Genomic DNA, 55,178 nt, shown 5'->3' with positions numbered 1-55,178 from the left:
CACCCGCCCCGGCCGCACCCGCCCCGGCCGCACCCGCCCCGGCCGCACCCGCCCCTGCCGCCGAGCCTCAGCGGCCCGGGGCCTGGCCCGGCGCCGGCGCGGGCGCCGGGGAGACCGGGCGGCGTCCCGGCGGCTGGCCCACCGCCTCCACGCCGGGGCAGGGCGTGCACCAGGGGGCCGGGGCGCAGGCTCCCGCCCCTGCCGCCGCATCCTCACCCGACCCTGCTCCCGGCCCCGGCGCGGGCGCGGGCGCGGCGGGCCCGGGGATGACGCAGGGCGCCGGGCAGGTACGGCACATGTGGCCGGACATCCTGGAGGCCGTCAAGAACCGCCGCCGTTTCACCTGGATCCTGCTCAGCCAGAACGCGCAGGTCGCGGGGTTCGACGGGACGACGCTCCAGGTCGGCTTCATCAACGCGGGCGCCCGCGACAACTTCACGAGCAGCGGCAGCGAGGCGGTGCTCAAGCAGGCCCTCGCCGAGCAGTTCCACGTGCAGTGGAAGATCGAGGCGATCGTCGACCCGTCCGGCGGCACCCCGCCCCCGGCCCCGTCCGGTGGCGGCGGGGGTTACGGAGGCGGCGGTTACGGCGCTCCCGGTGGCGGCGCGGGAGCCCCGTCCGGCGGCGGGGGCGGTTACGGCGCCCCCTCGGGCCCCGGCCCCGGCACGGGCTCAGGACCGGGCTCCGGCTCCGCGCCCGCCTCCCAGGCGTCGCGCCCCGCCGCGCCCGCCCCCTCCCGCCCCGAGCCGCCGCGCTCCGACAACAGACCCGGCTCGCCGCCCCCGCCGCACACCGTGGCCCCGGAGGACGACACCCCGGAGGAGGACGACCCGGATCTCGTCGACTCCGCGCTCTCCGGCCACGACCTGATCGTCCGCGAACTGGGGGCGACGGTCGTGGAGGAATACACGAACGAATGACGGGCCGCCCCTCGGCGTCTCACACCACGGCCCGCACACGGGCCGGCGCCACCGCCCGGTTAGGCTGCCTCACGTGAAGGTCCTTGTCATCGGCGGCGGCGCCCGCGAACACGCCCTGTGCCGCTCTCTCTCCCTCGACCCCGAGGTCACCGCTCTCCACTGCGCGCCCGGCAACGCCGGCACCGCCGAGGTCGCCGAGTCGCACCCGGTGGACGCGCTGGACGGCGCGGCCGTGGCCCGTCTCGCCACCGAGCTGGAGGCGGGGCTCGTCGTCGTCGGCCCCGAGGCGCCGCTGGTGGCCGGGGTCGCCGACGCAGTACGGAACGCGGGCATCCCCTGCTTCGGCCCGTCGAAGGAGGCCGCCGAGCTGGAGGGCTCCAAGGCGTTCGCCAAGGACGTGATGGCCGCGGCGAACGTCCCGACGGCGCGCAGTTACGTCTGCACCACCGCGCAGCAGATCCATGACGCGCTCGACGCGTTCGGCCCGCCCTACGTCGTCAAGGACGACGGTCTCGCGGCCGGTAAGGGCGTCGTCGTGACCGACGATCTCTCCGTGGCCCGCGAGCACGCGCTCGCCTGTGGCCGCGTCGTCATCGAGGAGTTCCTCGACGGCCCCGAGGTCTCGCTCTTCGCGATCACCGACGGCGAGACGGTCCTGCCGCTCCAGCCCGCGCAGGACTTCAAGCGCGCGCTCGACGGCGACGAAGGCCCCAACACCGGTGGCATGGGCGCGTACTCCCCGCTCCCGTGGGCCGACCCCAAGCTCGTGGACGAGGTCCTGGAGTCCGTTCTCCAGCCCACGGTCGACGAACTGCGCCGCCGGGGAACGCCGTTCGCCGGGCTGCTGTACGCGGGCCTCGCGATCACCCGCCGCGGCGTACGGGTCATCGAGTTCAACGCCCGCTTCGGCGACCCCGAGACCCAGGTGGTCCTGGCCCGCCTCAGGACCCCGCTGGCCGGTGTCCTGCTGGCGGCGGCCGAGGGGAACCTCGCGGAGCTGCCCCCGCTGTCCTGGCGTGACGACGCGGCGGTCACGGTGGTCGTCGCCTCGCACAACTACCCGGACACCCCGCGCACCGGCGACCCGATCGAAGGGCTCGACGAGATCGCGGCCCAGGATGGACCCGACGCGTACGTCCTGCACGCCGGAACCCGGTTGGAAGGCGCCACCGCCGACGCCGGCACGGTGGTCAGCGCCGGCGGGCGCGTGCTGTCCGTGACGGCCACGGGCAAGGACCTGACGCAGGCCCGCGAGCGTGCGTACACCGCGCTGGGACGGATCCGCCTCGCGGGTTCCCAGCACCGTACGGACATCGCGCGCGTCGCCGCGAGCGCCTCGGAGGGCTGATCCCGGAGGCCCGCCTCGCCGCCCGGTTCCGCGCCCCGTCCCGCCGCCGTTCCCGCCCCTGATCACTGTGATCGCGTACGTATGCGAGCCGTGACCCCGTCGCCCGGGCCACGGCTCGCAGCCGTACGGGGAGGCTCTGAGGGAGCCCTGAGGAGCCCCTGAAGGGGCCTCTGCGGGGGCACCTGAGGCTCGGTCGTCCGCTCGTCAGCAGCTTTGACCAGAGCCATTCCATCGGGTGACGGTTGGGCCATCCGGATGACGGGTCTCCGGGGCCCAACTAGGGTGCGGCGCATGCGTTCCGGCACTTGGCCCACCGGCATTGCGATGTCAGTGGCGGGTGCCACAGTGGGGGAGTGAGCAACGCAGCCGACACGGCAGAGGGGGTGAGGTCCGACCATGTCCGGTTCCGGTATCGGTGACGAGGTGGGCGCTCAGGGCGCCCGTGTCCGCGCGCTCGCCGTGCTGCGGCTGCGCGGCAGGGCGCTGGCCGTCGCACTGCTGCCCGCGGCCGTCGCCGTCGTGCTGCTGGCCGGCGGGGCGACGGGGCATCTCGGCGGCGCCGGGTGGAGCGTCGCGCGCTGGGTGGTGACGGCTCTCGCCGTGGCCGTGCTGGTGCTCGCCGCCGCTGTCGCCGCCGTCGTCGCGCGCGCCAAGCCCGCCCTCAGTCCCACCGTCGCGGTCTCGGAGAAGGCCGCGCCCGATCTCTACCGGCTGGTCCGCGATCTCGCGGAGCGCCTTGAGGTTCCCGCTCCCTCCGCCATAGCGCTGACCCCGGACTGCGACAGCTGGCTGGAGGACCGTACGCATCCGGGACACATGCCGTCGCGCGAACGGATGTTCGATCGCGCACTCGGCCGGGCGGTCCTGTCCCCGGCCTACCCGACCGGTTCCGCCGGTGGGCGGGGCGCCGAACCGGCCGCCGTCACAGGCGGCGGCCGAGAGGCCGGGCGCGGGGCCGTCGCCGCCCCTGTCCTCGTGATCGGCTCGCCCTTCCTCTGGTGGATGCGCGTTGCCGAGCTGCGCGCCGTCCTCGCCCCGGTCGTCGCCGGTACGGGGCTCTCGGCGCACCCGGACATAGCCGCCGCCCGCCGCTTCGTCCGGGGGCTCGACGCGGCGGTGGCCGTCGCGTCCGCGCCGGGGCTCGGACCGGTCCGCAGGGTGGCCCTCGGCGTTGTCGGACGCGTCGCCCGCGTGCTGCTGCGCGGCTGCGGCGAGCACGCGGCGCTGATGGAGCGGGGTGTCGCCTCCGCCGCGTCCGAGCGCGCCCAGGCGGTGGACTACGGCCTGCGGATCGTCGCCCAGGAACAGGTGGGCCTCGCCTACGCGGGGTGGGACCGGCTGCTCACGCGCGTCGCCCTGCCCGCCTGGCGCATGGGCCGCTGGCCCTCCAGGCTCGACGCCGGTGTGGTCTCGGCCCTGACGGAGCTGTCCCGCCGAGACCGCCTCGCCGAGGGCTTCGCCTCCCGGCTCGGCGAGCGCCCCGCCTGTGACCTGCTCGAAGAGCCGGGCACGGTCGACGAGGCGGCCTCCCTGCTCGCCGCTCGCCTCTTCCACGGCGGCCCGCCCGCTGCGGGCCCCGACTGGTCCCCGGTGGACTGGCAGCAGTACCCGGAGGAGGTCGTCGACCGCAAATGGCGTACGGAGGCCGCCCGGCTGCACCGCGTCCTGGACAGCATGGAGGTCGGCGCCGGGGTCGGCACGGGTATCGGCACCGTCCTGGGTACGGGCATCGGTTCCGGCGCGGGTACGGGTGCGCGGGGCGCCGGATCCGTGTTCGGCCCCGGTCGCGGCCCTGACGGCTCCGGCCGCTCCGTGGGCTCCGGGAGCTTCCGCCCCGTCCAGGGGCCCACGCTGTCGCGCGTCATGGATCACCTCGCCGGTCCCGGCGGCGGAGGCGGCGAGCCCGGCGAGGCCCTGGCCGCCGGCATCAGCGCCGAGCTGGCCAGGGAGGAGGCGGCTGCCCCGGTCACCCCGGCCGAGGCCGGGGGTGACGCCCTCGCGCTCTGGGGCACCGACCCGCTGCCGCTCTTTCCGCTCCAGCCGCCCCGCACGGGCCGTGAGCTGCTCGCCGACCACGTCACGGCGATGGTCTGCTGCTCCGCCGTCGACACGGCGGGCGCCGCCCCGGGCCTGGACTGGCTCGACGGCCCGGCCCTGCTGGTCGACGGCGTGCGCAGGGCCGATCTCGGCGGGCGCGTCCTCAGCCTGGTCGAGGGCGGCGACGCGGAGCCGCTGCGCTCGTGGCTGGCCTCCCTGGGCGTCCGCGCGGAGAAGCCCGTACGCCTCGTGTGAGACGGCCGGGGCCGGCCTGCTCGTCCCGGGCGGGCCCGCTCCCCCTCCCCGGACGAGCCGGTGCTCCCGCGCCGCGGCGCCCCATACCCGACGAGGCCCAGCAACCCGGCCCCGCCCGCGGCGAGCCCGCCTCCGGTGCGGCAGCGTCCCCGTCCCGCCCGGCGCCGGGCCCGCGCGCGCCGGCGAGGCAGTGCCCGCCCGCAGACTGCCGCGGCGCCCCATCCCCGACGAAGCGCGGCACCCCGGCCCGCCCCGGGATGGCCCGCCCCGGCGGCCCCGCCTCCCGATGAGCCCCACCCGCGATGAGCCCCACCCGCGACGAGCCCGCGCCGTCGGCGGACCGGCGCCCCGTCCACCGCCCCCCGCTCCCGCTCCCCCGACGGGCCCCCGATGAGGCTCCGATGAGGCTCCGATGAGGCTCCGATGAGGCTCCGCCCTCTCCCGCGGAACCGTCGCTCCCGAGTGGCCGAATGCGTTCCCTGTTTCCGCCACCGCCCGTTCCGTTTCACCCCCGTACGCGGGCATTTGGCCACCCGTGCCGCCCGCCGCCCGCCAGCCCCGCGTTCCGGAGTGGAACGTTCCGCTCCCGTCAATTCGCGACGAACGGTGACGGGCCACACGCGTTTTGTGATGTGCTGGTGTCCGGAGCCGACCGTCGATCGTGTCACTGACCGGTCAAACGGCCGTATTACCGTCGTACTACCGGCGCGTCGGCGCACGCATCGACGCGTGCATCAACATCCGTGCCCCCTACGGGCGCGGCGGCACGGAGGAGGGGCGCACCATGGGGGCGGACCAGATCCGGCGATGGGAATCGGGCGCTCTCGCCCACGCGGTCAGCGACCCGTTCGGCCAGGGCCCGCTGCCCTGGCTGCGCGGCAGCGAGAACTATCTCGACGACACCGGCCAGGTCGTCCCCTGGTACGCGGACCCGACGCTGGGCGCGGGCCGCAGCGGCGGCCCCCGTACCGCCGACGACGTACGGGGCCAGATCAAGGGCTTCGTCTCCAACGGCGCCGTGGCCCCGGGTGAGTCGATCGACTTCCACGTCACCGTCGACCCGCCGCAGGACTTCTTCGTCGACATCTACCGGATCGGGCACTACGGAGGCGACGGCGCCTTCAAGATCACCACCAGCCCGCGGCTCGCCGGCATCGTCCAGTCCCCGCCCCTCGCCGCCGACCGCACGGTCTCCTGCCACCACTGGTGGCTCTCCTGGCGGCTCCAGGTCCCGTCGTACTGGTCCCTCGGCGCCTACGTCGCCGTCCTCACCACGGTCGACGGCTACCGCTCCCACGTCCCCTTCACGGTCCGCGACAGCCACCCCGCCGATCTGCTCCTCCTGCTCCCCGACATCACGTGGCAGGCGTACAACCTCTATCCGGAGGACGGCCACACCGGCGCCAGCCTCTACCACGCCTGGGACGAGCAGGGACGGCTCCTCGGCGAGCAGGACGCCGCGACGACCGTCTCCTTCGACCGCCCCTACGCGGGCGCGGGCCTGCCCCTCCACGTGGGCCACGCCTACGACTTCATCCGCTGGGCCGAGCGCTACGGCTACGACCTCGCGTACGCCGACGCCCGCGACCTGCACGCGGGCCGCGTCGACCCCACCCGCTACCGGGGCCTGATCTTCCCCGGCCACGACGAGTACTGGTCCGCCCCCATGCGGACCACCGTCGAAGCCGCCCGCGACCAGGGAACCTCCCTCGTCTTCCTCTCCGCCAACTCCCTCTACTGGCAGGTGGAGCTGGGCCCTTCGGCCTCGGGCGTCCCCGACCGCCTCCTCACCTGCCGCAAGCGCCGTGGCCCCGGGCGCTCCGCGCTCTGGCGCGAGGCGGACAGGGCGGAGCAGCGGCTCCTCGGGATCCAGTACGCGGGCCGGGTCCCCGAGCCGCACCCCCTTGTCGTACGGAACGCCCACCACTGGCTCTGGGAGTCCGTAGGGGCGGCCGAGGGCGACGAGATCGCGGGGCTGGTCGCGGGCGAGGCGGACCGCTACTTCCCGCGTACGGCGCTGCCCGAGCACCAGGACCGGATCCTGCTCGCGCACTCCCCGTACCGCGACAGCGAGAACGCCCAGCGCCACCAGGAGACATCGCTCTACCGCGCCCCGTCCGGCGCGCTCGTCTTCGCCTCGGGCACCTTCGCCTGGTCCCCGGCGCTGGACCGCCCCGGCCATGTCGACCCACGGATCCAGCGTGCGACCGCCAACCTCCTCGACCGGATCTGCAAACGGGACTGACCGGGGCCGCCCGCGTTCAACCGGGACCGCCCGCGTTCAGCTCAAGCTCAGTCGCGGGTGGCGAGTTCCAGGGCCAGTTCCGCGCAGCGCACTCGGGCCGGGGAGAAGTCGTGGGGCAGCTTGGTGACCGCCTCGAACGCGCTCATGCCACCGTCCTTGGCATCCGGCTCCGGTGTGTCTTCGGCGTCCTCGGGGTGAGCGGTGTCCCAGGCGTCGAGGAAGGCTGTTTCGTCCTCCGCGATCCATGACTCTTCGATCATCGTCATCAGGGTCTCCTCGAAGGCGTGGCGCTGGGCGGCCGTCTCGGCGACGCGCGGGTCGTCGACGGCGACGGTGTCGTCGAGTGCTTCCTCGGCGGTGTCCACGCGGTCGGACTCGGCCCGGAGTTCGGGATGGGTGGCCAGCGCGATGAACCGGGATGCCTGCACGGCCGCGCCGAGAGGGCCGAAGATCCGCTCGGTGACGAGCAGGGTGTCCAGGTCCGCCTGGCGCAGCGAGCCCTCGGGAAGATTCTTCAGACGGCCGGTGACTTCCTCGGAGAGCAGGCCCATCCGGCTGCCCTCGGCACGCATCCGCTGCACGCGGGCCCGCTGGCGGGCCAGCTCCGCCTCCTGGGTGGCGAGGGCCTCCTCCAGCCGGGCCAGGGTGGCCTCGATGCCGTCACCTTCACTTTCGCCGGTCCCGGTCCCGGTGGTGGTGAAGGCCTCACGGATGTCGTCCAGGGCGATTCCCGCGTCGGCCATCTTCCGGATCCACAGCAGCCGGACCACGTCCTGGAAGCCGTAGCGGCGGCGGCCGTCGCCGCCCCGTCCGGGCTCGGGGATCAGGCCCATGTCGTGGTAATGCCGGATCGCCCGCGGTGTCGTGCCCACGAGGGCCGCCACGTCACCGATCTTGGACTGTCGCGACACGAAGAAGGACATGGGCATCAGTGAAGGGCCTTTCACAAACGAACGAGGACAGCTCCACCTGATCACATAACGCTACGGCAGGTGCAAGCCTGCACCTGCACTGCACCTGCCCGTCGAACCGTCCCGAACAGCACCAGCCAAGCCCCCCCGCCCGCGCCTTCGGCATCACCCTCGCGACCGCACCCATCGCGTGATCACGAAGCTACGGCCAACACCCGAGTTCAGGAACGGGCACTCAACCGGGACCGGCCGCGTTCAACCGTGGCCGTGGACCGACAGGACACACACCCGTCCGGCCACCCCTGCGAGCTGCGGCTTCCGGCATACGGGAGAATCAAGGCGATCTCCTAGATCGGACAGAACCACGGGGAGGAACCGTGTCCGGATTCGTAGAAAAGCCCGAGCCCGTTCAGGTGCCGGGTCTGGTGCACATCCACACCGGCAAGGTGCGCGATCTGTACCGGAACGAGGCGGGCGACCTCGTGATGGTCGCCAGCGACCGCCTGTCCGCGTACGACTGGGTCCTGCCCACCGAGATCCCGGACAAGGGCCGGGTCCTCACCCAGCTCTCGCTCTGGTGGTTCGAGCGGCTGACGGACCTCGTCCCGAACCATGTGATCTCCACCGACGTCCCCGCGGGCGCCCCCGCCGACTGGGCCGGCCGCACGCTCGTCTGCGAGTCGCTCGACATGGTCGCGGTGGAGTGCGTCGCGCGCGGCTATCTCACCGGCTCGGGCCTCGCCGAGTACCAGCAGACCCGTACCGTCTGCGGACTCGCGCTCCCGGCAGGGCTGGTCGACGGGTCCGAGCTGCCCGCCCCGATCTTCACCCCCGCCACGAAGGCGGCCGTCGGGGACCACGACGAGAACGTGTCGTACGACGAAGTGGTCCGCGTGATCGGCGCCGAGAACGCGTCCCTGCTGCGCCGGACGACCCTCGACGTCTACGGCCGGGCCCGGGACATCGCCCGCGACCGGGGGATCATCCTCGCCGACACGAAGTTCGAGTTCGGCTTCGACGGAGAACGCCTGGTGATCGCGGACGAGGTGCTGACGCCCGACTCCTCGCGCTTCTGGCCCGCCGACATCTGGGAGCCGGGCCACGCCCAGCCGTCGTACGACAAGCAGTACGTACGCGACTGGCTGACCTCGCCGGCCTCCGGCTGGGACCGTACGAGCGAGCGCCCGCCGCCCGCGCTGCCGCAGGAGATCGTGGACGCGACCCGGGCGAAGTACCTGGAGGCGTACGAACTCCTCACCGGCAAGAGCTGGTAGGGGCCCCGGACAGCGGAAAACCCCCGGCCGCTTCGGCCGGGGGTTTTCCGTTCTCTGAGCGGACGACCAGGTTCGAACTGGCGACCTCAACCTTGGCAAGGTTGCGCTCTACCAACTGAGCTACGTCCGCATGCGCCGCTGGGCTTCCGTACTGCTGCGCGGTGGCGCGTCGCCAACTATACCCAACCGCGCTCGCGGGCGAGACGCACCGCCGTATGCCGGTTCTCCGCCCCCAGCTTGGTGGCCGCGGACGAGAGGTAGTTCCGTACGGTCCCCTGCGACAGGGAGGCGCGCTCGGCGATCTCCGCGATCGGCGCACCGTCCACCGCCAGCTCCAGGACCTCGGCCTCGCGGGCGGTCAGCGGCGAGTCCCCGGCGGAGATCGCGTCGGCCGCCAACTCCTGGTCGATGAACCGGTTACCGGCGTGGACGGTACGGATGATCTCGGCGAGCTGCCGTGCGCTGACCGTCTTGGGCACGAAGCCGCGCACCCCGGCCGCCAGCGCCCGTTTGAGATGGCCGGGCCTGCCGTGGCTCGTCACGATCATCGTCCGGCAGCCGGGCAGTTCGGTGCGGAGGGATGTGGCGACTTTCACACCGTCCGCCCCCGGCATCTGGAGGTCCAGTACCGCGACGTCGGGGCGGTGGGCCAGCGCCATCGCCAGCGCCTCGGGCCCGGTGGCCGCCTCGGCGACGACGATCAGGTCGTCCTCCAGGGCGAGCAGCGCGGCGACGGCACCCCGGATCAGATGCTCGTCATCGGCCAGCAGCACCCGTACGGGAGCCGGCCCGGGCGCCCGGGAGCCGGGATCCTGGAAGCCGGGCACGGGCGACCCGGGCACGGGCACCGCGGCAGAGGGCCCGGAAGGCACGGACATCAGAGCGCCACCTCCGCGTCGGCGTCCGCGTCGGCGTCCTGGCCGGCGGTCCTCGGCGTCGGCCAGGGGCGTGGCTGCTCCTCCGGCAGCGGCACCCGCGCCGTCAGCCGGAAGCCGCTGCCGCCGCCGCTCCCCGTGGGGCCCGCCTCCAGCGTGCCGTCCACGGCGGCCAGCCGCTCCCTCAGCCCGGCGAGCCCGGACCCCTTCGCCCGCTGCCCGTCCCCGGCCGGGTCGGGCTCCGGCACTCCGTCGTTCTCCACGGTCAGAACCGCCTCCCAGCCACCACCGGAACCACCCTTCTCCAACGGCTGCTCCGACAGCCGTACGGTGCACCGCCGCGGGTCCCCGTGCCGCAGGACGTTCGTCGTCGCCTCGCGCACCACCCACCCCAGCGCGGACTGGACCCCGGCCGGCAGCCCGACGCCCCCGCCCCGCCCACCGGCCTTGCCCCCGTGGCCGCTCCGGTCGCTCCGGCCGCCGTTCGGCATTCCACCCTCGATCGTCTCGATCCCGTCGATCCGGCAGTCGATGCCCGCCGCCTCCAGCACGCCCCGGGCGCCTTCCAGTTCGGTGTGCAGATTGGCCTCACGGTAGCCGCGTACGACATCGCGCACCTCCCGCTGCGACTCCCGCGCGATCCGCTGGACCTCGGTCATCTGGGCCATCGCCTCCGGCCGGCCGCGCTGGGCGAGCTCCACCGCCAGTTCGCTCTTCAGCGCGATCACCGCCAGATTGCGGCCCATGACGTCATGCAGGTCACGGCCGAAGCGCAGCCGCTCCTCCGCGACCGCGAGCCGCGTCCTGAGCTCGTGCGCCCCGTCCAGTTGCCAGACGACGCCGACCAGCCAGACGGAGAAGACACCGGTGGCGGTGAGCAGCGAGCCCATGGCCAGGACCCCGATGAAGTTCACGACGGCCTGGCGCCATCCCGTTTCCAGCAGCAGGGTCGCGACGGCCGTCGACGCGGGCGCGCCGAGCAGGGCGTACGCCCGCTGCTCCGTCGTCCGCAGGCCCAGGACGATCGAGGCCACACCGAAGCCTCCGAGGGTCATCAGCAGGCCGGCGAACCCCCCGTCCTTGGGCACCGCACCGGTGTCGGCCAGTACGAGCAGCGCGAGGATCCCGGCCGCCGACAGCCCGCCCACGGCCAGCATCAGCCGTACGGGCTGCGGGCGCCGGCCCAGCCGCCACTCCATGGCCCGTACGGAGAGCACACAGCACAGCACGGAGTGCCCGACGAGGACCAGGGCCATCCAGGGCGGCTGCCGGCCGACGAGACTCGGCGTGACCGCCCCGATTTCGAGGCCCCCCAGCGCGTAGAACGTGTAGCGGGTGTACAGCTCCACCACCCGGGCGGAGTTGGTGGCGGACGCGCGGCGCAGGTTCCGCAGATCCCGCAGGTTCCGCAGCTTCCACGGACCGGTCGGTCTCGTCATGGCCAGGGTGTCCTTTCTCCCCGCTCGGCGGCTCACCCGCACGTGGTACGAAATCCGACACGCCCGAATCCGCGGCGTCTCAGCGGCGCGGCTCCCAGCGGAACCACCGCTGTACGGCAAGGACAGCGATCACGATCCAGGCCAGCGCGCTCAGCGCCGCGCCCATCAGATCGGAGCCGTCCGTACCACCCAGCCAGCCCGCCCTGACCAGGGTCATGACCCCCGTCACCGGCAGCAGTTCGCATATGGAGGCCACCCGGTCGGGCAGCACTTCCAGCGGTACGAACAGACCCGAGCCCACCACCGACACCAGGAAGAGCGGCATGGTGGTGATCTGGGCGCTCTCCACGGTACGGGTGAACGCCGATGTCGCGGCGGCCAAGGCACTGAGCAGCAGCAGCCCGGCCAGCAGCCCGCCGAGCAGCAGCAGCGGGTTGTCCGGCGCGCGCACGTCCAGGAACGCCACACCGCCCGCGATCATCAGGCAGGACTGCACGAAGGCGAGCACGACCGCCGGCAGCGCCGTACCGGCCAGGATCTCGCGGTCGGACGCCTCGATCGTACGGAGCCGCTTGAGCACCAGGTCCTCGCGCCGGGCCGTGTAGGCGGCGGAGAGGTTCGCGTACACGGCCATGATCAGCACCATGCCGATGCTGCCGGCCATCGCGACCTCGATACCGCTCAGCCCGACCTCGCCCAGGTCGACCTCCTTGAGCGACATCTTGATCGCGCCGATCATGGCCACCGGCACGATCAGCGCCGAGAAGAGCGCCGTCCTGTTCCGGATGAGCATGACGTACTCCGCCCGTCCGAGCGCCTTGAGCCGCCCGGCGACCGTTGTCCGCCTCCCGCCCGGCGGCTCGCTCCGCGCGCCGGCCCCGGCCAGGCCGTTCGTCCCGCTCGTCTTGGTGTCCGTGCCGCTGTCCGTCGTGCTCATCGTGTGTCCCCCGTCTCCGTACGCTGCGACGCGATGTCGAGAAATGCCTCTTCGAGGGAGGCGGAACGGGCGTCCAGCGCCTCCAGCTCCACGTCCGACTCCTCGGCCCAGCGCAGGAGTTCGGCCAGGTCCCGCTGGAGCCGCTGGGTACGTATCTCCATCTGCCCGTCGCCCTGCCCCGCCGCGCCCAGCGACAGCGGGAGCCGCCCGGCCGCGACGCCGGCGGGCAGGGTGAAGCGGATCCGCGCGGGCCGGGCCGCGGTCACCTCGGCCGGGGTGCCGGTGGCCACGATGCGGCCCTTGTGCATGATCGCCAGCCGGTCGGCGAGGGTCTCGGCCTCCTCCAGGTAGTGCGTGGTCAGCAGCACGGTGGTGCCGCCCGTCCGCAGCTCCCGCACCAACTCCCAGGTGTCGCGCCGCCCTTCGGCGTCCAGCCCCGTTGTCGGCTCGTCCAGGAAGAGCACCTCGGGCCGGCCGAGCAGGGCCAGCGCCAGGTCCAGGCGCCGCTTCTCGCCGCCGGAGAGCTGCTTGACCCGTACGCCCGCCCGGTGGCCCATCCCCACCAGCTCCAGCGCCTCACCGGCCGGTCGGGCGCCGCTGGTGCACCCCGCGCACATCCGCACCGTTTCCGTGACCGTGAGGTCGGAGGGGAAGCCGCCCTCCTGGAGCATCACGCCCACCCGCGGGCGTACGGTCGCCCGTTCGGTGTACGGATCGTGGCCCAGCACCCGGATCGCGCCGCCGCTGGGCCTGGCCAGGCCCTCCAGCAGCTCGACGGTGGACGTCTTGCCCGCGCCGTTCGTCCCGAGCAGCGCGAACAGCTCGCCGCGCGCCACGGAGAAGGAGATCCCGTCGACCGCCGTGAACCCGCCCGCGTACGTACGCCGCAGGTCGGCCACGTCGATCGCCGGGGTGGGGGCGCTGCCGTCGTCCCGGGGCGCCTGGGCCGAAACCTGCGTCGAAGCCTGAGTCATGTCTCCAGGGTTCCGGCGAAGCGGGCCGCTCGGCAGTGCGCGCTGTCACCGTCTCCGATGACATTTGTCATTTCCACGCGACGCACGAACGCGACGCACGAACGCGACGCACGAAGAAGGCCCTGGTCCGGAGACCAGGGCCTTCATTTCTGAGCGGACGACCAGGTTCGAACTGGCGACCTCAACCTTGGCAAGGTTGCGCTCTACCAACTGAGCTACGTCCGCATCGCATCGGCTGAGCGACGCGTCCATCACTGTACCTGATCCATTGGGCCGGACCAGAAGTGATGTAGAGCGGGTGACAGGAATTGCACACTGCGCCTCCCCCTTGGAAAGGGGGCGTTCTACTACTGAACTACACCCGCACGCTGCCTGGGCTTCGGCTTTTCGGCCTTGCCCCTCGGCGTGTTCCAAACTCTAGCCGATCAGAGGGGGTGCTGTGCAACTCGGTGCGCGCACAGGTCACTCGACCGGCTCCGCCCGGCGCGTACCGGGGCTCCGGCCGGGGGTGCGGACCCCGCGTGTGCCGGGGCGCGAACCGGGATGCGGGCCACGACACGGACCCCGGCACGGAACCCCGGTGCGCGCCCCGGCGTACGGGCCTGGCACACGCCCGGCGGTACCCGTCGCTCAACTCGCCTCGTGGAACGCCTCGTACACCCGCTTCGGGATCCGGCCGCGCGCCGGCACCTCGACCTTGTGGGACTGGGCCCACGCGCGCACCGCCGCCGGGTCGGGCGCGAGCGCCGTGTGCCGGTAGGTGGAGCGGGCCCTGCCGCGCTTGCTGCCATTTGTCTGCTTTCGGCCGGCCGCCATGAAGGGCGCCAGGGCCTTGCGCAGTTTCTTCGCGTTGGCGGGATTGAGGTCGATCTCGTACGACTTCCCGTCCAGGCCGAACGCGACCGTTTCCGCCGCTTCCCCGCCATCGATGTCGTCGGAGAGCGTGACCACTACGCGCTGCGCCACGGATACAGGTCCTTTCTTGCGGTACCGCCTGCGCCTGAACGTGCCCGACATGTGCGGGAAACGTGTTGACGTGCGGTGATACCGGCCTTCCGGCTGTTATGGGGCAATGCTTCTTTCCGCTGTATTCCTTTGTACAGCGAAAGGGGGCGCATTGTGAAGCCCAGCCAATTACATCAGCGTGTCCCTCGGCAATGGCCGACGAGATTTTTTCCCGGAATTTTCCCCGGCGTTGTCCCGTGCGGGTCCCATCGGCCTCAGTGTTCGCGAGGATCCGGAAAACGGACATATCTACCCGCGTAGATTCTCAGGCCGGGTACGCTGAGGTACCTCGGGGGGTCTGGGGGATTCCCCGGAGAACGCAACAGCGAGAACCAGCCGCACCACACCACCGGGAGTGCACGTGGCACGCGTCGTAGTCGACGTCATGCTCAAGCCGGAGATCCTCGACCCGCAGGGCCAGGCGGTGCAGCGCGCACTGCCCCGCCTGGGCTTCGAGGGTATCGCCGACGTCCGTCAGGGAAAGCGCTTCGAGCTGGAGGTGGCGGGGCCGGTCGACGAGGCCGCCCTCGCCCGCATCCACGAGATGGCCGAAACCTTTCTGGCCAACACCGTCATCGAGGACTTCGTCGTGAAGATCGACGAGTCCGTCGCCGCCGCCCCGACCGCAGCGGCCGAGGGGTCGAAGTGACGTCTCGTATCGGAGTCGTCACCTTCCCCGGCACGCTCGACGACCGGGACAGCCTGCGCGCCGTCCGTATCGCCGGTGCCGAGCCCGTATCGCTCTGGCACCGCGACAAAGACCTCCATCAGGTCGACGCGGTTGTCCTCGCGGGCGGTTTCAGTTACGGCGATTATCTGCGGGCCGGAGCCATCTCCCGGTTCTCGCCGGTGATGGAAACGATCATTGAGCAGGCGAAGGCCGGTATGCCGGTTCTCGGCATCTGCAACGGCTTCCAGATCCTCACGGAGTCGCATCTCCTTCCGGGCGCCATGCTCCGCAACAACCATCTCCACTTCATCTGCCGCGATCAGAAACTGCGGGTGGAGAGTGCGGACACCGCCTGGACCGCGGATTATTCCGCCGGTCAGGAAATCTCCGTACCGCTCAAGAACATCGACGGCCGGTACGTCGCCGACGAGCGCACGCTGGACGAGCTGGAGTCCGAGGGCCGGGTCGCCTTCCGCTACCTGGACGGGAACCCGAACGGTTCGCTGCGCGACATCGCCGGAGTCACCAACGCGGCGGGCAACGTCGTCGGCCTCATGCCGCACCCCGAGCACGCCGTGGAGCCGCTGATCGGTACGGGCCGTACCGACGGCCTCGGATTCTTCACCTCGATCCTGAAGAAGCTGGTAAGCGCCTGATGACCATCAAGAACCTCGACACGGTCAAGCACGCGACCGGTACCCCCGACGCCGACCAGCCCTGGAAGGAACTCGGCCTCAAGGAGGACGAGTACGCCCGGATCCGCGAGATCCTGGAGCGCCGTCCCACCGGCGCCGAGCTGGCCATGTACTCCGTCATGTGGTCCGAGCACTGCTCGTACAAGAGCAGCAAGGTGCACCTGAGGCAGTTCGGCGAGAAGGCCCCCGCCAGCGACGCGATGCTCGTCGGCATCGGCGAGAACGCGGGCGTCGTGGACGTCGGCCAGGGGTACGCGGTCACTTTCAAGGTCGAGTCGCACAACCACCCCTCGTACATCGAGCCCTACCAGGGCGCGGCCACCGGCATCGGCGGCATCGTCCGCGACATCCTCGCCATGGGCGCCCGCCCCGTCGCCGTCGTGGACCCGCTGCGCTTCGGCGCGGCCGACCACCCCGACACCAAGCGGGTGCTGCCCGGGGTCGTCGCGGGCATCGGCGGTTACGGCAACTGCCTCGGTCTGCCGAACATCGGCGGCGAGGTCGTCTTCGACGCCTGCTACCAGGGCAACCCGCTCGTCAACGCCGGCTGCATCGGTGTGATGAAGCACGAGGACATCCACCTCGCGAAGGCGTCGGGCACGGGCAACAAGGTGATCCTGTACGGCGCCCGCACGGGCGGCGACGGCATCGGCGGCGTCTCGGTGCTGGCCAGCGAGACCTTCGAGTCCACCGGTCCGGCCAAGCGCCCGGCCGTGCAGGTCGGCGACCCCTTCCAGGAGAAGCTCCTCATCGAGTGCACCCTGGAGATCTTCGCCGAGAAGCTCGTCGACGGCATCCAGGACCTCGGCGGCGCCGGTCTCTCCTGTGCGACGAGCGAGCTGGCGTCGGCCGGTTCCGGCGGGATGCGGGTCGAGCTGGACACCGTACCGCTGCGTGACGCGACCCTCTCGCCCGAGGAAATCCTCATGAGCGAGTCGCAGGAGCGCATGTGCGCGGTCGTGGAGCCCGGCAAGGTCGACCGCTTCATGGAGATCTGCGAGAAGTGGGACGTCATCGCCACGGTCATCGGTGAGGTGACCGAGGGCGAGCGCCTGGAGATCTTCTGGCACGGCGAGCAGATCGTCGACGTACCGCCGCGCTCCGTGGCCCACGACGGTCCGGTGTACGAGCGGCCCTACGCGCGCCCCGACTGGCAGGACGCCCTCCAGGCGGACGACGCGAACAAGCTGCCCCGCCCGGCCACCTCGGCCGAGCTGCGGGAGCAGGTGCTGAAGCTGATCGCGTCGCCGAACCAGGCGTCGAAGGCGTGGATCACCGACCAGTACGACCGCTTCGTCCAGGGCAACACGGTGCTGGCGCAGCCCGAGGACGCCGGCATGGTCCGGATCGACGAGGAGTCGAACCTCGGCGTGGCCATGGCGACCGACGGCAACGGCCGCTTCGCGAAGCTCGACCCGTACACGGGCGCGCAGCTCGCGCTGGCCGAGTCGTACCGCAACGTGGCCGCCTCCGGCGCCACACCGCTCGCCATCTCGAACTGCCTGAACTTCGGCTCGCCCGAAGACCCGGCCGTGATGTGGCAGTTCGCCGAGGCGACGCGCGGACTGGCCGACGGCTGCCTCCAGTTGGGCACCCCGGTGACCGGCGGGAACGTCTCGCTCTACAACCAGACGGGCGAGACGGCGATCCACCCGACGCCGGTCGTGGCCGTGCTCGGCGTGATCGACGACGTCAACCGCCGTACGCCGATCGCCTTCGCGGCGGAGGGCCAGCTCCTCTACCTGCTCGGTGACACGCGCGAGGAGTTCGGCGGCTCGGCCTGGTCCCAGGTCGTCCACGACCACCTCGGCGGGCTGCCGCCGGCCGTGGACCTCGACCGCGAGAAGCTGCTCGGCGAGATCCTGATCTCGGCGTCCCGCGACGGCATGATCGACGCGGCGCACGACCTGAGCGACGGCGGTCTGATCCAGGCGGTGACGGAGTCCTGCCTGCGCGGCGGGCGTGGCGCGCGGCTGGTCGTACCGGACGGGCTCGACGCCTTCACGTTCCTGCTCAGCGAGTCGGCGGGCCGCGCGGTCGTCGCCGTACCGCGCAGCGAGGAGCTGCGGTTCACCGACATGTGCGGGGCGCGCGGGCTGCCCGTCACCCGGATCGGGGTCGTGGACGGCGAGGAGATCGAGGTCCAGGGCGAGTTCAGCATCCCGCTGGGCGAGCTGAAGGACGCGCACGAGGCGACGATTCCGGCGCTGCTGGCCTGAGCGCGGGTCAACCACCAGCGGGTCAACCACCAGGAGGGGAACGCACCATGGCGTACGAGTACAAGGTCGTCACATTCAGGGAATCGCTCATCGGCGACGCCCTGGACGGCGACAAGCTGGAGAAGATCCTCAACAAGCACGCCGAGGACGGCTGGGCGCTGAAGTCGGTCACGGCGGCGGACGTCAAGGGCCGGATCGGCCCGGGTGCGGTCGAAGGCCTGCTGCTGACGCTGGAGCGCACGCGCGAGGCGTGACCGTATGAGCGTATGACGGCGTGACGCCCTCGACTGTGCCCCCGTCCCGGGTTTTCCGGGACGGGGGCACAGTCGTCCGTGCTGCCTGTTGCTGTCGGTGCGTGCGTAGGGGCGCCCTGGGTTTCGAGGGATTACGTAATTACGTAGTATCGACGCATGGGACTTGAGGAGCGCGTCGCCGAACTGGAGCGCAGGCTCGCGGCGCTGGAGCGCGGCGACCGCGAACGAGACGGGGCGGGCGGCGAGAGCCGTACGGAGCCACGCCTCCCCGACGGCGACCTCTGGGCGCTGGGACTCCTCAAGTCGGAGCTGGCGAAGACCGGTTCGCCGGGCGGGGGCGTGCTCTACACCGGCTCGGTGCGGCTCCCGGCGGGGGAGAGGTACGAGTGGCAGTACGGCGCGCTCACCGACGGTCTGCTCGACGCCGACTGGTCGCTGACCGCCGAGTCCTTCGCCGCGCTCGGCCACCCGGTGCGGCTGCGCCTCCTGCACGAGATCCTCGGCGGCTGGCGCACGACGGCCGAACTGGCCGACCTGGACGAGCTGGGCACCACCGGCCAGATCTACCACCACCTGCGCCAACTGACCGGCGCGGGCTGGCTGCACACGCCGGGCCGCGGCCGGTACGAGGTCCCGGCCGCCCGGGTCGTACCGCTGCTGGTGATGATCACCGCGGCGGGCCCGTAGCCGCCGCAGCGCACCCGACCGACCACAGGGGGAACGAGACGATGTCCGCAAGCGAAGCGGAAGAGGTAAGGCAGAACCGCCGGAACCGGGGGGCGGCCATGGTGGCCTTCCGGCTGTCCTGGCTGGTGTTCTGCCTCCTGGTCCTCGCCGGGGCCTTCGCCGATCTGCCGTTCAGCTACTGGTGGACGTGGCTGCCGGCCGGGACCGGCATCGCGCTGCTGGTCTGGATGGGGCGTACGGCACGGGCCCAGCACGCGGTGCGCCCGCCGGCGCTGGAGGTGGACGCGCCGGTCAGGGGCCGCTGGTCGGCGGTGAACAGCCCGGCGGACAAGGTGCCGAGCCATGGGACGTACGGGTACGGCCAGGCGTACGCGATCGACATCGTGGCGGACCCGGAGTCCGACCCGGACCCGGACCCGCGCCCGGATCCGGCCACGGCCCCGGAATCCCCCGGGTCGTCCCCGTCGTCCCCGTCGCTCTCCCGCCCGGCCTTCGCGTGGCTGTGGCCGATCGCCCGCCGCAACCGCGACTTCCCGGCCTTCGGTGAACCGCTCCTCGCGGTGGCCGACGCGACGGTCGTCCGCGCCTCCGACGGCCAGCGCGACCACCTCAGCCGGAACTCGCTGCCCGCGCTGGTCTACCTGATGCTCTTCGAGAGCGCCGTACGGGAGATCGGCGGCGCGCACCGGATCGTCGGCAACCATGTGGTCCTCGACCTGGGGGACGGTACGTACGCGATGTACGCCCATGTCCAGCGCGGCTCGCTCCAGGTCCGTGCGGGCGACCGCGTCGGGACGGGCCAACTCCTGGGCCGTTGCGGTAACTCCGGCAACTCCACCGAGCCGCATGTCCACTTCCAGCTCATGGACCACCCGGATCTGAACGTCGCCCGCGGCCTCCCGTTCCGCTGGCGGGAGATCGGTGTTCCGCCGAACGGCGGGCACTTCGTGGCGTACGGCACCGGCACCGGCACCGGCACCGGCACCGGCACCGGCACGGGCGCTGACACCGGCACGGGCGCTGACACCGACGCGGGGTGAAGGAGCACGAGGAGGAGGGCTGAGCGGCGACCACCACGGCCGCCGCTCAGCCCTCCCTTCCGTGCCGTCAGGCCGTCAGGCCGCCGGGCCTTCGGCCAGCCCCAGCAGCGTGCCCGCCGCGAGGGCGACACGGTCGGGGAGGTCGGCCAGGGTGACGTGCTCGTGACGGGCGTGCGCCCCGTCGCCGAGGGCACCCATGCCGCAGAGGACCGGGCGGCCGAGGGCGGCGACGAAGTTCGCGTCGCTGCCGCCGCCGACGTACAGCTCGGCCAGCGGCTCCCGCAGGTGCGTCGCGACCCCGTCCACCAGCGCGAAGAGCCGGCGGCCCGCGTCGCCGGGCCGCATCGGCGGGCGGTTCCAGCCGCCGCCGAGAGTGAGGGTGACCCGGGGGTCCGTGGCGGACAGGCCCGCGAGGACGCCGTCCATCCGCTCGATCTCCTCCCGCGTACTGACACGGATGTCCACGAGGCAGGTCGCCTCGCCCGCGATGACGTTGCGCGCCGTACCGCCGCTGATACGGCCGACGTTGACGGTCGTCCCCTGTTCCGGGTCGGCGGCGGCGACCAGGTCCCGGATGACGTCGGCCAGTCCGTGGATGGCGCTGGCGCCCTTGGCCGGGTCGAGGCCTGCGTGGGCCTCCAGCCCCGTCGTCGTGAGGGTGAAGATGCCGACGCCCTTGCGGCCGGCCTTGATCCCCCACGTACCGCCGGGTTCCATGACCAGCGTGGCGACGGCGTCCTCCGTGGCCCGTTCGATGAGCGGCCGGGAGACGACGCTGCCGGTCTCCTCGTCGCCGTTGAACACGAAACGCACGGTGGGCCGGGGCAGTCCGAGGACGCGCAGCGCGCGCAGCGCCCAGATCCCCTGCGCCAGACCGGCCTTCATGTCGAAGACCCCCGGGCCCGAGACGATGCCTTCGGCGAGGGTGAACGGCCGGTCGGCGACGGTGCCCGCCGGCCACACGGTGTCGTAGTGGCCGACGACGGTGACCGTACCGCCGGAGTCGCCGTCGTACTCGGCCTCGATGACGTCGCCGTGACCGGGGTGGCGGTGTCGTACCGTACGGCTCGGCTCGCCCAGCCGTACGGACAGCAGCTCCAGGATCAGATCGGCGGTGGCGTCGAGGAGGGGTTTGTCCGCGCTGGGCGACTCCTGTTCCACCAGGCGGCGCAGATCGGTGAGGTAGCCGTCCCGTTGCTCCCGCTCGTCGCACCAGGACGCGATACGGGAGAGCGCGGCGCGGTCGGGGCCGTGGGGGGAGTGCGGCATGGGGGCGGGTGCGGGTACCGGCATGGTGTGCGTGGTTCTCCGAATTCTCGTGGACGGGTGGGTGGTCGGGTGGCCGGGCCGAGCGGTCAGTGCGTCGGCGCTCCCGGGCCGAACGGCAGGCCGAGCACGTACCAGGCCAGGAAGAGCAGCGTCCATACGACGAGCATCGACAGCGCGACCGGAAGCGTCAGGGACATCAGGGTGCCGATGCCCGCCTTGGGGCGGTAGCGGCGTACGAAGCCCAGACAGAGCACGAAGTACGGGCTCATCGGGGTGATGGGGTTGGTACAGGAGTCGGCGATCCGGTACAGCGCCCAGGTGGTCTCGGGGGCGACCTTCAGCAGCATCAGCATGGGCACGAACACCGGCCCGATCAGCGCCCACATGGCGGAACCGCTGGTGAGGACCAGGTTCAGCACGCTGACGAGGAGGATGACGCCGACGAAGATGACCACGATCGGCACACCGGAGGAGTCCAGCAGCTCCGCCCCGGTGATGGCCATGACCTCGCCGATCGAGGTCCACTTGAAGTAGGCGAGGAACTGCGAGATCGCGAAGAACAGCACCAGGATCGGGGTGAGTTCGCGCAGCCCCAGCGCCATCATGTCCGGGATGTCCTTCGCCGTACGGACGACTCCCACCACGCGGCCGTACGCGACGCCGGTCGCGAAGAAGAGCAGCGCCAGGAAGACGGCGATGTTGTGGACGAGCGGCGAGTCGATGACGGCGCCGTGCTCGCCGCGCAGGGGTGAGCCGGCGGGCAGGGCCGCCGCGGCGATGGCGGCCAGCAGGGCGAGGGCGGTGATCCCGGCGGCGCGCAGCCCGCGGCGCTCGTCGTCCGTCAGGGACAGATCGGGCAGCTCCTCGGCGGCTCCGGTGGCTTGGGCGGCTTCGGAGGTCTCCGAGGCCGCGGAAGCCTTCCCGGCCTTCGCCTCTTCCCGGGCCTTCCCCGCTTCCCCGGCCTTCCCCGCTTCCCCGGCCTTCGCCTCCTCCCGGGCCTCCGCCGCGTCGTCCGCCGCCATCATCGCCACCCGCCGGGTCAGCAGCGTCTCCGCGACCAGGGTGATGACCAGTGCCAGAACGACGGACGAGACGAGCGAGAAGAAGTAGTTGGCGACCGGGGTGACCGTGTACGCGGGGTCGATGGTGTGTGCCGCCGCCGTCGTCAGCGCGGCCAGTGTGGCGTCCGAGGGCGTGACCAGCGGGCTGGCGGCGTGCCCTCCCGAGACCGCGACGAAGGCGACGACCGCGCCCAGCACGGGGTTGCGCCCGACGGAGCGGTAGGCGATCGCGCCCAGCGGGATCATCACCACGAACGCCGCGTCGGAGGCGATGTGGGCGACCATCCCGGTGAGCGCGATCATGAAGGTGACGGCCCGGACCGGGACCTTCGCGAGCGCGGCCCGCAGCATGGCGGTGAGGAGCCCGGCCCGGTCGGCGACCGATACGCCGAGCATGACGACGAGGACGACCCCCAGCGGCGGGAACGTCGCGTAGTTGTCGATCAGGCCGTCGAGCATCATCGTCACGCCCGCGTCGGAGACCAGGCTCCGTACCGCGACCGTCGCGCCGTCCGTGGGCGATTCGGCGGAGACCCCGAGGCCGTGCAGCGCCCAGCTCAGGACGAGCAGCACCGCGCTGAGGATCACGAACAGCCAGAAGGGGTGGGGCAGCCGGTTGCCGACGCGTTCGATGACACCGAGCACCCGCAGCGTGACCGCCACCGAGCCGGACACCGGGCCCGGGGCGGTGGCCTCGGCGGCGCCCGCCCCCGGGTCCGCCGAGGGGTCCTTCGGGCGGTCCTCCGTCGTCCTGGTCACCACATCGGTCCCTCTCTTCTCACGGAATGGCGCATTGGTTCGCCATCAGACTCCAAGATGAAAGATTGTGTCAATGGTCCTGTTGTCCTCGGTTGTTTCGCTCTCGTAACTTCCTGATGATGAAGTGGCTCAACGGGGGCAGCGGCTAGGATCAGGAGATGCCGCCGCCGTCAGCTCTTTCCTCACCCACCGCCTCCACCGCCGCAACGCGGCGATCATCGGCGCGTCCGGAGGAACGGCTGCTCGACGACGTCGACCTCGATCTCGTCGCCGCCCTCCAGCTCGCCCCCCGCACCCCGGTGAACGCCCTCGCCGAAGTGCTGGACAGCTCGCCGAGCACCATCGCCCGCCGCCTCGCGCGGCTGCGCGCCGAGCGGCTGCTCCGCGTGGTGGGCCGGCTGGACTGGCCGCTGATCACCACCGAGAACCCGCGGCAGGTGTGGATCACGTGCGAGCCGGGCCGCTCCCAGGAGGTCGCGCGGCGCATCCTCGAACTGGCCGAGGTGCAGACCCTGCTGCTGACGACCGGCAGCGCCGACCTCTACTGCAGCGTCTACCCCCTCCTCGGGACCGATATCTTCGACCTGCTGACCCACCGGCTGCCCGGCATCCCCGGCATCGTCTCCACCGAGTCCCAACTGGTCCTGCGCGCCTACACCATGGGCCAGAGCTGGCGGCTCCACCGGCTCGACGACGAGCAGACCGGGCGGCTGCGCGAGCACGCCGTGCAGATCACCCAGGAGCGCAGGACCTCGCCCGACCAGCTCTCCGAGGTGGAGCGGCGCACCCTGGAGCTGATGGTGGACAACGGCCGGATCCCGGCCGCCGACATCGCCCGCGAGCTGGACGTCAGCCGCTCGACGGCGTACCGCACCTCGCAGGCGCTCCTGGAGTCCGGCGCCCTCTGGCCGCGCGTGGAGATCGAACCGGCCGTGCTGGGCTACCCGCTCACCGCCGTGCTCTCCCTCACGGTGCTCCCGCAGGCGATCCCCCGCCTGCTGGACACCCTGGGCGGGCACCCGTCGGCGCGGTACGTCTCGATGGTGGCCGGGTCCACCTCGGTGATCCACCACGGCGTCTTCCGGGACGAGGAGGACCTGGCCGACTTCATCACCACGGATCTGGGGGCCTTCCCCGAGGTCACGCGGGTCAACACGTGCGTGGGCGTGCGCGTGCTGCGCCGCCACTGGACGGCGCGGGACGGGGTACGGCTCGGGGACAGGGTGCGGCTCGGGGACAGGGGCGACGGCTTCCTGCGGAGCGCGCCCGCGCAGTAACGTATCCGCGCGCCCGTCCGGCCGCGCGCAGGCATTAGCCTCCCCCCATGCCACCTGCCAAGAAGCGCGCCCGCAGCTACGACTCCGCCAAGATCCGGGCGGCCGTCGTGGCCCAGTTCGGGAACGTGCGGGAGGCGGTCGGACAGCTCACGCCCGAGCAACTCGCGCTGGACTGCGGGCTCGGGGAGTGGACCGTACGGGAGCTGGCCGCGCATCTGTGCATGGCCGTCGAATCCGTCAACCGCGCCATCGAGCAGGAGTGGCCGGCCCAGGGCCAGGACCAGCGGGGCGAGCCCGTCACCCTCGCCGGCTGGCCCTTCGCCACCGCCGCGCACGCGGGCGCCATCGCGGAGGGCGTCCAGGAGTACGCCGCGTCCGCGCCCCTGGACGAGCTGTTCGCCCGTACCGCCGCGCGGCTCGACGCCCTGCTGCCCGGCGCGGACGACGACCAGGTGGCGGCGATCCGGCTCGGGCCGATGCGGCTCGGGGACCATCTCGTCACCAGGACCGTCGAGCTGGTCGTCCACACCGACGACCTCAACCGGGCCACCGGGCTCGCCGTGCCGTTCGACCGGCAGGCGCTCGCCGCCTGTACGCGGGTGCTCGCCGACGCGCTCGCCGTGAAGGCGCCCGGCGCGTCGACCGAGGTACGGGTGCCGCCGTACGCCGTCGTGCAGTGCGTGGCCGGGCCGCGCCACACCCGGGGGACCCCGCCCAACGTCGTGGAGACCGATCCGCTGACCTGGATCCGGCTGGCCACCGGCCGTACGGGCTGGCGCGAGGAGGTCGAAGCGGCGCGGGTCAGCGCGAGCGGGGAGCGCGCGGATCTCGGCGGTCTGCTCCCGCTGATGGGGTGAGGTCCGGCGGGACGCGCGGGGGAGGCGGAACCGTACCGCGCCCTTCCCCGTCCCAGCGGTATGCGGAAACAGAAGATCATCCACGGCATCCACGGCACCCACAACGGTCACGGCGCGCGCCTCACGCACATCGCCGCCGTCACCACCGCCGCGCTGCTCGCGCTGACCGCCTGCGGCACCGAGACCAAGGACGGCTCCGGCTCCGGCGCCGGGAGCGGCACCGGCAACCGCGACGGCGGCCGGGCCGTGCAGACCGAGCTGCCGCTCACCGGTGTCCACTGGCGCGTCGACAGCGTCACCAGGGACGGCGAGAAGACCGCCGCGCCCCCGGGCGCCGGCGTGGAGATCAGCTCCGAGGGCCGGGCCAGCGCCCAGACCGGCTGCAACCACGTCAGCGCGCCCGTCACCATCCGGGACGACGTCATCACCATCGGCGACAAGGAGGCCACGCTGATCGGGTGCGACAAGGAGGCGGACGGCTTCGAGAAGGCGCTCGACGGCGCGCTCTCCGGGAAGCTCACCGCCGAACTCCAGGACGGCAAGAAGCTCACCCTCACCACGGCGGACGGCGACACGATCGCGCTGACCTCGGAGGAGCCCGCGCCCTTCGCCGGAACGAAGTGGACGGTCGACTCGCTCACCGGGAAGGACACGGCGACCTCCCTGCCCAAGGGCGCCGAGGGCAAGGCGTTCTTCACGTTCACTGTGAGTAAGGAGGCGCAGGCCGGCAAGGACGGGGAACGGCCCGGCACCGTCGAGGGCAGCCTCGGCTGCAACCGCTTCAAGGCCCCCGCCACCGTCTCCGGTACGACCCTCACCCTCGGCCGGCTCACCGCCACCCGCATGCTCTGCCCCGGACCCGCGATGACCCTGGAACGCCAGGTGCAGAAGGTGCTGGAGGGCGAGGTCACATATGAGCTGCGCCACCGTTCCGTCACCCTCAGGACCGCGGAAGGAGAGGAGATCGGGGCCACCGCGACCGTCCCCGAGAAGTAACCGGGAGGCCGCCGGAAGGGCCCGCGAGGGCCCCCTTCCGTATCCCCAATTCGGACCAGTGGTCGATCTCGCCTACACTCGGTGGCGTGCCTCGTGGTGATGGACGACTCAACCACGACCTGCTCCCCGGAGAGAAAGGCCCCCAGGACGCTTGCGGCGTCTTCGGAGTCTGGGCCCCGGGCGAAGAGGTCGCCAAGCTCACCTATTTCGGACTGTATGCCCTACAGCACCGTGGACAGGAGTCCGCGGGCATCGCAGTGAGCAACGGGTCCAAGATCCTGGTTTTCAAGGACATGGGCCTCGTCTCACAGGTCTTCGACGAAACCTCCCTCAGCTCCCTCGTGGGGCATATCGCGGTGGGCCACGCCCGCTACTCCACCACCGGAGCCTCGGTGTGGGAGAACGCGCAGCCGACCTTCCGGGCCACGGCCCACGGCTCCATCGCGCTCGGCCACAACGGCAACCTGGTCAACACCGCCCAGCTCGCCGGGATGGTCGCCGACCTGCCCAAGGAGAACGGCCGGACGACGCGCGTCGCCGCCACCAACGACACCGACCTGGTCACGGCCCTGCTGGCCAGCCAGTCGGACGCCGAAGGCAAGCCCCTCACGGTCGAGGAAGCCGCCGCCAAGATCCTGCCCGATGTCCAGGGCGCCTTCTCGTTCGTCTTCATGGACGAGCACACCCTGTACGCCGCCCGTGACCCGCAGGGCATCCGCCCGCTCGTCCTCGGCCGGCTCGAACGCGGCTGGGTCGTCGCCTCCGAGGGCGCGGCCCTCGACATCTGCGGCGCCTCCTACGTACGGGAGATCGAGCCCGGCGAGCTGATCGCCATCGACGAGAACGGCCTGCGGACCCAGCGATTCGCGGAAGCGAAGCCCAAGGGCTGCGTTTTCGAGTACGTATACCTGGCCCGTCCCGATACGGACATCGCCGGTCGTAATGTCTACCTCTCCCGGGTCGAGATGGGCCGGAAACTGGCCAAGGAAGCGCCGGCCGAGGCGGACCTGGTCATAGCCACGCCCGAGTCCGGCACCCCCGCCGCCATCGGGTACGCGGAGGCCAGCGGCATCCCGTACGGATCCGGGCTGGTCAAGAACGCGTACGTCGGCCGGACCTTCATCCAGCCGTCCCAGACCATCCGCCAGCTCGGCATCCGACTGAAGCTGAATCCGCTGAAGGAAGTCATCCGAGGCAAGCGCCTGGTGGTCGTCGACGACTCGATCGTCCGCGGCAACACCCAGCGCGCCCTCGTCAAGATGCTCCGCGAGGCGGGCGCCGCCGAGGTCCACGTCCGGATCTCGTCCCCGCCGGTCAAGTGGCCCTGCTTCTTCGGCATCGACTTCGCCACCCGCGCGGAGCTGATCGCCAACGGCATGACGGTCGAGGAGATCGGTATCTCCATGGGCGCCGACTCGCTCTCGTACATCTCCCTCGACGGGATGATCGAGGCGACCACGATCGCCAAGCCCAACCTCTGCCGCGCGTGCTTCGACGGCGAGTACCCGATGGCCCTCCCCGACCCCGAACTGCTCGGCAAGCAGCTCCTGGAGACCGAGCTGGCGGCGGGACCGGCCGGTACCGCCGCGTCGGAAGCGCTGCGCAGGCCGTAGCGGCGGGACCGTCCCGGCCTCTCCGCATGATGTTCGACGACCTCACGACGACAGGAAAGTACCCAGCCATGTCCGAAACGACTACTGGTGCCAGCTATGCCGCCGCGGGCGTCGACATCGAAGCCGGTGACCGCGCGGTCGAGCTGATGAAGGAGTGGGTGAAGAAGACCCGGCGCCCCGAGGTCCTCGGCGGCCTCGGCGGCTTCGCCGGCCTCTTCGACGCCTCCGCCCTCAAGCGCTACGAACGCCCGCTCCTCGCCTCCGCCACCGACGGCGTCGGCACGAAGGTCGACCTCGCCCGCAAGATGGGCGTGTACGACACGATCGGCCGCGACCTCGTCGGCATGGTCGTCGACGACCTCGTCGTCTGCGGCGCGGAGCCCCTGTTCATGACCGACTACATCTGTGTCGGCAAGGTCCACCCCGAGCGGGTCGCCGCCATCGTCAAGGGCATCGCCGAAGGCTGTGTGCTGGCCGGCTGCGCCCTGGTCGGCGGCGAGACCGCCGAGCACCCCGGACTCCTCGGCGAGGACGACTTCGACGTCGCCGGCGCCGGTACGGGCGTGGTCGAGGCGGACCGGCTGCTCGGCGCGGATCGCATCCGTACGGGGGACGCGGTCATCGCGATGGCGTCCTCAGGACTTCACTCGAACGGGTACTCGCTCGTCCGCCACGTGGTCTTCGACCGGGCCGGCTGGTCGCTGGAGCGCGAGGTCCCCGAGTTCGGCCGCACGCTCGGCGAGGAGCTCCTGGAGCCCACCAAGATCTACTCGCTGGACTGCCTGGCCCTCACCAGGACGACCGACGTGCACGCGTTCAGCCACATCACCGGCGGCGGCCTGGCGGCCAATCTCGCCCGGGTGATCCCGGACGGCCTGCACGCCACGGTGGACCGCTCGACGTGGACGCCCGGCGCGGTCTTCGACGTGATCGGCACGGCGGGCCAGGTGGAGCGCCTGGAGCTGGAGAAGACGCTGAACATGGGCGTGGGCATGATGGCCGTCGTCCCGGCGGAGTCCGCCGACGCCGCGCTCACCACGCTCGCCGACCGCGGGGTGGACGCCTGGGTCGCCGGAGAGATCACCGAGCGGGCGGACCACTCCACCGGAGCGGCGCTGACCGGCGACTACGCGAGCTGACGTGGTGTCCCGTGCCGGCCACCGAGCTCACCCGGCCGGCACGGAACCGCCCGGGCGGAGCAGAAGCGCGCGGACAGCACAGAACCCGGTCCAGGGCTGCGGGCCCCGGACCGGGCCGGATGCTGATGACGAGCTGACGCTCGGGATGTACGGACGTCAAGCGCCGCGGCGCCGCGCCGAGGGCCCGGACTGGTCGTCCTCGTCCTCGTCGTCCTTGTACGGGTCCGCGTTGTAGCGGTCCGCGTACTGTGCGTACGGGTCATCTTCCTCTTCGTCGTCCTCGAACGGCTCGCCGTTCGGCGGTTGACTTGAAGGCGATGCGCCCAGCTCGTTGGCCAGACGCGACAGGTCTGTCCCGCCGCTGTTGTACTTCAGCTGGCGGGCGACCTTCGTCTGCTTGGCCTTGGCCCGGCCGCGCCCCATGGCTCGACCCCCTCGGTGACGGGGCTCGACGGCCCCAGAGTCTTGACACGCGTTCATGAATCCGAACGAGCTCTCCGCGGAGAGACCCGTCCGTAGGGCTTCAACGGTACCTGCTTCCGCGGCCATACGGTACGCCGCCCGCATGACGCGCCCCGGTGCAGGGTCGGCGAGACGCCCCGTCCTCGCTGGTCAGCAGCGATTTTAACCTCTTCTGGAGGGGCGACCCGCCGACCCGCGTGAGTCTGGTCTCCCCGTTCACCGCCGCCCGCCTCCCGGAGCCGGATCGACCACACCTGAACGGTCAGGTGTGGTCGAGTGACGCTCACGAGCGGCGCGCTTCGGCCATCCTGTGCTCGGCGATCCGGTCGGCCGCGGCGGCCGGCGGAACCCCGTCCTCCTTCGCACGTGCGAAGATCGAAAGAGTCGTGTCGAAGATCTTCGCGGCCTGTGCGCGGCACCGCTCGAAGTCGAATCCGTGCAGCTCGTCCGCGACCTGGATGACCCCGCCCGAGTTCACCACGTAGTCGGGCGCGTACAGGATCCGGCGGTCGGCGAGGTCCTTCTCGACACCCGGGTGGGCGAGCTGGTTGTTGGCCGCCCCGCAGACGACCGTCGCGGTGAGCGCGGCCACGGAGGCGTCGTCCAGCGCGCCGCCGAGCGCGCACGGGGCGTAGATGTCCAGGCCCTCGGTGCGGATCAGCGCGTCCGTGTCGGCCACGGCGGTGACCCGCGGGTGCGCGTCCGTCACCCGGCGTACCGACGCCTCGCGCACGTCCGTGATCACGACCTCGGCGCCGTCCTTGAGCAGGTGCTCGACCAGGTGGTGCCCCACCTTCCCGACGCCCGCGACCCCGACCGTGCGCCCGCGCAGCGACGGGTCGCCCCACCGGTGCTGGGCGCTCGCCCGCATGCCCTGGAAGACCCCGAAGGCGGTCAGCACGGACGAGTCGCCGGCGCCGCCGTTCTCGGGGGAGCGCCCGGTGGTCCAGGCGCAGGTACGGGCCACGACGTCCATGTCCGCCACGTACGTGCCGACGTCGCAGGCGGTGACGTACCGGCCGCCGAGCGAGGCCACGAACCGGCCGTAGGCCAGCAGCAGTTCCTCGCTCTTGATGTGGTCGGGGTCCCCGATGATCACGGCCTTGCCGCCGCCGTGGTCGAGTCCGGCGAGGGCGTTCTTGTATGACATGCCCCGGGAGAGGTTCAGCGCGTCGGCGACGGCCTCCTCCTCGGACGCGTACGGGTGGAAGCGGGTGCCGCCCAGGGCCGGGCCCAGGGCGGTGGAGTGGATCGCGATGACGGCTTTGAGGCCGCTGGCGCGGTCCTGGCAGAGCACGACCTGCTCATGGCCCCCCTGCTCCGAGCGGAAGAGGGTGTGCAGTACGTCCGTGTGCGCGCCGGAAACATCGGTCACGGTGGTGACTCCCCAGTAGAAACGGCGTTGGGCGGCCCCTCCGATGGGTGGTGGAGCGACCGGTCGGGCAAGCAAGAGGGTAAGTCCTCGGCAGGCGTGGATCGGCCGCAGTGCCGAGGATCACCCCCTCGGGGGTGACGGGCATGGGACGATGCCGCCCATGCCGGCGGTGTCTTCTGTTCATGTCCCTTACGCGTCCTACCTGCGGGTGTACGAGCCGCTGGGGGCCTTTCCGGAACCGGAGAGGACCCACTGGGCGCGTTACGCCAAGCGGGAACGTATCCCCAGCGCCCAGGACGAACTGCGGCGCTCCCTCGCGGACCTGCTGCCCACCCCGCCGGTGCCCGTTCCGGTGCACGAGAGCGGGGACGCGTTCGTCACCGAGGTCGACGGCGTGGTGTGCGTCTGTCCCTGGCGGACGCGGCTGCGCGGCTGGCTGGCGCTGGAGGAGCTGACGGAGACGCTGCCCGCGCCGCTGCTGGACGCGGTGCTGCCTCCGGTGGTGCGATTTCAGGCCACTTCGGACTACGAGCACTGGCGGGACCGGAATCCGGACGCGCGGCCCTGGATCAGGACGGCGCTCTGGCAGGTCCCGCCGGGCTGGTTCGCGCTCTTCTCCGACGAGGAGCGGTTGTACGAGAAGGAGGGCCCGGCCGGCGAGGAGGGCGGCGCCGGGGCGCCCGTACTGCGTTACCGGACCCCGATGGTGCAGGCCAGGCGGCGGCTGGCCCGCGCGCTGAAGACGCTGCGGGAGACGCTGGACGACGGCCCACTGGTCGAGGGTCTGATCGAGGTGGGGCGGTGGCTGGAGGAGTTCCACCCGCGTTCACTGGTCGAACTGGACTACGGCGGCCTCGTCCACGTGATCTCCCGGGAGCAGCTGGCCGACGACCGCTCGGCCGCCGATGTGGCGGCGGCGGTCGCGGCGCTCCGGGAGGGGGACGGCGAGGCGGCCGGGGCGGCGTACGGGCGGCTCATGGAGCGCTGGCGCGCGGTACGGGACCGGCAGTACGCGAGCTGACCGGCCGAACGGTCATGGGGAGACCGTGGAACGGGCTTGACCGGACCTTGAAGCGGGCACCGGGGCAGAGGTCCCGATCCGGGCGTTTGCCTCAAGCGTGACGGACCGCACTAACGGGGCTCTTGCGCCCATCACCCCTCCTCGTGCCAAAATAGGACAAGGAGTCCGGGGAGGGCTCCATCCGTCCAAGTGTGGGCGGAATGCTCGGCATTGCACTCTATGTAGGGGGGCCAGTGACTCCTGATCATTCTGTGACTGATCGTATCTGTGACGTGACTGTCCGCTATGGCATGGTCCATCGGCTTCCGCCGCTGATGAGCGCCTCAGAGGGCAATTCCATCGGTTTGGCCTACGTGGCTGGACGGATGGTGTAGTTGTAGTGCCGAGGACAAGCCGTTCGTCCTATAACCGACTCGGCCCGCGTCCGCCATTTCGGGCAACGCGGGTCAAGGTGCAGAATTTAGAGGAAAGAACCGAGATGGTTCGGTTCTCCCGAGGAGGCCGCTCATGACCGCTCGCACCCCTGATGCCGAGCCGCTGCTGACCCCGGCTGAGGTTGCCACGATGTTCCGTGTGGACCCGAAGACGGTCACACGCTGGGCAAAGGCCGGCAAGCTCACGTCCATCCGCACGCTCGGTGGGCATCGCCGGTATCGCGAGGCAGAGGTCCGCGCACTGCTTGCGGGTATTCCGCAGCAGCGCAGCGAGGCCTGAACACCCCAGTAAGGCTCATTTAGGGCTCAAACCAACCAGGGCACAGCCGGGTCCCCCATATCCGGTCGTCCCGACCCATGGCTCCACACGACGGGCACCTGCCCCAACAGGTCCCATGCCCACGCAAGACGGGTAAGTCGTCGATCGCGCCGGACTCCGCCGAGTCCGGCGCGATTTTTTTGTGTGCGGGACGGTGCGGAACGAGTGGTTCCGGGGAGGGCGGGGAACCGGTGAGGAGGGCCCTGGAGGAGAGTGCAATTGCACATATTAAATTCGTGTCGTGTAGGAGGGGTGTAAGTCCTGCTCTGTGCAGGAAGTTCTCGCGTGACTCCCGTCACACCTCTCCGCTCCTGTCGACGGGGTGTGAACCGCTCGTCGGGTACGTGTCAGATCATGGTGGGCGTCCCTCCGGAACGCACACCGCCACGCGGGGCGGTGCGGAACGAGGGGGGACGGATCGTCGGCCGGCGGCTGAACGGCAGTCAGACGTCAGTTGGCGGGAGGGGGTTGGTCCGCGGATAACTTCTCCACGAGGAAACCGCAGCCCCCGGGAGCCGGGTCGAGCGCCGCCGCGGACTCGTCGACGAGCCGCTGGAGGCGATGGCAGATCGGGCAGTACCCGGTGGCGTGCGGGCGCCCCGAGGCGGCTGCCAGATGGGCGCGCAGCAGTGCGCCCGTCTCGTGTTTCGTCTGCCTGGCGGGCCCGGTCCTGTCGGCCGGCCTCGCTGTCGATGCGGTCACACACACCACCCCCGGTGCGGCCCCGGGATGTGACGGACAAGGGGCCTTCTGTTTAGGTACCCCCGGGCCGCGAACCCCGTCAAGACGCATCGCCCCGGGCCCGGCCGATTTGGGCACGCCATTACTGCGGCGTTACCGCCGCGTCGACGGCGCTTGCCGTATGCAATGGAGTCGGGCGTCCAGGCCCCGGTGAGCGCCTCGTACGGCAAAAGCCCGCGTCCGGGGGCGCGGCGGCCTCGCGTACCTACGGCAGAAGGCCCGCGTCCGTCACCGGATGCGGGCCTTCTTTACTGCGGTCCTGACGGGATTTGAACCCGCGGCCTCCACCTTGACAGGGTGGCGAGCACTCCAAACTGCTCCACAGGACCAGGTTTCGCGGCCCCGTAGCGGCGGCTGCGAAACGAAACTCTACAGCAGCCCGGAGGGTGCGGTCGAACTGGATGATGGCGGCCCCGGCGTCACGGCGCCGCCGCGTCGATCGCCTTCACGATCCGCTTGTCCGAGACCGGCTGCGCCGTGCCCAGCGCGTGCGCGAAGTAGCTCACCCGCAGCTCCTCGATCATCCAGCGGATGTCCAGCACCTCGCGCGGCACCGGCCGCCCCCGCGGGAGCTGTTCGAGCAGCCACGCGTACTCGTCCTGCATCTCGTGGACCTTCTCCATGCGCGTCGTGTCGCGCTGGACGGCCGTCGGCATCTGCTGGAGCCTGCGGTCCGCCGCCACCAGGTAGCGCATCAGGTCCGGCAGCCTGCGCAGCCCCGTACCGGTGACGAAGCCGGCCGGTACGAGGGCCGCGAGCTGGTCCCTGACGTCCTGGACGTTGTTGACCAGCACCAGACTGTTCGTGGCCTTCAGGCGGCGCTCACAGGACTGCCAGGCGGCCAGGATCTGCTGGACCTGGCCGACGGTCCTCACCGTCGCGTCGACGAGGTCGGCGCGCACCTTGTCGAACAGCTTCCGGAACGACTCCTCGTCCCACGCCGGGCCCCCGTGGTCCGCGATCAGCTTGTCCGCGGCGGCCGTCGCGCAGTCCTCGAAGAGCGCCTGCACCGATCCGTGCGGATTGCGGGACAGCGCCAGCTTCTGCTGGTTGCTGAGCTTGTCGGAGGCGAACTTCGCCGGGTTGACCGGGATGTTCAGCATGATCAGCCGCCGGGTGCCGGCCCACATCGCCTGCTGCTGCTCGGCCTCCGTGTCGAAGAGCCGTACGGCCACGGTCGCGCCCTGGTCGACCAGGGCCGGGTACGCCTTCACGGGCTGGCCGGCCCGCCGCGTCTCGAAGATCCGTACCAGCGTGCCGAGCGTCCACTCCGTCAGACCCGTGCGTTCGATCGTCTCGCCGCCCGCCCGCTCCGCGGTGGCCGCGGCGGCCTGGGAGAGGGCCTGGCGGGCCTTGGGGCGGAGCTGGAGCCTCAGCGCCTCCAGGTCCTTCGCCTCGGCGATCTTGCGGCGCCGTTCGTCGACGATCCGGAACGTGATCTTGAGGTGGTCCGGGACCCGGCTCAGATCGAAGTCCTCGGCCGTGACCGGTACACCGACCATCCGCTGGAGTTCGCGCGCCAGGGTGAACGGCAGCGGCTCCTGGAGGGGCACGGCGCGGTCCAGGAAGGCGGCGGCGTAGTTCGGCGCGGGCACGTAGTGGCGGCGTACGGGCTTGGGCAGCGACCGGATCAGCTCCACGACCACCTCCTCGCGCAGCCCCGGGATCTGCCAGTCGAAGCCCTCGGCGGTGACCTGGTTGAGGACCTGGAGGGGTACGTGGACGGTGACGCCGTCCGCGTCCGTGCCCGGTTCGAACTGGTACGTCACCCGGAACTTGAGCGGCCCCTGGCGCCAGGAGTCCGGGTAGTCGTCCTTGGTGACCGAGCCGGCCTTCTCGTTGATGAGCATCGACCGCTCGAAGTCGAGCAGCTCCGGCTCCTTCTGCCGCCTCGCCTTCCACCAGGAGTCGAAGTGCGCACCGGAGACCACGTCCTCCGGGACCCGACGGTCGTAGAAGTCGTAGAGCGTCTCGTCGTCCACGAGGATGTCGCGGCGCCGGGCGCGGTGCTCCAACTCCTCGACCTCGCCGAGCAATTTGCGATTGTCATGGAAGAACTGGTGGTGCGTGCGCCAGTCGCCCTCGACCAGCGCGTTGCGGATGAACAGCTCCCGCGACGCCTCGGGGTCGATTCGGCCGAAATTCACCTTGCGCTGGGCGACGATCGGCACCCCGTACAGCGTGACCTTCTCGTACGCCATGACGGCCGCCGCGTCCTTCTCCCAGTGCGGCTCGCTGTACGTCCGCTTGAGGAGATGGCCGGCCAGCGGCTCGATCCACTCGGGCTCGATCCGCGCGTTGACGCGCGCCCAGAGCCGGGAGGTCTCCACCAGCTCGGCGGACATGATGAAGCGCGGCGGCTTCTTGAAGAGGGCCGATCCGGGGAAGACCGCGAACTTCGCGCTGCGGGCGCCCAGATACTCGTTCCTGGTGCCGTCCTTCCGCGCGCCGTCCTTTCCGCTGTCCTTCTTCGATGCCTCCTTCTCCTTCACGTCCTTCATACCGACGTGCGACAGCAGGCCCGCGAGGAGCGAGACATGGACGGACTGCTCCGCGGCGTCCTCCTCGTTGAGGTGGATGCCCATCTGCCGGGCGACCGTGCGGAGCTGCGAGTAGATGTCCTGCCACTCGCGGATCCGCAGGAAGTTCAGGTACTCCGTCTTGCACATCCGGCGGAACGCGGAGGAGGAGAGCGCCTTCTGCTGCTCCCGTACGTACCGCCAGAGGTTGAGGAAGGCGAGGAAGTCGGAGGTCTCGTCCTTGAAGCGGGCGTGCTGCTGGTCGGCCTGCGCCTGCTTCTCCGAGGGGCGCTCGCGCGGGTCCTGGATGGAGAGCGCGGCGGCGATCACCATCACCTCCCGTACGCAGCCGTTGCGGTCGGCCTCGACGACCATCCGGGCGAGCCGCGGGTCCACGGGGAGCTGGGAGAGCTTGCGGCCGAGCGGGGTGAGCCGCTTGGTCCGGTCCTTCCCCTTGGCGGGCTCCTTCTCCGTCATGTCGAAGGCGCCCAGCTCCTGGAGGAGTTGCACACCGTCGCGGATGTTGCGGTGGTCCGGCGGATCGATGAACGGGAACTTCTCGATGTCACCGAGCCCGGCCGCCGTCATCTGGAGGATGACGGACGCCAGGTTCGTCCGCAGGATCTCGGCGTCCGTGAACTCCGGGCGGGACTCGAAGTCCTCCTCGGAGTAGAGCCGGATACAGACCCCGTCCGAGGTACGGCCGCAGCGGCCCTTGCGCTGGTTGGCGCTGGCCTGGGAGATCTTCTCGATCGGCAGCCGCTGGACCTTGGTGCGGTGGCTGTAGCGGGAGATCCGGGCGTTGCCCGGGTCGATCACGTACTTGATCCCCGGGACGGTCAGCGAGGTCTCGGCGACATTCGTCGCGAGGACGACCCGGCGTCCGCTGTGGCGCTGGAACACCCGGTTCTGCTCGGCGTGCGAGAGCCGGGCGTAGAGCGGCAGGACCTCGGTGCCGCGGTGCGAGAGCTTCTGCAGCGCCTCGGCGGTGTCGCGGATCTCCCGCTCGCCGGAGAGGAAGACCAGGATGTCGCCGTGGTCCTCGCGCTGGAGCTCCTCGACGGCGTCCGTGATCGCGGTGATCTGGTCGCGGTCGCGCTCCGCGCTGTCGTCCTCCAGGAGCGGGCGGTAGCGCACCTCGACCGGGTACGTACGGCCCGAGACCTCGACGATGGGCGCCTCCCCGAAGTGCCGGGAGAAACGTTCCGGGTCGATGGTCGCGGAGGTGATGATCACCTTGAGGTCGGGGCGTCTGGGCAGGAGCTGGGCGAGATAGCCGAGCAGGAAGTCGATGTTGAGGCTGCGTTCGTGGGCCTCGTCGATGATGAGCGTGTCGTACGCGAGCAGTTCGCGGTCCGTCTGGATCTCGGCGAGCAGGATGCCGTCCGTCATCAGCTTGACGAAGGTCGCGTCCTGGTTGACCTGATCGGTGAAGCGGACCTTCCAGCCGACCGCCTCGCCGAGCGGCGTGTCCAGCTCCTCCGCGACGCGCTCCGCGACCGTACGGGCGGCGATCCGGCGCGGCTGGGTGTGCCCGATCATGCCGCGGACGCCACGGCCCAGCTCCAGACAGATCTTGGGGATCTGGGTCGTCTTGCCCGACCCGGTCTCCCCGGCGACGATCACGACCTGGTGGTCGCGTATCGCCTCCAGGATCGTGTCCTTCTTCTGGCTGACGGGCAACTGCTCGGGGTACGAGACGGCGGGCACCCGCCCCGCGCGCAGCCGGGTGCGCTCGGCGGCCTTCTCGGCCTGACCTGCGATGTCGTCGAGCACGGCCTGGCGCGCTTCGGGCTTACGGATGCGCCGTGCGCCTTCGAGACGGCGGCCGAGCCGCTGCGCGTCGCGCAGCGGGACGTCGGCCAGCAGGGTCTGGAGGTCGGCGAAGGAAGTAGACATACCGAAACCAGGATCTCACCCGCGCCGACGGGGAGGCGAACGATTTCGTGGCGGGCCGGCCGGGTACGGGCGCGGCGGCACCCGCACGGGACACGGGAGGGGAGTGGCGGGCCATGGAAGAGGGACGGCCGGCCACGGGGTACGGGCCACGGGAAAACCCCCGCCGGACGGACCGGGCGGGGGCTCGTGCCCTTGCGGGCGGTGGTGGCTGGGGCCGGGATCGAACCGGCGACCTATCGCTTTTCAGGCGATCGCTCGTACCAACTGAGCTACCCAGCCACGCAGCCTCGCGGCTGCAAGCGGTCCTGACGGGATTTGAACCCGCGGCCTCCACCTTGACAGGGTGGCGAGCACTCCAAACTGCTCCACAGGACCAAGCAATGTGCGAGCACTAGTCTCGCACACAGTGTTGCGTGCCCCCAACGGGATTCGAACCCGAAATCGTTACCTTCCTGACCTGCGATTTTGCTGTAGAACAGGGATGAAAACCCCCGTTTCCATCCCTCTCCGCCCGGCTCGATCCGGCTCGACCCCGGACCCGTGCTGACATGTCAGCACGGGCATCAGCGCGATTGCACGCGCGATACAAGCAGGTCAGGCGGGGCTGTTCTCCAGCTCAGGGTAGGGCAGCAGGTCCACGTCCAGAGTGGGCCCGTCCGTCGGCCACCCCCGACGGCACCGCCCAGCTGAGACAGCAAAGGCTGCCCCGCGCGTTGTCGTAGGTGTCACCGGCGGATCCGATGCTTGCGCGATGCCAGCGGCCCTCGAGGTGTTCGGCGAGCCTGAACGACGGGTACTGGGCGAGTTCGATCGGTCGTTACAACGGTGGCTACTACATCTGCCCGCCCGACTCGGCCTTCCACGTCCACACCCGCTCGATGGACGCATCACGCCCGAGGTCGTGGTGCGACTTGCCCTCCTTGGCGAGTTCCCGCTCCCCGATGTTCTGCGTCGAGATGCCAGCGTGGCCCATGCCCGGCCGGCACAGCGTCTCGAAGCGCTGCATCCGCTTCCGCCGCGTCAGCACGTCGATCAGCTTGTGCTCGAAGGTGCGCCCGTGATGTAGCGACTCGGTGACGCTCGGCGGCGGGATGACGACCGCGTACGCTGGCTTGTCGCTCTACTCGTCCGCATCGAATTGGCCCCGGACAAACGGAAGCCGCGCGGGCGGCCAATCATGTGTGACGAAGAACGCGGCCCGCGCGGCCGACATCACTCGTACTCCCGGGATTACGAGTGATCCCGCATCACAGTTCGCCACCGCCGCGGCAACGGCTCATGCCTCGGAGACGTCCGCCTTCACCTCGCTCATGAAGGGACCCCCGCCCGGCAGTACTGTCGAGCACAAGCGTGCTCGATGCGGGCGGTCGAATCGTCCCTACGGAGAAAGAGAACGAACTCGCAGCCCCCGACCATCCCGTTCTCCTTCGCCAGTACCCGCAGGCTGGAGAGCTGGGCCGCGCTCGTCGCCCTCTTTAGGGTGATCGGCGTCGGGTGACCAGCGATGGAAAACGTCCTGGCCATGGGAGCCTGCCGCATCCCGAGCCGCCACGTAAGCCAGCTGCTGACGACGACGCCACTGCCGCGCAGGATGTCCTTGTCCACCGTCAGCCGGACCCCGAATACATTGCCGGCAGGGTCGGCGGCCATCGTGGCTGGCTGTGCCGGCTCACTCTCCTCGATCGGATCGGCTCCGCGCGCGACAAGGTCGATCGAACCGTCTTCCGTCATTCCCACCCTGTCGTCCAGCAGACACTGCTGGAGGCGCCACAGCGTCACGGGGTACCGCTCGCCAACCTTTATGAAAAGGGCTTCCTTGGGCAGAGGGCCCAGCTCGGCCAGCACGGCGACGAATGCCTCCACGGCGTTCGGGTATGGAGTCACGTTCAGGTGGGGCCATTCGGCCAGCGCCCACTTCCCCTCCAGTCGGAGCTGGACGAACCTCTCGTCCCGCCTGAGCGCTTCGGTGACGGCGGGCTTCCGCTTGATCCCAGTCGGTTCGAGCAGGTCCTCAGCCGGACAGGGCTCGCCATTCGCCAGCAGATAGAGGTAGGCCGCGTCCCTACCGCGGGCGCGACGACGCAGCCAAGAGCCCTCGACGCCGGGCACAAGAGGGCTCTTCGAGTGCTCAAGCAACTCCAGCAACGGAACATCGTCCGGTACACCGGCCGACGCGAAGTTCACCGCCACGTCCTCCCCACGGAGCGGCGCCTCCTCCACTCCAGATCGCAGTAGGACCTCCAAGGCGGTCGGATTGCGCGTCCACCAGCCGTGCAGGCGACCAGCCCACGTCAATGGAGGCTCAGCCCCCACAGCCTGGACGAGAAGCACCACACCAATGTTTTCGCGTACGCCCAGCGCCGCGGCTAGTTCGGACTCAGGTATCGCCGGACTCACGGTGAGAGCCATGAGCCGATCACGCCAGTCATCGACGAAGGCGTCTGCGTAATAGCAGAGTCGCTCCTGCGCCATCACAAGCAACTGACGAACCCTTTCACGGCTCATCCCATGCTGCTGCCCGATGCTCCCGAGTGTTTCCCCACGGGCACGGTCCTCGACCATGCGACGCGACCGGAGGGGTAGAACACGCCAAGCGGCGCTAAGCCAGTCGTCGTCAGCCTCGGTCATCGCACCGTCCGCATCAGCCATCGGTGACATGCGCGCTGGTCAGGCCGAGCCGGTGCGCGATCCGCTGGTTGGTCGCCTTCTGCTCCGGAGTGATCTTCCGAACGAAGGAGTCCACCGTGCAGATGACCCAGGGCAGCGCGTCGCCACCAGCCTGTGTCGCGATGGCCGCCCACGCGAGGTGCTTGAAGTCGCGCATCGGGGCCCAGGCGAACCGCTGCTCCGTCTCCTCGTCGTTCTCGTGGCGAATCTTCACGCAGAGCGGCTTGATGGCGAGGGTCTCGAGGTCGACTTCCCAGCCGGGGCCGAGAGCCCGCACAACAAGCTCGCTGACCGGGGTAGAGGGCTTGGCCACGAGCGGGGCCCACTTGCCTACCCCGTAAGTGGCCCGGACGTACTCCTTCATGGGCCTGTCCTTGAGCCACGGCCGGATGTTCTCGGTCTTCCCGATGAACGGCAGAAGCCGTCCTCCGATCGCCGGGTCGGACGTCCACGTCACGTAGTGACGGGTGCGGTCGGCATCCGGCAGGTAGATCCAGTTGAGGTCGGCCATCCTCTTGTAGAGGAGGCGCACGACTTCTTCTTCCAGGTCCGTGGGGATCGCGTACTTGCTCATTCGATTCCTCTCGTCAAAGGGAACTGAAGGCGGACCTCGTCCGCCTTGGTCTCAAGGTCTGCCGCGTCCTGGATCCAGTGGTCCATTAGGGACCCGACGGTCTCGTCACTGAACTGGATTCGGGAGGCGTGCGGCATACGTACGCGTAGGTGCTCGCTCTCTTGGGCATCCTGGGCCTCCAGCGATCGCCGAAGTTCCAGGGTCGCCGCCACCCTGCGGATGTCGGTCACAAAGTCGAGGACCCGCAGGGCGACCTTGCCGGGGCTGAGCCGAAGCCCACGCCCGAGTTGCTGGACGAAGATCCGCCGGCTGTGCGTGACCCGCAGGAACGCGATGAGGTTGACGTCCGGGACGTCGACTCCCTCATTGAAAACGTCGACGCAAGTGATCACTGGTACCCGGCCGAGCCGGAATTCGTTGAGCAGGACTTGGCGCCGCTGCCGCGGGAGCGCGCTGTGGAGGAAGGACGCGTTGGACCACGCCGAGTCGGACGCGGCGAACAACCGGGCCATGTGCTCGGCGTGTTCGATGGTCTGACAGAAGACGATGGCCCTCGGATCGACCGTCGTTCGCCACGCCTCGCGGAAGTGCTCGACGATCTCCTCGTCGCGTTGCGGCAGGAACAGGGACTTGTTGAGGTCCTTGATCGACTGGCCGTGCACGCTGGCGTCCCTGACCGCGTCCCAGTCGACGTTGTCGACGTACAACCGGTAGTCGACGGCGGACAGGTAGCCGGCGGCCATGCCTTCCGCGATACCCATCTTGAAGCTCGGATACCCGAAGCGAGAAGTGATGTCAAACTTGTCGCCGCGCCAGGGCGTCGCCGTCACTCCGAACTGCTCAGCATTCCCACACAGATCGAGCAATTCCGCAAACCTGCCGGTCTCGGCCACGTGATGAGTCTCGTCAATCATGATCAAGTCGGGCCGGTAGCCCACGCGTACGGCACCCAGAACGGACTCGACGGTTCCGACGACGACTCCGTCGAGACTTTCGGGTCGACTTTCCCCAGTGAGCAGGCGCGTGGGAACGGACTTGGGGATGTGCCGCCACATCGCCTTCTCGAGCTGTGCTACGAGCTCCTTCATGTGCGCCACGACGAGGATCTTCGCGTTCGGATTGGCCCTGAGGTGACGGCTGATGATCTCTCCACCCACCACCGTCTTACCGAGCCCCGTCGCGAGTACGAGCAGGGCGGTGCCGTTCGCGTCGAGATCGCGGATCACCACCTCCGCCGCCTCCGCCTGGTAGGGGCGCAGTGTGTACTTCGCGGGGACGGTTTCGGGCATCTGGTCACCGATGGATCCCAGAGTCGCGCCATGCCAGAGGGTGATCGGAACGCCGACACCGTTGAGCGCCGCGCTGCGAGCAGCCGCCACCCCGTTGATGTCGGTGTTGGTCACCAGGACGGCCTTGTCGGCGCGGTAGCGCGCGTGGGCTCTCTCCAAGTCGTCCACCCCGCTGCGGTCGACCTTCCCGCCAGTCTTCCACTTGCACTGGAAGACCCACTGCTCTCGACCGCGCACGGCCAGGAGGTCCGCGCCGTGGTCGCCCGCGCCGTCGATGACACGCACGTCGTTGAAGCCGAGGTGCCAGAGGGCCCGCTCGGTGGCGTGCGTGAGACCTGCGGGTCCTCCCCTCAACAGCTCCTCCGCCGCGAGGAAGACGGCGCTCACTTCTCCTCCGCGAGGTCGTCGGCCAGCAGGCGGATACTCAGCCTCGTGCGCAGCAGCTGATTCGGGAGACTGGCCCCCGCGAAGGTCGCCTGGGTGGCCACGTCGGAGAGGTAGCCGACCGTGCGGGCCAGGCTGAGTCGACGCGCGGAAGCGGAGGCGACGCCCTCGTACACCCCCTGGAAGACACGGTTGTCCATGAACGCCGACGGCAGCGACTCGACGAGACGGACCAGGAACAGTGCCGGCACGTGAAGCAGGAACTCACCGCTCGTACCGAGGTCGACGGTACGGGTCACCTTGCCGTTGGCGATCATGGCGTGCTCGGTGGCCGTGAGTTCGTCCGGAGAGAGGAAGTGATACGCCTTCCCCGCCTCGCCGGTACGGTCCAGCTCCGACACCATGCGGTGACGGATCTCGGCCAGGAGTTCCTGCGCCTCGGCGCTGATCAACTGGGCGTCCAGGGCGGTGGCGGGCAGCGACTCGGCACGGATCGCCGCGATGAGTTCGGAGTGGCTCCACTCCGTCTCCGCCCGCACCCTGAGCAGCACAGCGACCTCGGCGAGCAGGAGGTCCGCCGGGTCAGCGCCGAACTTCTGGAAGATCGCGTGGTCGAGGTCTAGGAAGGCCACGAGGCTGTTGCCGGCGCGCTGGTCGAGCAGGACGGGCGTGCGATGCAGGTTCTCGTCGGCCAGATTGCCCGCCGTCAGCTGACGCGTCTCGACCTCGACGAAGCCGACGCGCGGGTGACCGAAGGAGCGGCTGAGTGCCGGGTAGGTGGTGGAGTTCTCCATGTAGCGCGTAACGCGCTCGTGCCTGGTCTCCGGACGCTGCCCCGAGGCCGGCGCGAAGGTATCGGAGGTGCCGCCATCTTTCGGCGACTCCTCCTCCGTGCCGAGCTTCGCCCCGCCCGTCTCGTTCGCGGGAGTGGTCGGCTCGGCGGTGTCCGCTCCGTTGAAGCCGAGCGCTTCCATCACCGCCGCCTCGTCGGGCCTCCCCGGGGTGGCGGCGGCCGCCTTGGCGTTCTTGCCCCTGCTCTTGGCCGCCTCGTGGTCCTCGACCGCCTGCCACCAGCGCTCATCGGTCTGGTAGTCGGGATTGCCCCGGCGGAACTCCTGTCCCCACCGGCGGGTGTCGTCATGCATCGGCTTACGTCCGTCACCCGGGACCAGGTATCGGAGACCGGCGTCGTTGCGGCGGAACGCCTTGAAGAGGAGCGCGAGCGGGCTGGTGTTCTCCTCGTACCCCATGTCGGCCGCACGCCTCGGCAGCAGCGGCGCGACTCCCCTCACGATCTCGACCGCCGAGCGCCAGCTCCGGTCGCCGTACTCGAAGGCGTCCTTCTGGTAGGTGACCGGAACGTGATCGAGGTGGATCTCTCCGATGATGCGGCCACCCTGGTGGGCGAGGTCCACCGGATACTCCGGCTCTTCGTTGCCCGCTGCCCCGTCAGGGTTACGCCAGGTGAACAGCTGCTTGTCCCAGCGCAGGATCTTGCGGCCGTTCCGCAGGAAGTCGATCCCGTAGTCGTTCTTGTGCATATACCGCTGAATGCCGAGCCACCCGTGCACACGGCGCTCGCGAGCAGTGAGCCGGTTACTACCGCAGTCCTCGCAGGTGTCGCGATCGGTGAGCTGCCACTGTCCGCAGTCACCGCAGGCGAGACCGTTCTCCAGCCTCTGGTCGATCTCGATGTAGGCGGGGATGCGCTCCTTGTTGTTGTAGAGAACCGAGCGATCGTCTCCCCAGCGGCAGTGGCGCACGGGCTTCACCTGGAAGCCGCCGACCCACAGTTCGAACGGACGCTCCAGGAGCAGCCAGGAGTAGACCTGCCCCAGGATGTTGCGCAGAGCCGGGCCGTTCTTCCGCAGCCATCCAGCGCGCGTCGGGTGCAGGCGGCTGATGACGATGCGGGTGCCGTGTTCGTTGGGATCGGCCTTCGGCTCGGTGATGTCCTCCGCCTCGAAGTCGTCTCCGATGCGGTCCAGGTCGATCTCCACACCGATCCACTCGGTGTCGCCCTGCCGCGTCGTCAGGACCCGCGTGCGCTTCCCGAGCCGGGCCGTGGAGACGTTGAACCCCATGCCGAAGAGACCGAGCTTGTCGTGCATGTCGTTGCCCGACCAGCCGGCCCGTACCGCCCGCTCCAGTCGGTCGTACGTCATGCCGCGCCCCGTGTCAGTGATGACGAGCTGTCCCTGGGCCGAGTCGGGGAGCTCGACGCTGACCCGGTACCCGCCCGCCCAGGGGGTCCCGGAGCGATGGATCTCGGTGAAGTCGTCGAAGGCGTTGTCGATCAGCTCCGCGATGCATTGCCACTCGTCGAACTCGATCTCACCCAGCATGCGCAGCACGCGCGCGGATGGAGTGATCTTCATAGGTGGATGGACCCCTGTCTTCGTCTCGCGTGGGCACGCCGAAGAGAGCCCTACCGCGGGCCGCGTTTCGACGCGCGGCTCGGGGCGAGCCGTACGCGTGATGAAGAGAAGAGTAGAGGGCATCACTGACAACGCGCGCCAAGTTTCGCTCCACTGAACCTACTTGAGGGAACGAGGGCGCTCTTCGCGATGCGATAGAAGGATCATCGCAAGTGCAACCCGCACCGCGGGTCAGCAGGGCCGGTAGCGGACGCCGACGGCTCTTGGGGGACTCATCCCGTGATCCGTGAACCCGCCGAGATATCCGTAGAGTCCGATGGGCGCGTCGAACTGTCTTTGGGGCTGCTGGCCAGGCCGGCATCAACATCGGGGAGGGCCTGCTCGCGTTCAGCGACGGAGACGGACGCATCGTCCTCCGCCGTGCGCCAGACGCGATCAACGACCTCGTGAGTCATGGGACGCTGTGATCGTCCTGTCCCGCAAAGCCGCGAACGGCCGCGGCGACTCGACGCGCCGCTCGCACAGGATCTTCGTGCTCCCAGATTCTGATGGCCCGCCATCCCGCGTCCGCCAGAAACCGATCGGTCTGAGCGTCCCTGGCTCGATTCCCGTCGATTTTTGTGCGCCAGAAGTCGCTGTTGGTCCGGGCGGGTCGACAGTGGTCTGGGCAGCCGTGCCAGAAGCACCCGTCGACGAAGACGGCGACTCGCGCTCGACTGAAGACCAGGTCGGCGGTTCGGTTCACGCCGGGCAGCGGTCGAGTGGACACGCGATAGCGCAGGCCCTCCTGGTGCAGCAACGAGCGGATCCGAAGTTCAGGCGCAGTGTCGCGGCCCCGGTTCCCGCGCATCACCGATCGTGTGGCGGACGACGACGCCCATGAGCCTTCGGGGACGTGACGCTTCCCGACCATGCCCCGGTCCTTCGCGATCTTCCACGCCTGGTCGAGGTTCGCCGCTCGCGTCGGGTGCTCGACCTCACCGACGTAGAGAGCAGGCGAACGGCCACCCTCCGACCAGCGGAGATAGGCCCGGATGCGGCGAGTGCTGGGCAACACCTTCAACGTGATCGAGCCCAACGCGTACTCCCCGTCCTTGCGCTTGACGTAACGCTCCTCGCGGCTCCCCGCGGCACGATCTTGCTCAGCGATGATCGCCTTCCTGGTCCGTCCCTGACGGCCTCGCCATGCCCTCTCGGGCGGCGGTTTGTCCTTCCATCCCTCTTGCCGGGACGCGGTGGCGTCGTTCACGAACGCCGCTCAGCGTCGTCGAGGGCCTTCGCGACGGCGCTGGTGAAGATCTCGCCCAGCTTCACGGGAACCGCGTTGCCCAGCTGCCGCATACGCTCACCGCGCGGACCCGCCATGCTCCAGCCGTCACCGAATGTCATGACCCTGGCGGCCTCGCGCACTGTCATGTATCGGTGCTCGGGGCGCCTCTGCCCGGTCTCCTCATCGACGACCAGGTTGTCGAGCTGCATGACCGACTCCCCGCCAGGCACCCCGTGCACCCCAGCCTTGACCGTTTTCGCCGGCCGGTCGAGTTCGTTGGGCGTGTGCCCGTGATAGATCCGGGCTCCGGGCCATCCGACGTGATCGGGCACGCCTTCCTGCTCCGTCGTCTTGTCCAGCGTGCGGGTGTTGATCTTGGGCAGTCCCAGTACCGCGTCCCGGAGGGTGAGCCACGGCTCTAGCTCGGCATCACCACTCTCGAACGTCAGCTGCTCGTTCTCGTAACGCGACGTCACCAAGTCGATGACGCGTTTCGGGATCTCGGCGCCCTTCTCCTCGTGCCGGCGCCAATAGGAGCCATCGAGGATCGTCCGCGCGAGGGCCGCATGGGAGTGGGTGCGCGCCACAGCACGCTCGACCAGATCCGGGTCCACGCCCAGGTCAGCGCGAAAGGCCAGGAGGATCACACGGTTGCGGATCTGCGGCACCCCGTAGTTGGCGGCGTTCACCTCATGTTGGGTGACCTTGTATGTCTCCGCCGGATCTGTGTCCTTCGCCTCGATCCGCTCACGCAACGCACGGTCGTGCTCCTGCCATGTGGCGTCGTCCCGGCGCTGCACGAACGGCAGAGTGAGCTCGCGCTTGATGTAGTCGAAGTATGGCTTGAAGGACGGACGGAGAAGTCCTCGGACGTTCTCACAGATAACGGCCTTGGGTCGGATCTCGCGAACCGCCCGGAACATCTCCGGGAACATGTTCCGCTCGTCCTCGTCGCCCTTCGCGACCCCACCAAGGCTGAACGGCTGGCACGGGGGTCCGCCGGCCAAGAGATCGACCTTCCGCTCCCGGAGAAAGTTCATGTCCAGCTGTCGGACGTCTCCAGTGACCAGCGGAGGGTAGATAGGGCGCTCTCCCGCGTCAGCGGCCCCGGTGCCCCGCTCGCGTTGCTCATCGATCCCGTCCAGCCACTTGGCCAGCACGTCAGGCGCAGTGCCCTCGGGGAACGCGTCGAAGCGGTTCCCCTCGAGCGTCTCGCACGCCCTCTTGGCGAACTCGTTGAGCAGCAGGTGCCGGAACCCGGTCTTCGTGCTGGCCTGGACCAGCCCGCCTCCGCCCGCGAAGAGCTCTACCGACGTACGTTCCATGGTCTTCCCACTCCTTGCAGTTCAGCGCAGGGAAAACCATACCGCGGAGTAGCGGCAGTAGTTATCGATAGGTCAGAAGAAACATCTGTGATGTCGTAGCCTCCACACCGTTATCACCGACAAGGATCATGAGTAGGGCGGCGGGGGTCATGGAGGCGACAGCAGGGTGCTCGGAAAAGGCAACGTTCCACCGGAGCTTCACCCTCAGCATCACGAAGGCGCTTGGCGATCAGCTCGCGGCGGATCTCGCCACGCTGACCAGGGCCCCGCTGAGCGACACGAGTATCGGCCAGCTGCTGGAGCGCCCTGGCGTCTACCAGCTCTACCTGCACGACGACTTCGTCTATGTAGGCAAAGCCGACAAATCCCTTCCCGTGAGACTTCGACAGCACCTTAAGAAGATCTCGGGCCGCCGCGGAATCGCACCGAGCGACATGACCTTCTCGTGCCTGTACGTAGCGGAGGACTTCTCGGCCCTGGCGCCGGAACAGCTGCTCATCAACCACCACAAGGATTTGGGCGAGATCCCGTGGAACAACAACGGCTTCGGCAACAGGGACCCCGGCCGACAGCGAGACCACACCACTCTCAAGCCCAACCACTTCGACGCCCTATATCCGATCGATCTCGCGCGGCCGGTCGAGGGCCTCACAGCCGGCGAGACAAATGTCCTGGACCTGCTGGAAGCGCTCAAGGCGTCGCTTCCTTACAACATCCGGTACGCGAAGTCGGGTGATCTGGAGAGTGCCAACCTCGTCATCACGGACGTGGAGCTTTCGGTCGACGATCTCCTCAAGAGGATCTCGGAAGCGGCCTCAAGCGGTTGGCAGATCACGGCGCTTGGGGGCTACATCGTCATGTACGAGGAAGGCCCCGCCGAATACGCGAGCGCCTCGCGGTATTACCGCGGTGGGCAGACAATCGACAGCGTCCCGCTCTCCGCTCCGGAGGATGAGGCGGCGGTGGACAGCGGTTCGCCCGCCCAGGGCGCTTCCTGACAGAGCCCGACAATTCACAGCACGGCGGCTACAGCGACGGCTTGGAATCCGGCTCTTCGGGCGCCGTGACCGCGTCGTGCGCTGCACGGGATCGCGCCACGTCAGCGTAAGGATTCGCACTTCCCCGGGGCCGGCACCCGCCCCAGGTCGCTCAAGTCTTCCGCGCGCGGAACCCTGGCCTTACAGTCTCGAACCTCTGCGAAAAGGCGCCCGTGGCGGCGATCAGCGTCCTGCGCGACACCTCGGTCGCGGATCGCGTCTCGTCGGAGGTTCCCCGTGAGTTCGTCGTCGCGTTCCTGAGCCGCGCGGACAAGAGCGGGTACCTCGCGACCAGATGATCCCCAGACCGATGGGCCCTGGTGCCCGTGGCCGCCACGCGGATCGCGGTATACCAGCACACCCGGCCCGCTGGCCGTCGCGGCTCGCCGCTCCGCCTCCGCGGCTTCGGCCGCCGCTCGTCGATCCGGGGACGGTGGTGATGGTTCGGCGCTCGGCCTCGACGCTTCTGCGGGTCGGTGTGCGTCGGGTCTTGGGGCGCACGGCGTAGGCAGGTCCGCGATAGCGTCGCGAAAATGGGCCGGGATGGCTTCACGCGGCCGTTCGGTGAGGATCACGCGCTCCTCGGTGCCGTTCTCGATCTTGCGGATGAGGTCAGCGACGGCGCGGTCAAGCTGCTCCTGCTCGCCGAGCGCTTGGCCGCCGCAGGCGCGGTCGGCGTCGATCTCGTAGGCCGACAACGGCAGGAAGAGGTGGCACTGTTTCTTGTCGCGGCCCATCATCGTGTACAGGGCGTTCGCTTGGGCGCCGGGGCCGAGGCGAGGGCCGTACTCCACCGCGGAGGCCGAGTCCTGGGAGATCGACCAGGGAATCACGCGGGCTGGCGAACCGCAGAAATCACCGGGTTCTCCGCATCCTGACGGGCACCGATGTGCCCACTGATGGGCACAGGGAAATAGGATAAAAAAGACCCCCGCGCTGCATTATTGGAGGTCAAGAGGGTCTTCTTCGATGTGGAGCCTAGGGGATTCGAACTCCTGGCATTTGTCTACCGGCACGGATTGGCCGAATGGGCCGCACACGTAAGTCTTTGCGATCAGAGGCAGCGTGGCCATCGTGCCGGAACGACCGGCGAACCCCAACGCGGATTCTTGTGCCGCGCGCACTGTCACCCTGCTGTGGGCCTGACAGGGCGGCGTGTGGCGCGCTCTGGAGGAGCACGGGTTCTGCGCGGGAGCGAGAGTGGTTCGGCAGCCTGGAACCGTGGCCGTCCGGTGCTGACATGTCAGCACCAGAAGCCTCTGGGGCCGATTACTATCAAGGTGGGTGGGTTTTTTGCCGGGGCACACGACGAGGACGTCCCGGACGGAATGCTGTCCGGGACGTTCTCACTCTGGTGGCTGGGGCCGGGATCGAACCGGCGACCTATCGCTTTTCAGGCGATCGCTCGTACCAACTGAGCTACCCAGCCACGCAGTTCGCCGAGGCGATCTGCAAGCGGTCCTGACGGGATTTGAACCCGCGGCCTCCACCTTGACAGGGTGGCGAGCACTCCAAACTGCTCCACAGGACCAGGTTTACGTATGCGAATAAATCCGCATACGCACCGATGTGCGTGCCCCCAACGGGATTCGAACCCGTGCTACCGCCTTGAAAGGGCGGCGTCCTGGGCCACTAGACGATGAGGGCTAAGGGCCCGCCTGGGCGCTTTGCAGCGCGTCGGGGACGTCCGCAGCATATGCGATGCGAGGAGCTATCGCCAAAACGGTTTACGGGCCCCGGGGACCGGCCCGGCCAGGGCCTTCCCGCGGCCGGTCAGGGCGCGGGCTCGGGGAGGGCCGGCGTGGGACCCGAGGAACCGGATCCCGAGGAGGAACCGGAGGCCGGGGCGGAGGTGGACGCGCCGGCCGGGGGATCCGTACCGGCGCCGCTGCCGGGTTCCGCACCCGGCTCCGCGCCGGGCTTGCCCGCCTCCTGCGGGAGATGGCGGCTGACCTCCGCCGTCGTCAGCCCCAGACCGCCGAGCGTGATCTCGTCCCACGCCTGGAGCCGCTTGGTCGTCCGGTCCAGGTAGAGCACGGAGGCGCGGACCTTCTCCGGCTTCTGGTTCTGGAGCGCGCGCAGCCCGCCGCCGCCCGTCGAGCCCTCGATCTTCAGCCGGGTGCCGTACGGCAGCACCTCGGTCTTGCGCTGGTGCACGTGGCCCGCCAGGACGAGCGGCACCACGCCGTCCGTCTGGCGCGCGGCCAGCGGGTCGTGCGTGACCGCGACGTCCACCGGCGTACCGGCCCGCTCCTGGTCGCGCAGGGCCGACGCGAGCTGGATGCCCGCCATGCGTTCGGCCGGGTCGCCCGGGGCCTTCCTGGAGCGGTCCGGGGTGAACTGCGGGTCGCCCGTGCCCGCGATCCGGATCCCGCCGACGGACACGGCCCGGCCGTCGTCCAGGACGTGCACGTTCCGCATGCGCTCCAGGTACTCCTGGGTGACGTCCGAGTCATGGTTGCCCCGTACCCAGACATAGGGGACGCCCAGGTCGGCGATCGGGTCGAGGAAGGCGTTCTCGGCGGAGGCGCCGTGGTCCATCGTGTCGCCCGAGTCGATGATGACGTCGATCCCGTACTGCTCCACGAGAGAGCCGATGATGTGCCAGGCCGCCGGGTTGAGATGGATGTCTGAGACGTGCAGGACGCGGAGGGTGGCCGGGTCGGGCTGGAAGGTGGGGAGCGTGGAGGTGGCGTCGTACAGCTTGGTCACGTTGGTGACCAGCCGCGCCAGCTCCTTCTGGTAGACGTCGAAGTCGCTGACGATCGAGCGGGCGTTGCCGACGACCTGGGGCGCGGACGAGAGCAGCCCGGAGAACTTCGGCTCCAGCACCGACTGGGGGTTCCAGGTGGCGTACGCGCCGACGGCGGAGGCGCCCAGCAGCGTGAACGCGAGGCCGCCGGCGGCGAGCGCGCGGCGCGGGCGGCGGTAGACGGCGAGACCGAGGGCGGTCGCCCCGGACACGACGGCGACGACGGAGCGTACGGCCAGCTCCGTGGTGCCGGTCCTGACGTCGCGGGTGATCTCGCTCTGGAGCCCGGAGAGCCGTTCGGGATGCTGCACGAGGGCGGTGGAGCGGACCGGGTCGAGCTGGTCGACGTCCACGTCCAGCCGTACCGGACCGGTGTGCGTGGCCAGCTCCAGCGCGCCCAGCGGCGAGACGTTGATCTTCGTGCCGCCGGAGACGGACGGGCGGAGCGTCATCCGGGTGTCCATCGGGCCGACCGGCGTCCGCACGCTCCCGACGATCAGCAGCCCGAGCCAGGCGCCGAGCAGGACGACGGCGGTGAGGCCGAGCGCGCGGGTGAGGGGGTGCGGGGGATGGACCTGGATGAGGGCGCTCGTGGGGGCGGTGCGGCGGGCGCGGAGATGTCCCTTGACGCCGGCGAGCGGGGCGCGGAGGGCACGGAAGGGGAAGCGCGGGACATCACGGGCCATTGGGCGCGTATGCCCGCAGCGGTGGTCCGCCATGCCTGGCCGCCGCCAAGAGGAGTAGTCGGCGTACGGGGCGGGACCGGGCCCGTACGGGTGAGGACCACGGTCGCGGGCAGGCGTGCGGGCCCGCGCCCGGCCGTCAGCCCCAGCCGAGTTCGTGCAGCCGGTCGTCGTCGATGCCGAAGTGGTGCGCGATCTCGTGGACGACGGTCACGGAGACCTCGTGGACGATGTCCTCCGCGCTCTCGCAGTACCGCAGGGTGGGGCCCATGTAGATGGAGATGCGGTCGGGCAGGACACCGGCGTACCACTCGCCCCGGTCGGTGAGCGGCGTCCCCTCGTACAGCCCGAGGAGTTCGGGGTCGGCGGGGTCCGGCTCGTCCTCGACGAAGACGGCGACGTTGTCCATGACCCTGGTCAGCTCCGGGGGGATCTGATCGAGGGCCTGGCTCACCAGTTCTTCGAAGGTCTCGCGTGTCATCTCCAGCACAGGGCCATTGTCCGGCAGATCCGCCCCCCGGCAAGATCGTCGACGCCTCGGTACGTCCCGGGCGTGTCCCCGGCGGTGAAAAGGGAGTTGGGCAGGGCGGTCCGTCCCCGCCGTCGGCGGGAGCCCCGTTGCCACGCCCCGGAGGTGCCGCTCGTGCGCCAGTTGTCCGCCCCAGGCCGTCTCGCCGTCTGGATCGTCACGTCCGTGGCGGCCCTGACCTCCGCGGGCTGTATGAGCGTCGGCGACGACGCGGGGAGCCCGGCCCCCTCGCGCCCGGCGGACCGCAGTGGCGCCGCCACCGAACCCGACGGCGGTACGGGGGACGCGGCCGGAGTCGGTGGCGCCGACGCGTGGCCGGGCCATACGGATCAGAGCGCCGGCGGTACGGCGCGGGCCGAGGCGGACGGCGCCGCCGGGGCCGACGGCAAGGGCGGCGCCGGGGACGGGGCCACGGAGGCGGAGGCGGGCAAGGGGCCGTCGCCGGAGGCCGGTTCGTCGGCCGTACCGTCGCCCAGGCCGTCCACGGGCGCCCGGCCGCAGCCGGGGAACGGGAAGCCGACCGCGCCGGGGAACGAGCCCGTACCGACCAGGGAGCCCACCCGCTCCGCGCCCCCGCCCGTCCAGCCCACGCAGACCCCGGCGCCGGTGGACCCGGACCCCGAGCCGGAGCCGACGAAGCCGCAGGAGCCGCCGTCGGCGTCGCCGGCGGCGGAGATGCGGATGGCCGCGATGGCGCTGGCGGACGGGGCGGGGATGATGAAGGAGCCGTCGGCGTCGGCGCAGCCGGGGCCGGTGTGACGCGCGTCTCTTTCCGTGCTTTCCGCCGTGGGGGCGGGGGCTCGGTTTGCCTCGGTGGGGGGTAGGTGCGTATGGTAGTAGATCGTTTGATCATTGCCCGGCGCCGACACAGAAGAGCGCCGCGTGGCGCGTACTCTCCCTTGCCGTGGCTGACCGCATTGAGGCGGTCGATTTGCGAATCACGGAGTTTGGGCGCGTGCCGAGACTCCGGAAGGTTTCGCATTTCGCATGTCCATTTCCAGTACTGACCACACCGTCATGCCCGAGAACGCCGAGGCCGTAGAGGCCGTCATCTCCGCCGATGTGGCGGAGATCACCGAGGCGCCCGAGGTCGCTGAGACGGTGGAGGCCCCCGAGGTCACCAAGACCCCCGAGGCCGCTGAAACCCCCGAGACGCCCGAGGTGTCCGGGGCCGACGAGACCGACGAGACGTCAGAGGCCCCCACCGGCCCCACCTTCGGCGACCTGGGCCTGCCCGACGGCATCGTCCGCAAGCTCGCGCAGAACGGCGTCACCTCCCCCTTCCCGATCCAGGCCGCGACCATCCCGGACGCCCTGGCCGGCAAGGACATCCTGGGCCGCGGCCGTACCGGCTCCGGCAAGACCCTCTCCTTCGGTCTGCCGCTGCTCGCCACGCTGGCGGGCGGCCACACCGAGAAGAAGAAGCCCCGCGGCGTCATCCTCACCCCGACCCGCGAGCTGGCGATGCAGGTCGCGGACGCGCTCCAGCCGTACGGCGACGTGCTCGGCCTGAAGATGAAGGTCGTCTGCGGCGGTACGTCGATGAGCAACCAGATCTACGCCCTGGAGCGTGGCGTCGACATCCTCGTCGCCACCCCGGGCCGGCTGCGTGACCTGATCAACCGCCGCGCCTGCTCGATGGACCAGATCCAGATCGCGATCCTCGACGAGGCCGACCAGATGTCGGACCTGGGCTTCATGCCCGAGGTCACCGAACTGCTCGACCTGGTGCCGGCCGGCGGCCAGCGCATGCTCTTCTCCGCCACGATGGAGAACGAGATCAGCTCGCTGGTCAAGCGCTACCTGACCGACCCGGTCAGCCACGAGGTCGACAGCGCCCAGGGCAACGTCACGACGATGACGCACCACGTGCTCGTCGTGAAGCCCAAGGACAAGGCCCCCGTCACCGCGGCGATCGCCGCCCGCAAGGGCCGCACGATCATCTTCGTACGGACGCAGCTCGGCGCGGACCGGATCGCCGAGCAGCTCCGCGACTCGGGCGTGAAGGCCGACGCGCTGCACGGCGGCATGACGCAGGGCGCGCGGACGCGGACGCTGGCCGACTTCAAGGAGGGCCTCGTCAACGCCCTCGTCGCCACCGACGTCGCGGCCCGCGGTATCCACGTGGACGGCATCGACCTGGTGCTCAACGTGGACCCGGCCGGGGACCACAAGGACTACCTGCACCGCTCGGGCCGTACGGCGCGCGCCGGCAAGTCCGGTGTCGTCGTCTCGCTGGCGCTGCCGCACCAGCGCCGGCAGATCTTCCGGCTCATGGAGGACGCGGGCGTCGACGCCTCGCGCCACATGGTCGGCGGCGCCGGCGCGTTCGACCCGGAGGTCGCCGAGATCACCGGCGCCCGTTCGCTCACCGAGGTCCAGGCGGACTCGGCGAACAACGCGGCCAAGCAGGCCGAGCGCGAGGCCGCCGACCTGACCAAGCAGCTGGAGCGCGCCCAGCGGCGCGCCACCGAGCTCCGCGAGGAGGCCGGCCGACTGGTCGCCCGCGCCGCGCGCGAGCGGGGCGAGGACCCGGAGGCGGCGGTCGCCGCGGTGACGGCCGAGGCCGAGCGCGCGGTCGAGGAGGCCGCCAAGGCCGCCTCCGTACCGCAGCAGGCGGCGCCGCGCGACGAGCGCGGCAACTTCGGCCGCCGGGACGACCGGGGCGAGCGCAGCGGCCGGGGCGGCGCGCGGGGCTACACGCCGCGCGACGACCGCGGTGGCGACCGTGGCGGCGACCGCGGTGGTTTCCAGCGCCGTGACG

General features: G+C 70.3%; 42 protein-coding genes, 9 tRNA genes and 2 pseudogenes. 23 read left to right on the top strand and 30 right to left on the bottom strand.

Annotation, left to right across the window (positions count from 1 at the left end; all coding sequences use genetic code 11):
* From ACFXPL_RS27370 to ACFXPL_RS27355, 4 genes and pseudogenes are all read left to right on the top strand, one after another.
* Window positions 1-920, top strand: a pseudogene (locus ACFXPL_RS27370) (DNA polymerase III subunit gamma and tau); the annotation flags it as partial.
* A gap of 73 nt (window positions 921-993) precedes the next feature.
* Window positions 994-2,268, top strand: coding sequence for a phosphoribosylamine--glycine ligase (gene purD, locus ACFXPL_RS27365; protein ID WP_384924511.1), 1,275 nt, complete (start codon window positions 994-996; stop codon window positions 2,266-2,268).
* A 396-nt stretch (window positions 2,269-2,664) separates the two neighbouring features.
* Window positions 2,665-4,560 (top strand): hypothetical protein, encoded by a 1,896-nt coding sequence (locus ACFXPL_RS27360; RefSeq protein WP_384924509.1) that lies wholly within the window; start codon window positions 2,665-2,667, stop codon window positions 4,558-4,560.
* A gap of 784 nt (window positions 4,561-5,344) precedes the next feature.
* Window positions 5,345-6,805 carry a N,N-dimethylformamidase beta subunit family domain-containing protein gene (locus ACFXPL_RS27355; protein ID WP_384924513.1) on the top strand — a complete coding sequence of 487 codons (1,461 nt, stop codon included), beginning with the start codon at window positions 5,345-5,347 and terminating at the stop codon, window positions 6,803-6,805.
* Between the two features lie 47 nt (window positions 6,806-6,852).
* Here the strand turns inward: ACFXPL_RS27355 and ACFXPL_RS27350 are convergent, their stop codons facing one another.
* The gene (locus tag ACFXPL_RS27350) at window positions 6,853-7,734 is read right to left on the bottom strand and encodes a MerR family transcriptional regulator (protein ID WP_384924507.1); all 882 of its coding nucleotides are present in this window, start codon (window positions 7,732-7,734) and stop codon (window positions 6,853-6,855) included.
* 359 nt (window positions 7,735-8,093) lie between these two features.
* Between ACFXPL_RS27350 and ACFXPL_RS27345 the strand changes: the two genes are divergently transcribed.
* Window positions 8,094-8,990, top strand: a complete 897-nt coding sequence (locus ACFXPL_RS27345; RefSeq protein WP_384924505.1) for a phosphoribosylaminoimidazolesuccinocarboxamide synthase — start codon at window positions 8,094-8,096, stop codon at window positions 8,988-8,990.
* Window positions 8,991-9,047: 57 nt separating this feature from the next.
* On the opposite strand, the gene ACFXPL_RS27340 is transcribed toward ACFXPL_RS27345, so the two are convergent.
* The 8 genes from ACFXPL_RS27340 to ACFXPL_RS27305 form a co-directional block, all read right to left on the bottom strand.
* A tRNA-Gly gene (locus ACFXPL_RS27340) sits at window positions 9,048-9,120 on the bottom strand.
* Window positions 9,121-9,166: 46 nt separating this feature from the next.
* Window positions 9,167-9,868, bottom strand: a complete 702-nt coding sequence (locus ACFXPL_RS27335; protein ID WP_384924503.1) for a response regulator — start codon at window positions 9,866-9,868, stop codon at window positions 9,167-9,169.
* Window positions 9,868-11,304 (bottom strand): sensor histidine kinase, encoded by a 1,437-nt coding sequence (locus tag ACFXPL_RS27330; protein WP_384924500.1) that lies wholly within the window; start codon window positions 11,302-11,304, stop codon window positions 9,868-9,870. The genes ACFXPL_RS27335 and ACFXPL_RS27330 overlap by 1 nt, the downstream gene beginning before the upstream one ends.
* Window positions 11,305-11,383: 79 nt before the next feature.
* Window positions 11,384-12,241 (bottom strand): ABC transporter permease, encoded by an 858-nt coding sequence (locus ACFXPL_RS27325; RefSeq protein WP_384924498.1) that lies wholly within the window; start codon window positions 12,239-12,241, stop codon window positions 11,384-11,386.
* Window positions 12,238-13,215 carry an ABC transporter ATP-binding protein gene (locus tag ACFXPL_RS27320; RefSeq protein WP_384924496.1) on the bottom strand — a complete coding sequence of 326 codons (978 nt, stop codon included), beginning with the start codon at window positions 13,213-13,215 and terminating at the stop codon, window positions 12,238-12,240. The genes ACFXPL_RS27325 and ACFXPL_RS27320 overlap by 4 nt, the downstream gene beginning before the upstream one ends.
* A 152-nt stretch (window positions 13,216-13,367) precedes the next feature.
* Window positions 13,368-13,440: transfer RNA gene (locus ACFXPL_RS27315), tRNA-Gly, on the bottom strand.
* A gap of 68 nt (window positions 13,441-13,508) precedes the next feature.
* Window positions 13,509-13,580: transfer RNA gene (locus ACFXPL_RS27310), tRNA-Gly, on the bottom strand.
* A 265-nt stretch (window positions 13,581-13,845) separates the two neighbouring features.
* Window positions 13,846-14,181 (bottom strand): Lsr2 family protein, encoded by a 336-nt coding sequence (locus ACFXPL_RS27305; RefSeq protein WP_384924494.1) that lies wholly within the window; start codon window positions 14,179-14,181, stop codon window positions 13,846-13,848.
* Window positions 14,182-14,581: 400 nt separating this feature from the next.
* On the opposite strand from ACFXPL_RS27305, the gene purS reads away from it, so the two are divergent.
* The 6 genes from purS to ACFXPL_RS27275 all read left to right on the top strand — a co-directional run bounded on the left by purS (window position 14,582) and on the right by ACFXPL_RS27275 (window position 19,785).
* Entirely contained in the window at window positions 14,582-14,869 is a 288-nt protein-coding gene (gene purS / locus ACFXPL_RS27300; RefSeq protein ID WP_384924492.1) for a phosphoribosylformylglycinamidine synthase subunit PurS, read from the top strand.
* On the top strand, window positions 14,866-15,546 hold the full coding sequence (gene purQ, locus ACFXPL_RS27295; protein ID WP_384924490.1) for a phosphoribosylformylglycinamidine synthase subunit PurQ: 681 nt from the start codon (window positions 14,866-14,868) through the stop codon (window positions 15,544-15,546). The genes purS and purQ overlap by 4 nt, the downstream gene beginning before the upstream one ends.
* Complete coding sequence (gene purL / locus ACFXPL_RS27290) at window positions 15,546-17,804, top strand: phosphoribosylformylglycinamidine synthase subunit PurL (RefSeq protein ID WP_384924488.1); 2,259 nt, start codon at window positions 15,546-15,548, stop codon at window positions 17,802-17,804. Before purQ ends, purL begins: the two co-directional genes overlap by 1 nt.
* 47 nt (window positions 17,805-17,851) lie before the next feature.
* Complete coding sequence (locus tag ACFXPL_RS27285; protein WP_384924486.1) at window positions 17,852-18,058, top strand: DUF4177 domain-containing protein; 207 nt, start codon at window positions 17,852-17,854, stop codon at window positions 18,056-18,058.
* Between the two features lie 156 nt (window positions 18,059-18,214).
* Window positions 18,215-18,745, top strand: coding sequence for an ArsR/SmtB family transcription factor (locus tag ACFXPL_RS27280; protein WP_384924484.1), 531 nt, complete (start codon window positions 18,215-18,217; stop codon window positions 18,743-18,745).
* 41 nt (window positions 18,746-18,786) lie between these two features.
* Window positions 18,787-19,785: a M23 family metallopeptidase gene (locus ACFXPL_RS27275; protein WP_384924482.1), complete on the top strand. Its 999-nt coding sequence runs from the start codon at window positions 18,787-18,789 to the stop codon at window positions 19,783-19,785.
* A 75-nt stretch (window positions 19,786-19,860) separates the two neighbouring features.
* Here the strand turns inward: ACFXPL_RS27275 and ACFXPL_RS27270 are convergent, their stop codons facing one another.
* Window positions 19,861-21,078 carry a M20 family metallopeptidase gene (locus ACFXPL_RS27270; RefSeq protein WP_384924480.1) on the bottom strand — a complete coding sequence of 406 codons (1,218 nt, stop codon included), beginning with the start codon at window positions 21,076-21,078 and terminating at the stop codon, window positions 19,861-19,863.
* 62 nt (window positions 21,079-21,140) lie between these two features.
* Window positions 21,141-22,874: an AbgT family transporter gene (locus ACFXPL_RS27265; RefSeq protein WP_384924478.1), complete on the bottom strand. Its 1,734-nt coding sequence runs from the start codon at window positions 22,872-22,874 to the stop codon at window positions 21,141-21,143.
* Between the two features lie 158 nt (window positions 22,875-23,032).
* Here ACFXPL_RS27265 and ACFXPL_RS27260 point away from each other — a divergent pair, with 158 nt between their 5' ends.
* From ACFXPL_RS27260 to purM, 5 genes are all read left to right on the top strand, one after another.
* On the top strand, window positions 23,033-24,151 hold the full coding sequence (locus ACFXPL_RS27260) for an Lrp/AsnC ligand binding domain-containing protein (RefSeq protein WP_384924476.1): 1,119 nt from the start codon (window positions 23,033-23,035) through the stop codon (window positions 24,149-24,151).
* 47 nt (window positions 24,152-24,198) lie between these two features.
* Entirely contained in the window at window positions 24,199-25,008 is an 810-nt protein-coding gene (locus ACFXPL_RS27255) for a sterol carrier family protein (RefSeq protein WP_384924474.1), read from the top strand.
* Between the two features lie 60 nt (window positions 25,009-25,068).
* On the top strand, window positions 25,069-26,004 hold the full coding sequence (locus tag ACFXPL_RS27250; protein WP_384924472.1) for an META domain-containing protein: 936 nt from the start codon (window positions 25,069-25,071) through the stop codon (window positions 26,002-26,004).
* 86 nt (window positions 26,005-26,090) lie between these two features.
* Window positions 26,091-27,617: an amidophosphoribosyltransferase gene (purF, locus tag ACFXPL_RS27245; RefSeq protein WP_384924470.1), complete on the top strand. Its 1,527-nt coding sequence runs from the start codon at window positions 26,091-26,093 to the stop codon at window positions 27,615-27,617.
* A 68-nt stretch (window positions 27,618-27,685) separates the two neighbouring features.
* Window positions 27,686-28,756: a phosphoribosylformylglycinamidine cyclo-ligase gene (purM, locus tag ACFXPL_RS27240; protein ID WP_384924468.1), complete on the top strand. Its 1,071-nt coding sequence runs from the start codon at window positions 27,686-27,688 to the stop codon at window positions 28,754-28,756.
* A 156-nt stretch (window positions 28,757-28,912) separates the two neighbouring features.
* Here purM and ACFXPL_RS27235 read toward each other — a convergent pair whose 3' ends face one another.
* Both ACFXPL_RS27235 and ACFXPL_RS27230 read right to left on the bottom strand, forming a co-directional pair.
* On the bottom strand, window positions 28,913-29,179 hold the full coding sequence (locus ACFXPL_RS27235) for a DUF3073 domain-containing protein (protein WP_384924466.1): 267 nt from the start codon (window positions 29,177-29,179) through the stop codon (window positions 28,913-28,915).
* Window positions 29,180-29,501: 322 nt separating this feature from the next.
* The gene (locus ACFXPL_RS27230) at window positions 29,502-30,593 is read right to left on the bottom strand and encodes a Leu/Phe/Val dehydrogenase (protein WP_384924464.1); all 1,092 of its coding nucleotides are present in this window, start codon (window positions 30,591-30,593) and stop codon (window positions 29,502-29,504) included.
* Between the two features lie 160 nt (window positions 30,594-30,753).
* Here ACFXPL_RS27230 and ACFXPL_RS27225 point away from each other — a divergent pair, with 160 nt between their 5' ends.
* Entirely contained in the window at window positions 30,754-31,614 is an 861-nt protein-coding gene (locus ACFXPL_RS27225; protein ID WP_384924462.1) for a hypothetical protein, read from the top strand.
* Window positions 31,615-32,121: 507 nt separating this feature from the next.
* On the top strand, window positions 32,122-32,328 hold the full coding sequence (gene bldC, locus ACFXPL_RS27220; protein ID WP_003949541.1) for a developmental transcriptional regulator BldC: 207 nt from the start codon (window positions 32,122-32,124) through the stop codon (window positions 32,326-32,328).
* A 489-nt stretch (window positions 32,329-32,817) separates the two neighbouring features.
* Here bldC and ACFXPL_RS27215 read toward each other — a convergent pair whose 3' ends face one another.
* The 12 genes and pseudogenes from ACFXPL_RS27215 to ACFXPL_RS27160 all read right to left on the bottom strand — a co-directional run bounded on the left by ACFXPL_RS27215 (window position 32,818) and on the right by ACFXPL_RS27160 (window position 47,413).
* Entirely contained in the window at window positions 32,818-33,069 is a 252-nt protein-coding gene (locus ACFXPL_RS27215) for a DUF6274 family protein (protein ID WP_384924460.1), read from the bottom strand.
* Between the two features lie 293 nt (window positions 33,070-33,362).
* Window positions 33,363-33,437: transfer RNA gene (locus tag ACFXPL_RS27210), tRNA-Asp, on the bottom strand.
* Window positions 33,438-33,527: 90 nt separating this feature from the next.
* Window positions 33,528-37,526, bottom strand: coding sequence for an ATP-dependent RNA helicase HrpA (gene hrpA / locus ACFXPL_RS27205; protein WP_384924458.1), 3,999 nt, complete (start codon window positions 37,524-37,526; stop codon window positions 33,528-33,530).
* Between the two features lie 202 nt (window positions 37,527-37,728).
* A tRNA-Phe gene (locus tag ACFXPL_RS27200) sits at window positions 37,729-37,805 on the bottom strand.
* 21 nt (window positions 37,806-37,826) lie between these two features.
* A tRNA-Asp gene (locus ACFXPL_RS27195) sits at window positions 37,827-37,901 on the bottom strand.
* Between the two features lie 460 nt (window positions 37,902-38,361).
* Window positions 38,362-38,673, bottom strand: a pseudogene (locus ACFXPL_RS27190) (class I tRNA ligase family protein); the annotation flags it as partial.
* 161 nt (window positions 38,674-38,834) lie between these two features.
* On the bottom strand, window positions 38,835-40,175 hold the full coding sequence (locus ACFXPL_RS27185; RefSeq protein ID WP_384924456.1) for an RNA polymerase subunit sigma-70: 1,341 nt from the start codon (window positions 40,173-40,175) through the stop codon (window positions 38,835-38,837).
* Window positions 40,168-40,767 (bottom strand): hypothetical protein, encoded by a 600-nt coding sequence (locus tag ACFXPL_RS27180; RefSeq protein WP_384924454.1) that lies wholly within the window; start codon window positions 40,765-40,767, stop codon window positions 40,168-40,170. Before ACFXPL_RS27180 ends, ACFXPL_RS27185 begins: the two co-directional genes overlap by 8 nt.
* Window positions 40,764-42,443, bottom strand: a complete 1,680-nt coding sequence (locus ACFXPL_RS27175; RefSeq protein ID WP_384924452.1) for a DEAD/DEAH box helicase family protein — start codon at window positions 42,441-42,443, stop codon at window positions 40,764-40,766. The genes ACFXPL_RS27180 and ACFXPL_RS27175 overlap by 4 nt, the downstream gene beginning before the upstream one ends.
* On the bottom strand, window positions 42,440-44,818 hold the full coding sequence (locus tag ACFXPL_RS27170; RefSeq protein WP_384924450.1) for an ATP-binding protein: 2,379 nt from the start codon (window positions 44,816-44,818) through the stop codon (window positions 42,440-42,442). Before ACFXPL_RS27170 ends, ACFXPL_RS27175 begins: the two co-directional genes overlap by 4 nt.
* A gap of 451 nt (window positions 44,819-45,269) precedes the next feature.
* Window positions 45,270-46,067: a very short patch repair endonuclease gene (locus ACFXPL_RS27165; protein WP_384924448.1), complete on the bottom strand. Its 798-nt coding sequence runs from the start codon at window positions 46,065-46,067 to the stop codon at window positions 45,270-45,272.
* Window positions 46,064-47,413: a DNA cytosine methyltransferase gene (locus tag ACFXPL_RS27160; protein ID WP_384924446.1), complete on the bottom strand. Its 1,350-nt coding sequence runs from the start codon at window positions 47,411-47,413 to the stop codon at window positions 46,064-46,066. Before ACFXPL_RS27160 ends, ACFXPL_RS27165 begins: the two co-directional genes overlap by 4 nt.
* 149 nt (window positions 47,414-47,562) lie before the next feature.
* Between ACFXPL_RS27160 and ACFXPL_RS27155 the strand changes: the two genes are divergently transcribed.
* The 3 genes from ACFXPL_RS27155 (at window position 47,563) to ACFXPL_RS27145 (ending at window position 49,328) form a co-directional block, all read left to right on the top strand.
* Window positions 47,563-48,411, top strand: coding sequence for a GIY-YIG nuclease family protein (locus tag ACFXPL_RS27155; RefSeq protein ID WP_384924445.1), 849 nt, complete (start codon window positions 47,563-47,565; stop codon window positions 48,409-48,411).
* A gap of 212 nt (window positions 48,412-48,623) precedes the next feature.
* Window positions 48,624-48,749 (top strand): hypothetical protein, encoded by a 126-nt coding sequence (locus ACFXPL_RS27150; RefSeq protein ID WP_384924443.1) that lies wholly within the window; start codon window positions 48,624-48,626, stop codon window positions 48,747-48,749.
* A 234-nt stretch (window positions 48,750-48,983) separates the two neighbouring features.
* Window positions 48,984-49,328: a hypothetical protein gene (locus ACFXPL_RS27145; protein ID WP_384924441.1), complete on the top strand. Its 345-nt coding sequence runs from the start codon at window positions 48,984-48,986 to the stop codon at window positions 49,326-49,328.
* A 474-nt stretch (window positions 49,329-49,802) separates the two neighbouring features.
* Here ACFXPL_RS27145 and ACFXPL_RS27140 read toward each other — a convergent pair.
* The 5 genes from ACFXPL_RS27140 to ACFXPL_RS27120 form a co-directional block, all read right to left on the bottom strand.
* Window positions 49,803-49,879 (bottom strand) — tRNA-Phe (locus ACFXPL_RS27140).
* 27 nt (window positions 49,880-49,906) lie between these two features.
* Window positions 49,907-49,981, bottom strand: a tRNA-Asp gene (locus tag ACFXPL_RS27135).
* Between the two features lie 43 nt (window positions 49,982-50,024).
* Window positions 50,025-50,097: transfer RNA gene (locus ACFXPL_RS27130), tRNA-Glu, on the bottom strand.
* A gap of 126 nt (window positions 50,098-50,223) precedes the next feature.
* Window positions 50,224-51,888, bottom strand: coding sequence for a metallophosphoesterase (locus ACFXPL_RS27125; protein WP_384924439.1), 1,665 nt, complete (start codon window positions 51,886-51,888; stop codon window positions 50,224-50,226).
* Window positions 51,889-52,024: 136 nt separating this feature from the next.
* Window positions 52,025-52,375, bottom strand: a complete 351-nt coding sequence (locus ACFXPL_RS27120; protein ID WP_384924437.1) for a metallopeptidase family protein — start codon at window positions 52,373-52,375, stop codon at window positions 52,025-52,027.
* A gap of 153 nt (window positions 52,376-52,528) precedes the next feature.
* Here ACFXPL_RS27120 and ACFXPL_RS27115 point away from each other — a divergent pair, with 153 nt between their 5' ends.
* Together ACFXPL_RS27115 and ACFXPL_RS27110 are read left to right on the top strand one after the other, a co-directional pair.
* Window positions 52,529-53,173, top strand: coding sequence for a hypothetical protein (locus ACFXPL_RS27115; RefSeq protein ID WP_384924435.1), 645 nt, complete (start codon window positions 52,529-52,531; stop codon window positions 53,171-53,173).
* 228 nt (window positions 53,174-53,401) lie between these two features.
* Window positions 53,402-55,178 (top strand): DEAD/DEAH box helicase (locus ACFXPL_RS27110; RefSeq protein WP_384924433.1); only part of this gene is annotated, 1,777 nt, incomplete at its 3' end.

Origin of the sequence: Streptomyces sp. NPDC059092 (assembly GCF_042756365.1) — a bacterium.
Taxonomy (GTDB): Bacteria; Actinomycetota; Actinomycetes; order Streptomycetales; family Streptomycetaceae; genus Streptomyces.
Note: the sequence above shows the minus strand (reverse complement) of the source record. Positions and strands in the feature narration are given on the sequence as shown.

Bases quoted from the DNA above. Each gene is read 5' to 3' on its own strand.
- ACFXPL_RS27160 (WP_384924446.1), bottom strand. From the start codon at position 47,413: ATGGAACGTACGTCGGTAGAGCTCTTCGCGGGCGGAGGCGGGCTGGTC.
- ACFXPL_RS27330 (WP_384924500.1), bottom strand. From the start codon at position 11,304: ATGACGAGACCGACCGGTCCGTGGAAGCTGCGGAACCTGCGGGATCTG.
- ACFXPL_RS27170 (WP_384924450.1), bottom strand. From the start codon at position 44,818: ATGAAGATCACTCCATCCGCGCGCGTGCTGCGCATGCTGGGTGAGATC.
- ACFXPL_RS27260 (WP_384924476.1), top strand. From the start codon at position 23,033: ATGCCGCCGCCGTCAGCTCTTTCCTCACCCACCGCCTCCACCGCCGCA.
- ACFXPL_RS27360 (WP_384924509.1), top strand. From the start codon at position 2,665: ATGTCCGGTTCCGGTATCGGTGACGAGGTGGGCGCTCAGGGCGCCCGT.
- ACFXPL_RS27180 (WP_384924454.1), bottom strand. From the start codon at position 40,767: ATGAGCAAGTACGCGATCCCCACGGACCTGGAAGAAGAAGTCGTGCGC.
- ACFXPL_RS27350 (WP_384924507.1), bottom strand. From the start codon at position 7,734: ATGCCCATGTCCTTCTTCGTGTCGCGACAGTCCAAGATCGGTGACGTG.
- ACFXPL_RS27255 (WP_384924474.1), top strand. From the start codon at position 24,199: ATGCCACCTGCCAAGAAGCGCGCCCGCAGCTACGACTCCGCCAAGATC.
- ACFXPL_RS27155 (WP_384924445.1), top strand. From the start codon at position 47,563: ATGGAGGCGACAGCAGGGTGCTCGGAAAAGGCAACGTTCCACCGGAGC.
- ACFXPL_RS27275 (WP_384924482.1), top strand. From the start codon at position 18,787: ATGTCCGCAAGCGAAGCGGAAGAGGTAAGGCAGAACCGCCGGAACCGG.
- ACFXPL_RS27270 (WP_384924480.1), bottom strand. From the start codon at position 21,078: ATGCCGGTACCCGCACCCGCCCCCATGCCGCACTCCCCCCACGGCCCC.
- ACFXPL_RS27285 (WP_384924486.1), top strand. From the start codon at position 17,852: ATGGCGTACGAGTACAAGGTCGTCACATTCAGGGAATCGCTCATCGGC.
- ACFXPL_RS27250 (WP_384924472.1), top strand. From the start codon at position 25,069: ATGCGGAAACAGAAGATCATCCACGGCATCCACGGCACCCACAACGGT.
- ACFXPL_RS27320 (WP_384924496.1), bottom strand. From the start codon at position 13,215: ATGACTCAGGCTTCGACGCAGGTTTCGGCCCAGGCGCCCCGGGACGAC.
- ACFXPL_RS27335 (WP_384924503.1), bottom strand. From the start codon at position 9,868: ATGTCCGTGCCTTCCGGGCCCTCTGCCGCGGTGCCCGTGCCCGGGTCG.
- ACFXPL_RS27145 (WP_384924441.1), top strand. From the start codon at position 48,984: ATGGGCCGGGATGGCTTCACGCGGCCGTTCGGTGAGGATCACGCGCTC.
- ACFXPL_RS27225 (WP_384924462.1), top strand. From the start codon at position 30,754: ATGCCGGCGGTGTCTTCTGTTCATGTCCCTTACGCGTCCTACCTGCGG.
- purL (WP_384924488.1), top strand. From the start codon at position 15,546: ATGACCATCAAGAACCTCGACACGGTCAAGCACGCGACCGGTACCCCC.
- purM (WP_384924468.1), top strand. From the start codon at position 27,686: ATGTCCGAAACGACTACTGGTGCCAGCTATGCCGCCGCGGGCGTCGAC.
- ACFXPL_RS27125 (WP_384924439.1), bottom strand. From the start codon at position 51,888: ATGGCCCGTGATGTCCCGCGCTTCCCCTTCCGTGCCCTCCGCGCCCCG.
- hrpA (WP_384924458.1), bottom strand. From the start codon at position 37,526: ATGTCTACTTCCTTCGCCGACCTCCAGACCCTGCTGGCCGACGTCCCG.
- ACFXPL_RS27280 (WP_384924484.1), top strand. From the start codon at position 18,215: ATGGGACTTGAGGAGCGCGTCGCCGAACTGGAGCGCAGGCTCGCGGCG.
- ACFXPL_RS27185 (WP_384924456.1), bottom strand. From the start codon at position 40,175: ATGGCTGATGCGGACGGTGCGATGACCGAGGCTGACGACGACTGGCTT.
- ACFXPL_RS27355 (WP_384924513.1), top strand. From the start codon at position 5,345: ATGGGGGCGGACCAGATCCGGCGATGGGAATCGGGCGCTCTCGCCCAC.
- ACFXPL_RS27235 (WP_384924466.1), bottom strand. From the start codon at position 29,179: ATGGGGCGCGGCCGGGCCAAGGCCAAGCAGACGAAGGTCGCCCGCCAG.
- ACFXPL_RS27325 (WP_384924498.1), bottom strand. From the start codon at position 12,241: ATGAGCACGACGGACAGCGGCACGGACACCAAGACGAGCGGGACGAAC.
- bldC (WP_003949541.1), top strand. From the start codon at position 32,122: ATGACCGCTCGCACCCCTGATGCCGAGCCGCTGCTGACCCCGGCTGAG.